We start from the raw sequence: 57,671 nt of genomic DNA, 5'->3' as shown, positions 1-57,671 counted from the left end.
GGGTGATGGTGTGCGAGGGATGACGGAAGACATGACCATCGGCCAGCGCGTCGCCTTCTACCGACGTCGACGAGGCCTCTCCCAAGAGGTGCTGGCCGGTCTGGTCGGCAAGACCCAGGAGTGGTTACGTAAGGTCGAGACGAACCGGGCCGACCTCGACCGGCTGTCAGTCATCCGCGCGATCGCCAAAGCCCTCGACGTGTCCCTCGGTGACCTGATCGGTGCACCGAGCCTGTTCGAGTGGTCGGACGACTCAGGGCGCGAGACCATCCCGGCCTTGCGGGCCGCGCTTCACGACTATCGTCACCTCGCGCCGACGCTGGCCAGCACGAGGGACGTCGAAGCGCCCGCCCTGCGCGAGATCGAGAACGACGTCGCCGAGATCTGGGCCGCCTACCAGCACTCGCGGTACGGCACCCTCGCCCGCCGGCTGCCCTACCTCATCCATGACTGCCTCACCGCCACCGAGGCGTACGACGGAGACGACGGTCAACGCGCGCACGCGATGACCGCGTACGCCCACCAGCTCGCCGCGTTGTTCCTCACCAAGCTCGGCGAAGGTGACCTCGCGTGGACCGCCGCCAGCCGAGGGCTGGCCGCCGCCAACGCCAGCCACGACCACGTCGTCATCGGCTCGCTCAGCCGCTCCGCCGCGCACTCGCTGGCGTCCATCGGTGAGTACGCCCAAGCCCGCGGCCTAGCCGGCACAGCGGCACAGTTCCTCGAACCACAGCTCGCCAACCCCACTCCGCAACTGCTGTCGGTCTACGGCAGCCTGCACCTCGTCTGCGCGCTGGCCGCCGCCCGAGACGACGACCGCGCCTCCGCCGACACCCACATCGCCGAGGCCGATGCCGCCGCACAGCGACTCGGCGCCGATGGCAACCACGTCTGGACCGCCTTCGGGCCGACCAACGTGTCGATCCACAAGACGACCGTGGCGATGGAACTCGGCGACGTACAACGCGCCATCGCCATCGGCGCCACACTCGACACCAGCACCGTGCCCGTCGAGCGGCAGGTTCGGCACACCATCGAAACCGCCCGGGCCCTCGCCCGGTGGAACCGCATCGACGACGCGCTCACGGCGCTCCTGGCGGCCGAGGTCATCGGCCCTGACCAGGTGCGCTACCACCAACTCTCCCGCGACCTCGTCCGCGACATCCTCACCCGCCCCCGGCCACCCCGACTGGCTGCCGAACTCAGCGACCGGATGGGCGTCCGGTCGGGAGGACCGCGCTGGTAGCCGGGCTCAAATCAGCCGACTCGTGTAGCCAGCCGCGACCAGGCGCTCGAACGCCATCCGCACCTCGTCCGGCACCTCCTGCGGGATCGCGAACCCGCGCTCCGCGTACACCTCGATCCGCTGCGTGTCGCCGACCAGCATGTCCACCACCCGCCGCGGGTCGCCGATGCTGGCCACGTAGTCGTCCAGTTCGAGTGGGTTCGACGCGCAGACCACATCGACCTCCGGCCACATCAGCTTGCAGGTGGCGTAGGCCCGCCGCTGCTGGTAGGGCCGCGACATGATCAGCACCGACCGCACCGGGATCCGGTGCTCGGTCAGGAGCTGACGCGAGTACTCCAGGTTCTGGGCGGTGTTCGTGGCACGCGGCTCCACGAGAATCGCTTCCGCGGATATGCCCTGCTCGATGGCGTACTCGCGGTAGTGCACTGCTTCTCCACGGGGGAACCGCTCGACGGTCGTTGGGGCGTTCGCGCCGGTGAACACGATCCTTGGGAACAGGCCCTCGTGAAACAAGCGCGTCGCGATTACGGCCACGCCGAGATCGTGACTGCCCAACCCGATTCCCACGTCGCACGGGCGCAACTCGTGGCGCATGTCGTGGTAGCGCCACAGCGTCTCCACATCGGCCCGGATCGCGTCAGGGATCGCCTCGGCAGGTGCCTCTGCATGCCGGTTCATCAGCACCTACCAGGTCCGGTCCGCGCTGGTTCCCTCATGCCGCCAGCGTAGGGCCAGCAGGGCGGCAGGCCGTCGCTGACTCCAGCACCACGCCGCTGACCCCGTCAGGACCAGAGGGCTGGCGGCGGCTGAGGCATCGTGAAGGGGTGCGGTCAGGATCCGACCTCGACGAGGCAACGCCTGCCGCCTTCGCCCGGCACCTGCCACACCTGCTCGTCCGGCCAGTGGCGATACAACAGCTGCCGTGTGGTCGTGGCGACAACGTACGGCAGCGGCCCACGAAGCAGGTCGGCCTGCAGTCGTTCCTCCCGCTCGGCATCCTGCGCGATCAGCAGAACCGCCCCGACCGGCACCAGCCGGTCCGCACGCCGGTAGCCGCCCAACAGTCCACCCAGCCCTGACGCCGGCCGCTCGTACTCGGCGACAACGTCTCCGGTCGGGCCACGGTCGACGTGTACCAGGAACCGCAGGCACCGCCCGTCCTGCAGCCATACGCCGTAGCCATCGGCCCGCACCTGCGCCAGGTCGTGCTGGCGCAACCACGACGAGGTCTCCATCGTCGCCAGCCACTGGAACAACTCGCACCGCCCCGGGTTGCGCCGCGACACCTCGACCAACGGCAGAAACAGCAGGGCATCCGCCGCACTGGAAGGCCGCTGACCCAGCAGCAACGGAACCGGCCGCCCCGACGCCGTCAAGGCACGCCGGAGCACCTCGGTCCCCTCGGCCGTGACCCCGTACCACCAGGTATGGGTCCGGTCCTCCGCCGAGCGCTCTCGGCGCACCAGTCCCGACTCGTGCAGCCACACCAGCTCTCGGTGAGCGGTCAGCCGCGAGACCGCGCAGACAAGCGCCACGTCCAGCGTCGACGCGGCACCGTGCTGCGCCAGGTACGACAGGATCCGCCACCGCCGCGGGGACAACCGCCGCGCGGCATCCTGGTCACCCATCCCCTGATGATCCCTCCGAGCCCCGGCGGTCTGACATCCTGTTTCCCACAGCTGTGACGGAGAGTCGCCGATGCTCCGACTTGGAGATCCGAAGCCAGGACCGCCGTGACCGGAGACAGCTCTCGCCGGGGGCCGTAGGGCGAGGCGTCGGCGGCCCGTGCGAGCACCCACATACCCAAACCGTGGTTTTGGGGCCAATTTTGGAGATCACTGTTCAGGGAATCAGCCGAAGAGCTGAGGACAGAAGGGGCGGTGCGGTCAAATCCGACTGCCAATAGTTGATCTCCAAGAACAGCGCCGCCATGCGGCGCCGATCTCCAGTAGCGCCTGATAAACGTCTCCGGCTCGGAGACGACGTACCGCACACCGAAGCGGTGATTACTGAGAGTGACACCGTCGGACTTCGTTGAGTCGGCGAGCCGGAACCCGCGCGAGGGCAGGGTCGTTCGGTGCCGCTCGTCGGGTCTAAGCACGTGCCCGACCCCACGGCACAACGTCCACCGGCAACCGACACGGTCCACTCGCCTCGAGGGCACACGGAGCACCACGCAACGCAACGCACCGATGAAATTGAGTACCAGGTCTGGTTCAGGCGCGAGCAGGAGGAGAAAGCCGCGGACCGGTCCGCAATTCGACTTGCAGGTCACCCTGGTCGCCGCATCCCCAGATCCGCTCTGCGTGCGCCAGAACCATTCTCAAGTCATACAAGACCCGGTATCTGCTTCCTGAACACCCGACCTCACCAGATTCCGCTTGACCGCCCGCGCGCACTTTCGAGACACCCGTAGCTTCCGGGGATCGCGCCCAGGACCGGATCAGCGCAACCGTCACCCTACGCTGCCACCTCTCCGCCAGGTGTTCGGCGATGGCATGTGCGTCTAACAGGATCTGCTTTCTTGAGCTAGACCCGATCCACCATTCGACCAACCCAGCAGCACCACACAGGATACAAATTATTCTGCGGTTGTCGCGATTCTGATAGAGGTCTCCCCCGCATCGCACCTCCCCCCTCGTCAGCGGGCAAGCACCGGCTCTAACCCAATCAGACGCTCCACTGTGAGCTAGATGCCACAGCTCTGGCGCCTCTGAAATTTCGCGCAAACGCTCAGATGCCTCTTGAACATGCGAGTTCCTGGCGAGCCGGCTTGCATTGTCCCGAATCACACGCAGCACAACTTCTGGAGATTCTGCATCCACCGGAACCCCCCTCGCCTCGATACCGAACCTCCCCACTGAGTACAGTGCTTTCTTGATTGCCTCCCGCGCATCTATAATCTTCCCTCGAGGGGCGCTTGATGATGCATGAGGACCAGAGATTTTTTCGCTATGTTCGGGCGTAGTGCCGAGCGCAACTTCAAGCTCTGCATAAAGGCGGTAAGCAGTCTCGGCAGCTCGAACTAGTTGCTGCGCCTTCACCTTTTGTTCGAGCAAGCCTCCGCTTACGAGGTCGCCATTGGTCATGCGCCCGCCAATTCGCTAGCACCAACAGAGATTCCGTTTAGAGGTTAACGTGACCCTCCGACATGGAACCCGTAAGAGGTCGTGGCCGGAGTACTTGGGCTGCGTGAGCGGCTTGGCCAGGGCACGGCAAACCTGGGCATCGTCATCCACGGCTTGGCGCACCCCGGCCTGCACCCGGTTGCGATGCCGCATCCATAGAAGAGGGCGGCGCTCATCCGTCGGAAGCATGACCGGCAATGCTGGCGAGGTCATCGACTGCGAGCGAAAAGTCGATGACCCTCACGTCGACGGTGCAGCCTGCGGCGACGGTGTCATCCGCTGCCTGTTGTAGCGCCTGCTGAAGTTCGGCAGGCGTCTTGTCGCCGGTCAGGCGCTGGGCATCGCCATGCCGCCCATCACGACTGTCCCAGGCGTCGCCAGCGAAGTAGGCCACCAAGTAGATGCCAGTGCCTCCCAAGGGGCCGGTGAGATAGCGCTCGGCGAGCTGGGGGCCGAAGGCTTCAGTGACGTCCGGATGCCAGTTGCCTTTGACCTCGATGACGATGTTCAGCTCGACACGAAGGGCGGCGGTCTGCAGGGCCACGGCGATGATGTCGGGCCGGTCTGCCGCTGTTGTGCCGAGCCGGGGATTGATCTCCACTTCCCGCAGCAACGCGATGTGAGCCCGCAGGTAGTGCCGCAGCTCGCGGGTCAGCCAGGTGGAGATCTCGTTCTCATCCTTCGGCACCCAGGTGCCGTTCCATCGCTTGCCGTCCGGTCGTTGACGGTGCCACGCCAGCGCGCACAAGGCCCGATCGTGGCGCACTTTGGCCGCGAAGTCGTCGATCGCGGCCAGCAGAACCTCGATGAACTCCTCACGGGTGTGGACGCTGCGCAGATCAGGTGTGTCCAAGACCGCGAGAATTTCAGTCACGGACGCGGTAGAGCCTGCGGCGATGGCGGTGTCCTCAAGACGGCGCGCGCGTTGGCGTAGGTACACGTAGCCGGTGCGTTCGGCGAGGCGCCGGAGTGTGACGACCGCGGATTTGGCCTGCAGCAACGGGTCCGTGGTAGCGGCGAGCTGCTGCGGGTCGGACAGGATGTCCAGAAGGTGGTCGGCAAATCCGGCGACCGGGTCGGTGGAGATGTGAACTCCAGGCGCGGCGAGGGGTTGCGGGAACGCGGTGTCGGCCCAGAGGAACAACTCGCCGATTTGCTCCGGCGTGAGACCGGTCCAGGCGTGCAGTCCGCCGTCGCTAGCGGCGGTCCTGACCACCGCTGCGGCGAATGTGGCGTCGCTGCGCAGCACCGTGATGAACTCGTCGAAGTGGTTGGACAGTGTCGGCATCGCGGCGAGGGCAGCAGCCGCGTGGACGGCGATATCGGGCAGCGCACCGCGACCGGACCGGCATTGCCGCAGCAGGGCTTCCGCGATGCCGGCCGCTCGGTCGGGCTGGTGGAGGGCACCGATCATCAGCAGGTGCCAGAGATGGCGACCGCCGATAGCCGGGCTCTGGTGTTCGGCGAGGTCAAGAGCGGCTGCGCTGATCGCCGGCGTCTGCACCCCGTGCAGATGCCAGACGACAGTCGGCTCGGTCAGCGCCGGAATGAGGATCTGCTCAGCCGCGACCGGGTCGGTTCCCATGCTTCGGTGGATGGCCGTCCGGGTAAGCCCGGCAGTGTCCGGCTCGCCGATCAGTGGCGGCAGCCAGGCAAGCCAGCGTTCGGTGGTCACCGCCGACAGCTGTTTCGGGTCGTGCCTGCTCTGGATGGAGTGGGCGGCGTTGAGCCGACGCCGGTCAGCGGCGGTGAGGGCGGATGCCTGCGGTGACAGCAGGTGCTGCTGCGCCTGGTCGGCTAACTGTTGCTGTTGGCCAGAGGTCAGCTTGTGCCACTGCAGATTCGTCGGGCCGTCCTCGCCAATGACATCGAGTGCGCGGTCGTCGTCATGGGCGAGCAGCTCGCCGATGCGTTGCAGGAGTTGCTCGGTGAACGGCGGCGGGAGCGCCGCTGTGTGCGGTGGTTGGACAGCACGTTCCTGGCAGGCTTCGGCGCCGAAGTAACGGTTGAACACCATCGCGGCGCCGCTCCCGACCTGCAGTTGGGCTGCCGCGGCTCGGGTTGCGGCCGGCAGCTGAGCCGGGATGGTGATGGGTGCCGCGATCAGGTCCAGCGCTGCCTCGGCGCGGCGCGCGTCGTCGACGGCGGCGTGGTCTTGGGCCGCAGCCAGGCGCTGCGCCCACCAGACGGCGTCCTGCGCTCCCATCAGTTTTGCGTTCAAGAGGTGGTGTGCACTGCCGACCAGGGCACGGGCGGCCACGTCGGCGGTGAACTGGCGCCGCCGTTCGTCGTCCAGGTGCTGAAGGGCGGCGGTCGGCCAGTCCGGTAAGGCGTGGTCGTCCAGCAAGGCGGCGGTGATCGTGACGGCGTGGTCCCAGCTGGTGGCGTCGTCTAGTTCGCCGGCGACCACCTGCAGGATTAGGCGTGGCGTCTGGTCCATTCGGCGCACCTCGCGGCATACGGCCCGTGGCATCGTGGCGATGAGCTGCAGTAGATCGGCGTTCTGATCAGTGGGGATAGGCCCAGCGCGGTGGATGATGCCGATCAGCGCCCGAGCGAATGCGCTGCCGCCCGCCCGACGGTCACCGGGCGGTATCGCGGCGTGGAAATCATCGGTCTTCATGTGAGCCGGCCACAGCCATCGGGCGAGCTCCGTTTTGACGACCCAGGGGGTACCGCCGGCACGTAGCAACCTCGTGCCGCGGTTGACGAGGTGGGGATCGGTGCTGCCGCGTAGCGCGATGGCTGCCCAGGTAGCAGCCTGAATGTCGGCGTTGTAGTCGTCACGGTCTGACCGCCGCACGACGTCCTCGATCACGGTGATGAGGTTGGCGTCGAGGCCGCGTAACCCGGCGGCGATTACGACCAGCAGGGCCTCCTTGATGCGCCAGGCGGGCTGCCCCGCCGTCAGCAACGGCGCCAGATCCTCGCTGAGCTCCGGATACGGCAGGCCGGTGTAGTCGAGGCCGATCCGGTTCAGGTCCGGTTCGGCGGTGCCCGGGTCGTATGGGGGATCGTCGTTGAGCAGGCGCGCAATCAGGGTGGCGCCGAGCCGACGCCGTTGATCATCGGGGCGGTGCCGCAGATCGGGGTTGAACAGCAGCTCGTAACGTCGCTGAAGGGCCCACTCGAACCAGGCATCGTCGGTCGAGGCGAGCCACGCCGTGACCCCGAGCAGCTGTGGTGGGATCACCTGCGGCATCGCCGGGCTAGCCAGCAGCGCCGCCACCGACTCCTTCGGTAACGACTGAAGCCGATCGGCGCACAGGTACTCCTCGATGCTGCGGTGGAACCAGAAGCGCTGGTCGGCGTCGCCCTGCATCAGGCTGCTGTCGAAGACCGCGCGAAGGTCAGTAAGTGAGATATCGCTAGTGTCGATGTCGTCGAGGGTGACGGCCCTACCGGTGTAGTGGGCGCGGCGCTGCCGGTAAACGGTCGTGACACCGGACAGGGCGGTGGCCGCAGCCAGCCGGCGGGCCGCTTCGAGTATCTGGGCGATCGGCATTCGGTCGCTGGTCGCCCGGTCGTCCGGTCCATCGACCAATGCAGCGATGCCGCCGCGGTAAGCGTCGGCGCGGGTGCGGGGCATCTGGCCTTTGCGGCTGGCTTGCAGGACCAGTCGGAGCGATAGAGGGTGCGCCGCCAGCGGTCCGATCCCGGAGTTCTCGACGTGGCGCATGAACTCATCGGGATCGGGCAGATTGACTGACGCCGCCTGGCGAGCCTGCGCCGCGGTCAGCGGCGCGAGCTGGTAGATGGCACAGGACGCGAGGCTCTCCGGCAGCGCCTGGTCGATGCTTACAGGCCACTGCGACCCGGTGATCGCCGAGAAGCGAAGCCGCGGGAGGGGTGCCTCGTGGCGAACCAGCGCGTTGCGGATGCCACGCGCGACCGACTGCAGAGTCCCGGTTGTCTGGTCGAGGCCGTCGATGAGGACGTCGCCCTCCGAACCGGCCTGATGCAGGGCTTGGGCAATGTCATCGCTGACTTCTCGCCCGTCGAGCCCGCTGAGGTCGACGAACGCGGCCGTACGCCCCGCGTCCTGCACGCGCCGTTGTTCAGCCCGTAACGCCTGGGTCTTGCCGATGCCCGACTCCCCCACGATAAGAATGACGGGCTCGGTCAGGTCAACCAGTCGAGTGCCGGCTTGGGCCTCCGCGCGGGGGAAAGTGCGCTCCGGGTCCTCGAGAAACCCATCTGCCAGGATCGGCAGGCTACCCGGGTAGGGAAAGAACAGACGCGTCCATGGCACCACATCGTCGCCCAGGTATCCCACCGGATCACGATAGCGGCGGTGCCGGGTCGCAGAACGGCGCGCTCGCCGGCCTTGACGGTGTCACGCGGCCGTGGCCTCCGCGGGCTGCGCTGGCGCCGACGTGGCAGCGGCGTTGCGTCGACCCGCAGCGCCGCCGAGCGGTCGAACGTCTTGTACTTCGACCGGGTTAGCTCTTCGGCGGGCTTGAAGTCGTCCGATGGATCCGTTCTATTCGAAGCGATACCGCGCCGATCGCGCTACCCCGGTCTTAGGAGGCCCGTGAGTAGGGGGAGCCAACGTCCTGCCTGGCCGTTCGGAGCCGACACCAGCGACATCCGCCTACGGCCAACTCACCAGAGCCGACCAGAAGGTGCCGGAACACAGCGCCTACCTCGATGCCCCGACGAACGGTGTGCACGCGGCCCCAGGAGACGTCAAGGGTGGCGGCGTCCGATGAGCGCAAGCTCGGTGATCTTGGTTGCCATCGGGAAGCCCTCGTGAAGAGGACCCGGGCCATGGTCTTCGATGAGCCGGGACAGCTCCGCAATCAGCTCGGCTTGAAGCGCGGACGGGGTGGCCTCCCAGGCATGCTTGATCAAATTGAAGTACGCCTCATAGCTACAAGAGCCTCCGACGGCCGCGTTATCAAAGACTGGGAAAATCCGGGGAAGTAGGAAATGGCAGAACTTCGACGGAAACACCGGAGAGTCCGACTTCAACGGTTTGAGCCGCGCGACGACCGCGGTGAACGCCTGCACTTGAGCCCATGTGACGCCGGTGATGTCCATGTCCTGCACCGGCGCGCATGCCTCATGCCAGGCGCGAGCCAGGTCGTCTCGGTTCTCGTTCAGCAGACGGGTAACGTCGGCTCGGGAGAGAGGTCGCAACGCCTTCCACGTAGTCAGCCGCGGCAGGAAGCCCGCCCACCATCTGTCCCGAAAATCTCCGTCTGGGTTCTGGACGGCCAGCATCTTGTAGTCGCTGTTGTGGAAGTCGTTCGGCCAACTCGTCTTCGTCTGCCACCACCGGACACCGGCAGCGAACTGCTCCCTGTCGATCGATAACACGCGCGCAGCGTATGACCCGGCCGCAAACCTCGACACCAGACGGGCGAAACGCTGGAAGCCGGCCCCTCACCAGCGCCCGCTGTGACCAGCGGTGCTCCACAGGGCCCTCATCAGGTGCACCACGACGAGCGTTGTGACACCCATCGGCGTCCAAGAGCACCGCGCCACGTGCCGGCAACCACCGACCGGTCCAACGGCTCCCGAGCGCCCACCGAGCGCCACCCACCGCCCACGTACACGAAAAAGGCCCCGCCCCGGCGTGAATCACCAGGTCAAGGCCTTGATCGTTGGTGCGCCGCCAGGGACTCGAACCCCGAACCCGCGGATTAAGAGTCCGCTGCTCTGCCAGTTGAGCTAGCGGCGCTCGCCAGCAACGGGATGAGACGTTAACACCGCCGCGGGCGGGCGCGTCGCCGACCCCTTCCCGCGTGGGTCAACCGAAGCGGCAGCTTCCAGTCGGCGCACGGTTGGCTCCGAAAGTTTCACTTGCCGCTGCGGACCACAACCACCCCGCTGCCGGCCCTTCCCCCTGCCTGATCACCTCGGAAAGACATTGACACACACCTATGCATTGCTTACAGTCACCAAACATTCACCGAAAATTTACCGGAAGTACCTGGTGACCAGGAGGAACCCTAGCGATGTCGCAGCTGGTCCTGTTCGCGATCGACATCTGCGCGGTGGCGCTGCTCGTCTTCGGGCTCTACTTTCCGCGGCACCGCCGGCGCGACCTGGTGGTCGCCTACCTGGGGGTCAACGTCGGCGTCCTCGCGGTGGCGAGCGCACTGAGCGCCAGCGACGTCGGCGCGGGGCTGGGGCTGGGGCTGGCGCTGTTCGGGGTGCTCTCCATCATCCGGCTCCGCTCGACGGAGCTGGACCAACACGAGGTCGCGTACTACTTCTCCGCTCTCGCGCTCGGCATTCTCGGCGCGCTCAGCACCACCTCGGTCTGGCTCAGCGGTGGTCTGATGGCGCTCATCGTCGCGGTGATGTTCGTCGGCGACCACCGGCGGTTGCTCCGGCACTACCGGCACCAGATCATGGTGCTCGACTCGGCCGTCACCGACCAGGTCGCCCTCGTCGCCCAGCTGGAGCAACTGCTCAACGCCCGGGTGCACACCGCCACCGTCCAGCGGCTCGACATGGTCAACGAGACGACGATCGTGGACGTCCGCTACTCGGTCGCCGGCCGCAGTGAGACGGCCCGGACCTCCAAGCCGGCACGGGCCGGAGCGGTCCGATGAACCAGTCGCCGTTGACGGCGCTTGCCCCGATCGCACTCGCCGAGCTGGTCGAGCGGGCCGCCCTGCAATGCCGGGTGGACCGCAAGTACGTCCTCGCTGTGGACGACGTGCCAAACCTGTTGGACCAGCTCGGCCCGTACGCCCGGGTGCTGGACATCGACGGCCAGCGCGCCTTCGACTACGAGTCGGTGTACTTCGACACGCCGTGCCTGGCCAGCTACCACTGCGCGGCCTACCGGCGGCGGAGGCGTTTCAAGGTACGGACCCGCACCTACCTCGACTCCGCGCAGTGCTGGCTGGAGGTGAAGATCAGCGGGGCGAGGGGGTTGGTCACCAAGCACCGGCTGCCGTACCTCGCCGAGGACCGCCACACGGTCCGGTCCGGACGCGGGTTCGTGGACGAGGCGCTCGTCCGGGAGTCGATCTGGCCCGCCCTCGCCACCAGTCCCCTTGAGCCGGTGCTGACCACCAACTACCGCCGCAGCACGCTGCTGCTGCCGGCGACCGCGAGCCGGGTCACCATCGACACCGGACTCAGCTGGCACGACGGTGACCGCATCCTGCGACTGCCCGGCATCGCCGTGGTCGAGACCAAGACCAGGTCGGCCGCCTCGCTCGTCGACCGGATGCTGTGGCAGCAGGGGGTCCGACCCGTGCGCATCTCGAAGTACGCCACCGGCCTCGCGGCGCTACGCCTGGACCTGCCCGACGTGCCGTGGCGACGGACGCTGCGCCGCCACTTCCGCGCCAGCCCGCCCCTGGTGGGTCCGGCGTCGATCGCTCCCATCCGATCCGAACAGGAGGCATCGTGCGCCTGACCGTTCGCAGCACCCCTGTCCCGGCGGCCTTCCGGGCCGCCGGGATCGCCGCCGCCACCATCCTCGTCGCGGGCCTCCTCGTGGTCCATTCGCCATCGGCCGGCGCCGAGACACTGACCGGCGCCGAGCCGCTCACCGGCACCGAGCCGGTGGCCGTCCACAACGCCGGGAACCCGTCCGCCGGTCCCGCCGAGCGCGACACGGCCGCCGCGGCGGACGAGCTGACCGGCGACATCGCCTTCTCCGTTCCCAGCGGCACCTTCCGGGGGGAGGTGGCGGTGTCGCTGAACAGCACGGTCAGCGGCGCGCAGATCCGCTACACCACAAACGGTGCGCTGCCCACGGCCCAGTCACCGCTCTACCCGGGCTCGGCGCTGCGCTTCACCCGCACCACCCAGCTACGAGCGCAGGCGTTCGTCGGTCAGACACCAACGGGTGCGCCCGGCACCGCCATGTACGCCGCCCAGAACGTCACCACCACCCACGACCTGCCGGTGGTACTCATCGACTCGTACGGTGCCGGTCGGCCCGACCGCGAGTACCTCGACGCCACCGCCATGATCTTCGAACCGGGCAGCGGCGGCACCACCTCGCTGGCGGCCACCCCGACGGTCAGCACCCGGGCGGGGTTCCGGCTGCGCGGCAACTCGTCGGCGACATTCGAGAAGACGCCGTTCCGCCTCGAATTCTGGGACAACGCGGACGACGACGCCGACTACCCGGTGCTGGGCATGCCGGCCGACTCCGACTGGGCGTTGCGGGGCCCGTTCACCGACAAGGCGCTGATCCGGGAGGCGCTCGTCTACGACCTCGGACGGGAGATGGGGCTGCCCGCGCCGCGCTACGCGTTCGCCGAGTTCTATCTCAACACCGACGCGGCCCCGGTGGGCGCGGGCGACTACCTGGGCGTCTACATGATCGTGGAGACGATCAAGAACTCGAAGGACCGTCTCGACCTCAAGCAGTTGGACCCCGAGGACGTGACCCTGCCGAAGATCCAGGGCGGGTACATCTGGAAGTTCGAGTGGATGGCGGCCGAGGAGCCCACGTTGCCGTGCACCGGCCCGGCCGCCACCTGCTGGAACTACCTGGAGGTGGTCGACCCGTCGCCGCTGCAACCGCAACAACGCGACTGGCTGCGTGGTCACCTCCAGGAGTTCAACGACGTGCTGCACGCGACGAACTTCGCCGACCCGACCACCGGCTACCGCAGGTACATCGACGTCGACTCGTTCATCGACCTCATGATCGTCAACGAGCTGAGCCGGGAGATGGACGCGTACGTCCGTAGCTCCCACTTCTACAAGGACCGGGACAGCAAGATCTTCGCCGGTCCGCTGTGGGACTTCGACCTGAGCTTCGGTGTCGGTGGGTTCTTCAACAACGACCAGGTGACGGGCTGGCAGTACCAGCAGACCCGGCAGCCGTCGGCCAACGACTGGTTCGCCCGGTTGCTACAGGATCCCGCATTCGTCAACCAGGCCCGATCGCGCTGGCAGACACTACGACGCGGTCTGCTCTCGGACACCGCGCTCCAGGCTCGGATCAACGCTCTGGCCAGCCCCCTGACAAACGGGGCGCAGCGCAACTTCCAACGCTGGCCCAACCTGACGTCGCCGACTGTCAGCTTCTTCCGTACGCCGACCTCGCCCACCTGGCAGGGCCAGGTCCAGGTCATGCGGGACTGGATGCTGCGCCGCGCCGCCTGGTTGGACTCCACCGCCGGCTGGGGCGGGTCCGTCACGACGCCACCGCCGTCGCCCACCACCCCGCCACCATCCCCGACCACCCCGCCACCGTCACCCACCACCCCGCCGCCGTCTCCGACCACGCCGCCGCCGTCGGCCGGCTGCACCGCCACGTACACTGTGACAAGCCAGTGGACCGGCGGGTTCCAGGGCGAGGTACGGGTCACCGCGGGCACGTCGGCGATCAGCGGTTGGACAGTGACGTGGACCTTCGCCAACGGGCAGACCGTCACCCAGGCGTGGAACGCGACAGTCACGAGTCAGGGGTCCGCCGTCACCGCCCGCAACGTCTCCTACAACGGTGCCCTCGGCGCGGGCGCCAGCACCACGTTCGGTTTCCTGGGCTCGTCCGCCGGCACCCCCGGCACACCCGCGTTGACCTGTGGCGCGGCGCGCTGACACAGAACGAAACGCTCAGGGCCGGTCGCGACGACCGGCCCTGAGCCGTGCCGGCCCGGGCCGGGACGATCGTCCCGGCCCGGGCTCCGGTCACCTGATGGAGAAGTCGGCAAGCCGCAGCGGCGAGTCGAACACCAGGTACACGTCGTGGGTGCCGGCCGCGCGGGCCAACTCGGCGCTGACGCTGACGTACCGGTAGTCGTCGCCGGTGCTGGGCACTGTGGCCGTGCCGAGCAGCCGGCCGGTGGGCGAGCCCAGCCGCACCTGGATGGTGCCGGCGTCCGCGCTGGCCCTGGCGACAGTCGCGGTGAAGGTGTGGGCGCCCGGACGCAGTGCCGAACCGGCGAACGAGATCCACTGGCCCGCCGCAGTGGCACCGACGGCCGTACCCTGGGCCTTCGTCTCGTCGACAAGCCGGACCCCGGCGTACCTGTCGAAGTTCTCCGCCCTGGTGGTCCGGGACAGGTCCCGGGCCGGAACCGTCTCACCGCGCACCCGCACCGCGGTCCGGGCCCGGATGTCGTCGGCGGACGCGCCCACCATCAGGTCGTGGGTGGACGATTCGACCACCCAACGGCTGCGGGTCACGTCCCAGTGCGCCAGGTCGGCGACGGGCACCCGCAACGTCACGGTCCGGGTCTGCCCGGGTGCGAGGTGAACCCGCTGGAACGCCTTGAGCGCACGGTTCGGGGTCTTGACCCGCGAGGTGCGCTGGTGGGTGTAGAGCTGGACCACCTCGGCCCCGGCCCGGCTGCCGGTGTTCGTCACGTCGACGCTGACAGTGATGGTGCCGTCGGCCGCGACCGGCCGGTCGCCGGTGCGCGCCTGGCCGTACCGGAACCGGGAGTACGACAGCCCGTGGCCGAACGGGTAGAGCGGCTTCGCGGTGTTGTACAGGTAGGTCTGCCCGGACGAGATGATGTCGTACTCCAGCAGGTCCGGCGGTAGCTGCCCGTCGGAGCGGTACCAGGTCTGGGTGAGCCGGCCGGACGGGTTGCGGTCGCCGAACAGGACGTCGGCCACGGCGTGCCCGGTCTCGGCGCCCGCGTGGGTGGTCCACACGATCGCCGGGACGTGCTCCTGCTCCCAGGTCGTGGTGACCGGGTAACTGGTCTGGAGCACCAACACGGTACGCGGGTTGGCCCTGACGACGGCCTTGACCAGCGCTTCCTGGCCGGTGCTGAGGGCCGTGGAGGTGCGGTCGTGCGCCTCGCGTCCGTTGATGAACGGGTTGCTGCCCACGACCAGCACCGCGGTGTCGGCCGCCTTGGCCGCCGCCACGGCCCGGTCGATGCCGCTGCTGATCAGCTCCCGGCTGAAGTGGGTCGCGGCGGCCGGGGTGGACGCCCCGAGCTTGAGCGCACCGTCGTCGCCGACAGTGACGTACTTCTCGGGGGCGAACCAGCTCTCCTTGGTCTCGTAGCCGACGTAGCGCAGCACCACGCTGCCGTCGTCCTGAGGCTCCAGCTTGAACTGCTGCTGGACGTACCAACCGTTCGGCTGCGCGTCGCGGGTGACGAACGGCCCCCAGTTGTAGCCGAGGTAGCGGCCGTTGGCGGCGTTGCGCAGCGTCACCACGTCCTGACCCCAGTCCACCACGTCGAACTGGGCTTCGGGCGATGCAGTGGTGCCGGTGGCGGCGACCGGGTCGGCGTCGGTGGTGCCGGTGGCCGTGACGTACCGGCCGGTGGCCGGGTCCTTCAGGGCGACCCGGTCGGCCCCGTCGAGCGCGTTGACGCTCGCCGAGTTGCCCAGCCGCTCGCGGATCCCGTCGAACGCCGTCACCTCGTACGGCAGGTCGCCGCCGTACCAGTCGGTGTAGAGGGTGTCGGCCAGCGGACCGAGCACTGCCACCTTGCGGGTCCGGGCCGGGTCCAGCGGAAGAGCCTGTCGGGAGTTCTTCAGCAGCACCATCGCCTCGCCGGCGGCCTGCCGGGCCAGCCGCTGGTGTTCCGGGCTGTTGATGACGTCCGGGGTGATGCCGCCGTAGCGGCCACCGCCCGGGTCGAACTCGCCCAGCCGGAACCGCACGTTCAGGATCTCCCGGATCCGGGCGTCGATGTCCGCCTCGGTCAGCAGGCCGGTCGCCAGCGCCTGCTTGATGGCCGTCACCGTCGGTTGGGCGTTGGTGTCGTCGGTGATGAAGCTGTTGAGGCCGGCCTTGATGATCGCGGCGTTCGCCTCGGCCTGGGTGGCGTAGTACCCCTGGGAGGCGACGAGATTGTTCGGCGCCCAGGCGTCGGTGACGTTCATCAGCGGCTGGTCGGTCCAGCCGCGCACCACAGTGGCCAGGTCCGGGTCCACTGTCGCAGGCCGCCCGTTGATCAGGTTGTACGCGGCCATCACCCCGGTCGCCGCGTCGGCGGCGAGGGCCGGCTTGAACGCGGCTCGCTCGTACTCGTTGAGCACCCGGGCCGGCACGTTCGACGAGGTGACGTCGCGCCGGATCTCGTTGTTGTAGGCCAGGTAGTGCTTGAGGGTCGGTGCGCTCTTCAGGTGGTTCGGGTCGCCGCCGGTCATGCCCGAGCCGTACGCGGTGGAGATCGCGGCGGTGAGCGTCGGGTCCTCGGAGTAGCCTTCCTCGTTGCGGCCCCAGCGGGGGTCACGCAGCAGGTTGACCACCGGCGCCCAGAGGTTGAGACCCCACACCCGGGGGTTCTGCGCGTGGTAGCCGCGCGCCTCGTCGCCGACGGCGGAGCCGACCCGGTTGATCAGGTCGGTGTTCCAGGTGCTCGCCATGCCGACCGGTTGGGGAAAGGACGTGCCCCGGGCCTTGACGACGGCGCCGTTGTTGTCGATGTCTGTCGACCAGGCCACCCCGTGCAGGGCCTCGGTGCCGGTCTTGAACAGGCCGATGCCCAGCCGGGGAACGGCCGGCTGGTACTGGTGCAGCCACGAGATCTTCTCGTCCAGGGTGAGCCGCCCGAGCAGGTCGTCGACCCGGGCGTTCACCGGCAGGTGCGGGTCTCGGAACGGGTAGGTGGGCTCGGCGAGGGCGGTGCCGGGAACGGCCGGTAGTGCCAGTAGGACGAGCGCGAGCACGGCGATTCCGCGCCGAAGGCGCTTGTACCCCATTTGCTTCTCCTCATGTCGTACGACAGACGCCCAATGGACGCCCCGACCGGCGTGGCCAGGCTCGACACCCGGCTGACGGGCCTGAACGACGAATCGTCGAAGCGCTTCGACGACCCGGCCGCACCACCACGGCCATGATTGTTGTGATCCGCGCAACTATAGATGTTGGCCAATGAGCGGGCAATACCCCGGTCAATCCATCCCGGCACACTGCGACGGGCACGTACGCATCGATGGTGCGGACAGGTTGTCGAGTGGCGCGGCGAGCCGCCGAACCGGGGCCTTCGCACCGGCCGTGTGTCTCCTCCCGCCCGCCGCCGCCACCGACACTGACGTTCACTACGACCGCTGCCCCACCAGATTGGGGGTCTGACGCCGCACCAGCGCGGCATACCGGCCACCCAGTGCCATCAACTCCTGGTGGTCGCCGCGCTCGATGATCTCGCCCTGGTGCAGCACGACGATCTGATCCGCGTCACTGATCGTGCTGAAACGGTGGGCGACCACGATCCTGGTGCAGCCCAGCGACGACAGCTCGTCGGCGATGGCCGCCTCGGTCAGGGCGTCGAGATGGCTCGTCGCCTCGTCGAGCAGCAACACGTTGGTCCTGGAGAGCAGCGCACGGGCAATCGCGATCCGCTGTCGTTGCCCGCCGGAGAGCGAGCCGCCGCCCTCGCCCACCCGGGTGTCCAGGCCCATCGGCATCCGCTGGAGATCCGGCAGGAACTGCGCCTTACGCAACGCCACACACAGCTCGTCGTCGCTGAGGTCCGTCCGCCCGAGGACCAGGTTGTCCCGAATCGAACCCCCGAAGATGTACGGGAACTGGGTGACGACACCGAAGCGGTGGCGCAGGGGTTCCAGGTCGTACTCGTCGAGTGCTCGACCGTCCACCAGCAGCTCGCCGGACGTGGGCGCCAGCATGCCGGTGAGCAGACGCACGAGTGTCGTCTTGCCGGACCCGGTGGAGCCGACGATGGCGACCTTGGTGCCGGCCGCCACCTTCAGGTCGATGTCCTTGAGCACCAGCGGCGCACCTGGGTCGTACCGGAAATTGATGCCGCGCAGGTCGATGTCGCCACGGAGGCTGCTCGGCTGGAGACCCTGCGGTCGGGTCGGCTCGGGCTCCTCGCCCAGGACGTCGTAGATGCGGTCCAGGTGGGAGCCGATCGTCTGTAGGTACCGCAGCCCGCCCATCAACTGGCCGACGGGGGTGAGGAGCAGGCCGGCGATGACGTTCAGACCGAGCATCGTCCCGAGCGACATCCCGTTTCCGACGACCTGGATTATCCCGAAGAGGAGCAGGGTCAGGGGTGCGGCCGTCTGGAAGATGCCCATCGCCGACTCGGTGAACACGTCGACCTGGCGTCGTTTGAAGGACGCCTGAACCGAATCCTCGAAATTGCCACTCCATCTGCGCAGCGCCCACCCGGACAGCCCGGAACTCTTCAGGAACTCCGCCCCGGCGAGGGTGTCGATCGCACTGCTCTGCGCCTTGCCGTCGGCGGCGAGTTCCCGCTGCGCGCGTTCGTGTACCGGCCGGATGGTGAGCAGCACGATCGCGAGCTGGACCGTCGCCAGAACCGCGACGATAGCCGCGTGCGACGGGCTCACCGCCAGCAGGATGCTGGCGTAGACGACGACGAACAGAAGGTCCAGCAGCATCGTGAAGATCTGCGAGGTGAGCATCTCACGGACCGCCATGTTGCTGCCCAGACGGGTCATCAGATCGCCCGCACCCCGGCTCTGGAAGTAGGCGTACGGCAGGCGCATCAGATGGGTCATGAAGTGTCGACCCAGATGCCCGTCAAGGCGTCGCTGTAGCACCAACAGCGCCAAGCCCCGGGAGAGCGTGGCGAGCCCCTGCGTCAGGACGTACGCGACGATGCAGACCGCGAAGATGGAGAGCGTGTCCGCGCCCCGGCCGACCAGTTCGTCCACGCCGTACTTGGTCGCCGCGGCCGAGGCGAGGCCGAGCACCTGCACCACCGCGGACAATGCGACCGCCAGCAGGATGAGTCGCGGCGCGAGCCGGAACAGATCACGCAGGAACCGGACGGCGAGATGATTCCGCAGCCGGGAGCGTTTGTGCTCCAGCTCGGCCGACGGGGTGAACTCCAGGATCGTCCCGGAGAAGTCCGCGAAGAACTCCTGTCGGGTCAGTCGCCGCCGGCCCTGGCCCGGATCGACAACGCTGATCCGACGGCGTTCGACCTTCTCGACGACAGTGAAGTGGTCCTTGCCCCAGTGGGCGATGGCCGGCAGCCGGACGCCGGCCAGACCTTCGGGGTCCACCCGCAGACCGCGGCCGGTCAGCCCGTAGTCGCCGGCCACCTCGATGATCCGGCGCGCGCTGGTGCCGTCGCGGCCGACCCCGAACTGAGGTCGTAGCTCCCGGACCGGGGTGGCGCGGCCCAGGCCGCCGAGGACCATGGCCAGGCAGCTCGGCCCGCACTCGGTGGAATGCGTCTGAATGATCACCGGTACGCGTGGCATGCCGCCTCCTCGGTATCGGCGCCCACCGGGGCGACGACCCCCGGGCGCGGGGAGCGTGCGGCGGTGGGCGGTTCGAGCAGCAGGACGTTCGGTGCCAGATCCGGGCGGGCGGCCCGGAGCAGGCCGTAACCGATGCCGGCGGCACCCATCAGCAACCCCGGCACGTGCAACCCGAGCGGTACGCCGGTCCGCTCCTCGCCGGCGAGCACGATCTCCGCGGCCGAGCGCGCGGCTCGGCCGGCCAGACTGACAAGCGTGCTGTCTCCGGTGCGCCGACCGGCGCTGAACAGCACCTCGACGAGACCGAGGTCTCCGTGGCACAGGCAGTCGTTGCCGGTACCGGTCAACCGGTCGTCCGGCAGGAGATCCCGGCGCACGGTGGCGACCGCCGCGTCGAGGTCCATCCGCACCTCGGGGACGTCGACCGAGTCGAGCATCGCGGCCCGGGCCAGCCCGATGCCGGCAGCGCCGTGGCACCACGCGTTCATGAAGGCGCCCACCGGCGTGATGTCCCGGTGGTCGGGCCAGTTGCCGGCGGTGCCGTCGTACCGTCGGTGCTCGTACCGGACGGCTCGCCCGGCCGCGTCGAGGAAACGCCGCGCACCGGTCACCCGGCCGATCTCCGCGAGCGTGTAGGCGATTCCGGAGACACCGTGCGAGAAGCCGAGCAGTGGCTCACGCGCGTCCACCGAGGTCCGCCAGCTGAGCCCGCCGACCGAGGACTCGGCCGTGGCGAGCAGCCGATCGCCGGCCACCTCCAGGGCGGCACGTGTCTGGTCGGTCGGATCCACGGCGTGCAACCCACGCAGCGCGAGCGCCGCCCCGGCCGTACCGGTCAGGACGTCGAGGATCTGATCCTCGGCGATCCGCCGGAGCACCTCCGGTGTGAGCCGACGAGCCTGCGCCAGCAGCGGCTCCGACTGCCACAGCGCACCGAGGTGGGTCAGCGCGTGCACGTAACCGCCCAGGTCGCTGAAGCCGCCGAGGCCCAGCATGTCCCGGTCCTGCTCGCGCCAGTCGAGCATCGAGTCGACGTGCTCGGTCAGCATCGTCGCGATCGATTCGGCCGCGGACCGGAATCGCGGCAGGCCGGTCTGCGCACCGAGCTGACCGAGGAAGATCGCGATACCGCAGAGGCCGTTGAAACTCTCGTAGCCGGTGGGCACGACGTTCCAGTAGCGATCCGCCATGATGTTGAGCGTCAGCCACATCGGACGGTCGGCGCCGCCACCGACCGCCGTCGACAGCAGCCGATCGCCGATCCTGACGGCGGCACGGTACGCGAGTGACTCGTCGATCACGTCGGCGGGCAGCGGACGGACGCGCGGCTCGGGGTCCCGCGGTTTGTCACCGATCTGCATCGCGGCCATCGAAGCGGTCACCGCCCAGCTCTGCCGACGCAGATCATCGGGGGAGAGCGTGGCGAGCCGCTCCTCGACAAGCGTCAGCCCGCTGCGCGGGAAGAAGCCGGGCACCAGGACGCCCCGCTCGTCGTGGAGGTCGCGCGAGTTGGGCCGCGTCCAGAAGAAGGGGATGTCCCCCTGGGTGAGTTGCCATACCTCGCTGGTCGCGACGGCGACGTTGGCCACCAGATCCGGATGCCGGCTGCCCACGACCTCGAAGAGACACTGCCGATCCAGGGCGTCCCGCAGCACCCGCGGATGCCAGCACTCCTGAAGAATTCGGGCATAGACCATGGTGGGCTGCACGATGACGCGGATCTCGTCCGCGGCGAACGCGGCGATCGGGCCGTCGGCGGCAGCCAGCTCGCTCCGGAGGCTGAGCAGCAGTCGATAACAGGACTCGAAACCGGCGACCAGGTCGCTCCGGTAGGCCGCCGGATCCACCGCGGCGCCGTCCAGGACGGCTCGGTTCTGGGCGTCGGGCATCACCGCCCGCGCGCGGGTGCGCCGCATCTGGTCGGTGCCGGCCTCGTGCCAGCGCGGCACCGCCATCGGCGTCAACTCCCCCGCGCCGCCGGCCATCCCGGACAACTCGGTGGAGGTCACCGAGTCGCCATCCTGGCGCAGCACCCGTTGCGGAAGCAGACCGATCGAGAGTACGGATTCCTCGCTGAGTCGCATCGCCTCCCGGGGCAGGCCCATCGGCAGCTCGTCCGACACCGGCAACACCTGTTGGAACAGCGCCTCGAGATCGACGATTATCGGCTGCTCACCGGCGGCGATGACGTTCTCCAGATGGATGTCCGAGCCGCGGAGCAGATAGAGCAGACTCAGGTAGGCGCCCTGCCGCCAGAAGAATCGACGCAGCTCGTCCTCACTGGAGCAACCCTCGGTGGAGACGAACTCGACCCAGCCGTAGTCGTCCCGGTTGAGGATGCCCAGCTGTCGCAGCGGGTGGGTCAGGCCCGCGCTGTTGAGCAGATCGACAAGCGTGTAGAAGTGGCACTCGACGGCGAGGCCCCGCGGCTTGTAGACCACCTTGCCGCCGTCGCCGAAGGTCAGGATGGCCACACTGCGTCCACCTCGGTGGGTGTCACCGGCACCCATCTGGACGTCCACGATGTCGTGCAACGATCGGCAGGCCACGCCGAACGTCACGCCGAGCGCGCTCAGATCGGTCAGTGTCCGTTCGGCCAGTTCGAGCCGTACCGCTGACCACTTCTCCAACTCTTCGACGAGTTCCCGGGCCAGCGTCGGGTACCGGGCGAGGATGCGCAGCGCGAACGCGGGGTCTTCGAGCCGCCTCGTGAAGTCGGTGAAGCGGGCACTCGGGGTGTCACCGACGAGGACGCCGTCCCGGCTGGCGAGCCGGAGGTGGACGGCGAGGACGGCGGTCACCATCGAGATGTGACTGGCGTGGTTCGGCCTGAGCAGTGCGTGGTCGCGCGGAAGGTCCTCCTGGTGGCCGTGCCTGCGGGCGAGCACGTTGATCTTGGCGTGCAGTTGGGCCTGATACCACGACGACAGCGGGTGGACCAGAGCCAGGAAACCCGCGGACGGGCCGAACTCGCCCACCACGTCGTCGTCGAGGGCGCGACGCTCCGCCGGGTCGGCCGACCAGGCCTGGACGATACTTGTCAACCACTGCGGCACGGCGGGGGTGCGGTCGCGGAGATTGTCGGGCGTCTCGCCGAGCAGCAGGAGCAGTTCCTCCTCTTCGATCCCGGAGTCGTACCACCGGGAGAGGTCCGGTTCGAGGCCACCGGTCACCGTCCGGTCGTTCTGCCAGGCGCTGAGCCGGCGCGAGCCGCGGGCCAGGGCCTCGGCGGCCCGGGGTAGGGGTCGGACCCGCCGCTCGTCGAGGCGTAGCCCGGCCCACCAGGCCGGGCTGGCCAGCAGCTCGCCGCTGCGGTTGCGTCCAGTGTCAGTTGCGGTATCGAGCGGGACCATCATCGCTCCGTCTCCGATCATCGATGTTCGGGAAAGGCGCGTGGGCGGACACCCTGTTCGGTGCCCGCCCACTCGCTGACGCGATCGGGCTGCCGACCGCCGGTGCGAAAATCAGCAGCAACCCGTGCTGCCCACCGAGCCGCAGGTGCCGCACAGGGTGCCCCGGGTGCACAGGGCGAGCGTCACCGTCCCGACGATGGTCGGGGTGGGTGTGATGGTGCCGCCGTTGACGTCCTGCATCTCCAGGTCCGTCAGGTCCATCTCACCGATCGAGTCGTCGACGAACTCCTCGTGGTCAAACATGGTGCACCTTCCTGTCTGGGCTGTTCGCCCGTAGTGGGAATGGCCGAGCAATAAGAGCTTCGCAAGGTGGGGTTCGCTGCTGGTCTCGCTGCGGTCGAGGTTTGTTTCAGTACTGGTATAGCGTCGGTAGATTTGCCCGAACCCGCTCTTGACTATCGGCGGCAGCGGTGTCGAACATGGATTCACAGTCGTTTCGACGCATTGTTTGTGGCCGAGCCGACGGGGTGCCTGGCTACTTGCCCTCCACCCCTGGACGCGTCAGTTATCGACGACTGCGCGAGCCGTAAAAATCGACCCTTCGATTGAGGAGGACACCATGAACGAAGCAGTCAAGGCGTGGAAGGATCCCGCGTTCCGGGCGACGCTCAACGACGCCGACCTGGCCGCACTCCCTGCCCACCCGGTCGGAGACATCGAGTTCGACGACCTGAGCCTGGACGAGACCCGGGGTCTCGGCAGTGAGTCCAAACTGACCTTCGGATGCTGCCCGACCCAGGTCATCACTTCGCGCACCTGCATCACCTGCTACGAGTGGCCCTGCGAATAGCAGAGCTTCGTTCATCGCACGAGTGCCGTCGGCAGCATTCCGACGAGCTGATTCGTGACGTCAGCGGGTGGGCATCGGATCACCGGTGCCCACCCCTGGCCGGTGAAATGGTATTGCGCAGCAGACCGGGAGCCAGTTCGATTTCGCGGCCGGAGGCGGAAAGCATGTATGACCACATTCTCGAATCACCCGTTTGGTGGCGTGGCCTGACCCTGGCGCAGCGGGCCGAGGGTCGTGTATCGGTCGACGGTGAGCAACTCGACAATGGCCGGCGGCGCCGGGATGCCTGGCGGGGCGGGCACATCGTGCGCGGCCGGGACATCTCGTTGGACCGGTGGGAACGACTCGGGTTGTCCGAGGAGAGACTTGTCGAACTACTCGCCGAGTCGACCGAGTCGCTCGCCGCGCGCTTTCCCGACCGGCCGCCGTGGATGGATGTCGTCGCTGACGCGTGGCAGCGGTTCGGCGCCGTCGGGTCGACCGTGTCGGCACCCGACGGCCCGTCGACCGAGGGCCCCCAGGGCCGGGAGGACGACCACGAAAGCCCTCCGGAGAAGGTCCGACACGATGCGTACCTGACGTGGATCGCGCCGTTGCTGGCCTGGACCCACGACGAGTTGACCGTCCGGTTGACCGAACTCGCCGCCCGGCAGGGGGACGACCGGCTGCCGGGCGGCCACCCCCTGTCCGCGCCACCGATGGCTCAGCTCCGACAAATGATCATCTCGGTGCTGGTCCTGGAGGTGAACGTCGCCCGGATGGAGGGTCGCCTCGTCGGCGCGACGCCGACGGAGCGGATGGCCTCGTTCGTCGAGCAGCTCCGCGAGCCATCGGCCGCGCTGGCCCTCCTGGCCGAATACCCGGTGCTCGCCCGCGAGCTGGTCCACTGTGTGCAGACCACGGTTCGGGTCAGGCTGGAGTTCGCCGCGCAGTTCCTGGAGGACCTTCCGGCGATCCGGAAGACCTTCGGTGGCGCCTGGCAAGGGCTGGCGGACCTGGCGGACGTCGACTTCGGCCGAGGGGACACACACCGGGGCGGGCACAGCGTGGCGATCCTGACCTTCACCGACGGCCGCAAGCTCGTCTACAAGCCGCGCAGCCTTCGCACCGAGGTCCACTTCAACGAGGTTCTTCGGTGGCTCAACACCAAGGGTCTGCGGCACCCCCTCCGCACGCTGCGCGTCCTCGACCGGCCCGGGCACGGCTGGGTCGAGCACGTGACGGTCGAGCCCTGCCAGGACGACGAGCAGGTGACCCGGTTCTTCCACCGGCAAGGCTCTTACCTGGCACTCTTCTACGCACTGTCCGGCTCGGACATGCACCTGGAGAACGTGATCGCGGCCGGGGAGCACCCCGTGGTCGTCGACCTCGAGGCGCTCTTCCAGGTGCTCCCCCGCTGTGCCGACGACACGACCTCGCCCCTGGCCGCCGGCACGGCACCCCGGGTGGTGCGGGACTCGGTGCTCCGGATCGGTCTCCTGCCCGAACGGGTCATCGCCCTGAACGAGGACGGTGTCCACGACATCGAGGTGAGCGGCCTCGCCGGTGGTGGAGGACAGTTGTCTCCCCTGCGCACGCCCACGTACGCCGACAGTGGCACGGACCAGGTGCGGGTCGTCCGCGACCGACGGAAGATGCCGGACACCGACAACCGGGCGACGTTGGCTGGTCAGCCGGTCAACGCCCTGGCCTACACGGACGCGCTCACCGCCGGATTCGAGGACTGCTACCGCCTCCTCCTGGCCCATCGCGACGACCTTCTCGGCACCCAGGGTCTGATCGCGATGTTCCGAGACGACGAGGTTCGTTTCATCCCGCGCCCGACGATGACCTACGCCCGGTTGCAGTACGAGTCGTGGCATCCGGATCTGCTCCGCGACGCACTCGACCGGGAGATCTTCACCGAGGCTCTGGCGTCCGGGTTCGCCGACCTGCCGGATCGCGACCTGCTGCTGGCCAGTGAGCAGCGTCAGCTCGCCGCTCAGGACATCCCGTCCTTCCACACCACGCCCGGCTCGTCCGATCTCCAGGACGGGTACGGCCTCGTGGCCGCCAACTTTCTCGCGGAGAGTGGGTTGGCGGCGGTGCGGAAGCGGCTGGGCGAGTTCGGCGAAAGGGACCTGCGCAGCCAGCTCTGGTGCATCCGCGCGTCGATGTCCGGGCTCACGGCGGGCGCGCTGCGGGCCCAGTCGGTCCAGCCCAGCCCGTTGCCAGACTCGCCGCTGGATGAGGAACTGGCGGTCCGGGCCGCACGTTCGGTCGCCGATCTGCTGTTGGAGACCGCCCTGGCCGGCGAGGGGGAAACGCCATCCTGGCTGTCGCTGAACTTCGTCGGGGACCGCTACTGGAGGGTCGGCCACGCCGGCCTCGACCTCTACAGCGGGGTGACCGGCATCGCGCTGTTTCTGGCGCAGCTCGGCGTGGTCACCGGGGAAGCGCGGTTCCGTCGCCCCGCCGAGCAGATCGCCCGCCAGTTGGTCGACGCGACCGAGCAGTTGGCCACCAGTGCGGATCACCAGGCGGTCTGGTCGATCGGCGGGTTCAGCGAGCTCGGCGGCCTGGTCTACGTGCTGAGCCAGCTCGCCGGGCTGTGGGACGAGCCGGCCCTGCTCGACGCGGCTCAGCAGGCCGCGGCGATGTGTCGGGCACGGTTCGCCGAGGACAACACGCTGGACGTCATCGGTGGAACCGCCGGGGCCGCGTTGTCGATCCTCGCCCTGCACCGGGCGCGACCGGACGACTGGACCCTGGACACCCTGCGGGCCGCCGGGGTCACGCTGGAAGACCGCGCTGTGCGCGTTCCCGGGGGAATCGGGTGGCGAACGGAGTTCGAGGCGGGCCAGGCCCTGCTCGGGTTCGCGCACGGGGCCAGCGGCATCACCTACGCGCTGGCCAGCATCGCCGAGGTCACCGGCGAGAGCCGGTTGAACGACCTGTGTGGGCAGGCACTGGGCTTCGAGCGGCACCATCTGTCCCGCGAGCGCGGGAACTGGCCCAATCTCCGAACGGACAGCGGCCCCGATGCCTACATGGACGCCTGGTGTCACGGTGCCGGCGGCATCGGGCTGGCACGTGCCGCCCTGCTTCGACTGCCGGGAATCGCGCCCTGGCACGACCTCGTCCGCACGGATCTCGATCTGGCGCTCGGGACGGCCCGCGACGATCTGATCGTCGCGGACCGGTTCGTGGGTATCGGCAACGACTCGATCTGCCACGGCGATCTCGGCCTGGTCGAGACCGTGCTGACGGCAGGATCGGTGCTCGGTGACCCGGAGTTGACGCTTGTCGGCCGCCGGGCCGCCCGGGTGATCGCCGAACAGGTCGTCGGTGGCGGCCCCCGGCCGGGTGTGCCGCAGGGCATCACCACTCCGGGCCTGCTGATGGGGCTCGCCGGCATCGGCTACGGACTCCTGCGCGCGGTGCTGCCGGAGCGGATCCCGAACGTGCTGCTGCTCGATTCCAGCGGTTCCGACGACCGACCGGGTGGCGCCGGCGGTCACCGGATCGCTGCCGCGGTGCCGGTGCCCGCCGGGTGACGGGTCGGCGCCAGCCGTCCACAGTCGTCGCCGTGTGGGCGTCCCGGTACCGGCCCGAATGCCGGCACCGAGGACGCCCTCGGTGCCGGCACCCCGGTCAGTGCCGGGACGTCGACTCGGCCCCGACCGGAACGGCGCTTGACGACGGCCGGTCCAACAGGTGTTCATCGCGCAGGATGGCCTGGTGCAACTCCTGCGCCTCGGCGCTCGGGCGAAGGCCGAGTTCGTCATCCAGGGTGCGACTGAGATCTCGGAAGGCCTCCAGCGCGTCGGCCCGTCGGCCGGAACGAAAGAGCGCGAGCATCAGGTGTACGCGGAGTTGCTCGCGCAGGGGGTGCACGGCGACCAGCGTCTCGATCACCGGGGTGAGTCGGTTGTGCTGCCCACAGATCAACTCGGCTTCGATCCAGGCTTCCAGCGCGGACAACCGGCAACCCTCCAGCCGGTTGGCCTCCGCACTTGTCGCCTGGGTGTCCGGCACGTCGGCCAGCGCCGGCCCGCGCCACAGCGCCAGCGCCCGGCCGAGGACGTTGGCGGCTGTCTCGGCGTCGCCGTCCGCCAGCGCTCGCTCCCCGAGTGCCGCGAAGCCGGTGAATCGATCCCCGTCCAGATCACCCTGATCGGCGCTGAGGAGGTAGCCGGGCGCTCGCGTGCACAACTGCCGCCCGTCCGGGTCGCTCAGGGCGCGGCGCACCTGGTGGACGTACTGCTGGATCAACTTGTCGGCGGTGCGCGGAGCCGCGCACGGCCAGATCTGCTCGCGGAGCGCGTCGGTCGAGACGACCTGGTTGGCGTTCACCAGCAGCACGGCGAGCAGGGCCCGGCACTTGGCCTGCGGCAGTGAGATCCAGCGGCCGGCGCTGCGGACCTCGACCGGACCAAGCATCCGGTACCGCAGTGGTGGGTCGGCCTGGGATGGTTCGTGGGGCGCGTAGCCATTGGCTCGTGGCGCCCAGTTGAGGCCAAGGGTGCTGTCGTCAAGCATTGTTCCTCCCCGTTGTGTGGTCCTGCTGGACTGTGACCTGGGTCCAGTCGATCGACCTCCACTCCACACCGAAGAGCTGATTGACGTCCGCGGTGCGTAAATTACTTTGAGCGCATGGTTCGATATCATTCGCGAACCAGAGCCGAATCTGACGTTTCGCTCCGCACTGCGAAGCTATGACGGCAGACTCGGCCCTGCAAGCTGGGAAGTGTTTGTGAATGTTTGGGACTGTGCGAGATTCACCTGACCTGCTCTGACCCAGCATCCGGGCCGACGCCGACGACGACGCGACAGAAGCCCGGATCGCCTGTACGCTAAGGGTTCGCGCGCGAGCAGTCAGGCATGCCCGGCCTTGGCGGCTCTCCTTGAGCTCAAGATTTCAGCAAGCCTCGCGACTCCTCGTTGACGCATCCTGGTGTGGCTCCGAGAGTTGGTCAAAGGAGCGCATGCTTGACACCGCCGGGCGAGGCCAGCGGGTGCGCCTGGTCGACAATTCGGGGAAGATCATCAGATGGAGCCCGACCTTTACGGTAGTCCACCGGCACCTGAAGGCACGGCCACACCAATGGAGTTCGTCGGCGCGCTGCGGCAGTTGCGCCTCTGGTCCGGGCTGACCTACCGACAACTGGCGGCCAAGGCCGCCGCATCCGGGGACGCGCTACCGTTCGGCACTATCGCCTCCGTGCTGAGCCGGACCAGTCTGCCCAGGCGGGAATTCGTGGTGACGTTCGCGCGGGCCTGCGGCCTGGACGATGCGTCGATCGCCCGTTGGGTGCGGCAGCGCAACGCGCTGGCGGTCAACGCCACGCAGGTGGTTGGCGGCGGGGCCCGGGACGAGGGGGCCGACCTTGCGACCGCCGAGCCGGCCTGGCCGTCGCCGGCCATGCTTCCACCGGACATCGCCGACTTCACCGGGCGCGCCGCCGAGGTCGCGGCGCTGACCCACCGGTTGACCGCCGAGCGCAACGACACCCGAGCATCCGCCGCCCTGCCGGTGACCACCATCGCGGGGATGGGCGGGGTGGGCAAGACCGCACTCGCGACGCACGTCGCGCACCTGGTCCGGGCCGCGTACCCGGATGGTCAGCTCTGGGCCAACCTGACGAACGTCGATGCCAGTCCGGTGGACCCGGCCGAGGTGCTGGCCCGGTTCCTGCGGGCACTCGGCATGCCGTACCGCGCCATCCCGGCCGACCCGGCGGAACGCGCCGAGGCGTACCGGACCCGGACGGCCAACCGCAGGATCCTCGTGGTGTTGGACAACGCGGTCTCCGAGGGGCAGGTCCGATCCCTCCTGCCCGGGGCCGCTCCCTGTGCCGTGCTGATCACCAGTCGTGCGCGGATGACAGCGATCGAGGGCTCCCGGCGGATCGACCTGGACGTCCTCTCCGCCACCGAGGCTGTCGAGTTCCTGGCCCGGCTCGCCGACGACGAACGGGTGGTGGGCGAGCCCACGGCAGCCGCCGACCTGGTGAAGCTGTGCGGATACCTGCCCCTCGCGGTGCGCATCGCGGGGGCGCGACTGGCCGCGCGGCCGGCCTGGCAGCTCGCGCATCTCGTCGAGCAGCTCGACGACGAACAGCGGCGCCTGGACTGGCTGGTCACCGGCGATCTGACGGTACGCGCCTCGCTGGCCATCAGCTACCGCGGCCTGACACCGGAGGCGCAGCGGCTGTTCCGACTGCTCGGCCTCTTCGACGTACCGGATTTTTCCGCGACCCTGGCCGCCGCGCTGCTCGGCTGCCCCCCGGAGCGTTCGATCGAACACGCCGAGGCGCTCGTCGACGCCCAACTCCTCGTCGTGGACGGGCTCGACGTCGCCGGGCAGACCCGATACCGGTTCCACGACCTGACCAGGCTATTCGCCGCCAGGTGCGCCGAGTTGGAGGTCGAGCCCGACGAGCGGGCGCAGGCGGTGCAGCGCGGGCTGGGCGGCTGGCTCGCGTTGGCACGGCGGATGGCCAGGTGGATCCCGGGCCCCTGCTACGCCCCGATCAGTGGCGGGGCACCGCACACGGCACTCGACTGGGCTGACGACTACGCCGAGCGCGTCGCCGCCGCGGACTGGTTCGACGCCGAATGTGCCGCCCTCCAGGCCGGGGTTCGCCAGGCGTGCCGGCTCGGCCTCGACGACCTGGCGTTCGACCTGGCCGGTTGTCTGGAGAAATACTTCGACCTGCGCGGCAGGTACACCGAGTGGACAAGCCTCAACACCGAGGCGATGGCGGTCTGCCGCATCGCCGGCAACCGGTTGGGCGAGGCGGTCATGCTGCGCGGTCTGCTCGACGTGAGCACCTGGATCACCGACGACCGCGACGGTGACGCGATGGCCCGCTCCAGCATCCAGGCCCGCAATCTGCTGGAGATGTTCACCGCCCTGGGGCACGACGCGGGCGCCTCCGACGCCGCTGTCATGTACTCGTGGGCACTGAGCGCCGGCGGCGCCTACCCCGAGGCGACAGCGATGGCGACCCGCGCGCTGCGCCTCGCCGAACGGTCGGACCACCTCGGCGGTCAGGCGCGGAGCAACCTCGCGCTGGCCATGGCCTACTACGAGCAGCAGCACGTCGACCTCGCGATCGGTCATGCCCTCACCTCGCTGGAGAACGCCCGCGCGTTGGGCAACATGCGCTGGGTCGCCACCGGCCTGCAGTACCTGGGGATCGCGTACCGGCAGCTCGGTGACCACGAGACCAGCGAGCGGATGCTCGACGAGTCGCTGGCCATCTCCCGGGCGCACCGCGATCACTACCCGGAGGTGCTGACCGTCCTCGCGCTGGCCCGCCTCTACCTGGAACGTGGCGACGGCACCGCCCGGGAGACCGCCGAGACCGCTCTGCTGCTCAGTCGCCGCTACCACATGAGGCACCATCTCGCCGAGGCGTACGCGATCCTCGGCGAGATCGAGCTGCGCGACGGCAGGCCGGCCCACGCGATCCGTCACCTGGAGGCATCCGTCGCCATCTGGCGGACCCGCGGATGGCACTCGTTCCAGGCGGCTTCGCTGACGACCCTCGGAAAGGCATACCTGCACGTCGACGCGTACGCCGCCCACCAGGCGTTCGTCGACGCGCAGGCGCTTTACGCCCAGCTCGGCAACACCGACAAGGTCGCCGAACTGGGACTGCTCGCCGACAGCGCGGCCGACCCCTCCGGCCACGCCGACCGCAGCCGCGCCTGAGCTGACCGTGCGGCGGCCAGACGCCGGGTCACTCCCCCGGCGGAACAACCGCTGACCTGGCGAATCAGCGCCGCTTCAGCGCCGCTTCAGGCTGCTCAATACGTTCGCGCCATGACAATCAAACGTTTCTCGCGGGCGAGACGCGGGGTGGCTGTCGCGACGGTGGTCGCCGTCACGGCGGCGGGCGTGCTGTCCGGCGTGCCCGCGTCGGCCGATCCCGTTCCCGTCCCCATCCCTCAGGCGACGCTCACCGACCGGGCCTTCGGACAGGTCGCCGAGAGCCACATCCAGGGCGCCGATCGGATCAGGACCGCCGTGTTGTCGGCCGAGTTCGTCCAGTGGCACCGGCTGCACCCGAACGTCACTGCCGCACAGGCGCAGACCCACCTCACCGCCCGCAAGCAACTGCTCGACAGCTCACTGACCGCGTTCGACAGGCTGGTGCCCGAGCAGGACCTGCTGCTCAAGTCCGTCGACATCCTGCTCGGCGCCCCCGGCGGCGACACCCGGACCTCGCCGGAGGTGACCGGACTCGTCGGCGCCGTGATCGGCAGGTCTGTCGAACCGTGGGACACCCGCGAGGAGCTCGCGTCCGGCGCGTTACGCACCGCCCAGTGGCTGCGCGGCCGGGACGACGCGCTCGCCGCCGTCTGGTCCGCGGTCCGACAGTCGGGCGCTGCCGACGTGCCGGTCGCCACCGCCTGGAACGCCGTGCTCGGTGCGCCGTTCGGCGTGGACGTGACGAGCACCTACGAGCAGCTCACTGCGGATCCCGGGCTCTCCCGTGTGGACCTCGACGCGATCCTGGCGCTCCAGGGCGACTCGGTGGCGTACGTCGCGGCGGCAAAGCAGCAACTCGCCTCCCTGCACGCGCAGCTGCTCGGCCTGAGCCTGGAGGTCCGTCTCGAGATCGGCGAGAACAACAGCAAGTGCCCGCCGGAAGGACCACCGAGCGCCGAGTGCACCGCCGCCGCGAAGAAGGCCGCCGAGGACCGGGACAAGGAACGCCAGCAGACGATCTCCGACATCAAGGCCGGGATGGGCATGGTCTCCACCGTCATCGGGTTCGCCGACCCCGACGCCGGCAAGAAGTCCAAGGTGATCGGCGAGGCGGTCCTCACCACCATCAGCGCGATCTCCAAGTACGCGGCGGCGATCACCGGCCGCGGCCTGGCGGGCTCGATCTTCAGCACCGCGACGTTGGCCATGACCGGCAACGTCTTCGGCGCCATGATGTCGGTCGTCGGGCTCTTCGGCAGCAGCGGACCTTCGCTCGACCAGCAGATCCTTGCCCAGGTCAAAGCGTTGCGCGACGAGGTGCGGGCCCTCGGCGACGAGATGCGGGCCAGCTTCGCGCGGGTCGAGGCCCAGATCAACACGGTGTACGCGAACATGATGGCCCAGTTCGACAAACTGAACGCGGCGATCGCCGGCAACACCGCACAGCTCACCCTCGTGCAGCAGCAGGTCGCCCAGCTCGGCCTGCGCCTGGAGGACATCGCCGCCACAGTGCTGACCGCGATCGGCGACGCCACCCTGCACGACGCCCGCTCCGACATCAACCAGTACGTCGGCTACCTGGAGAACTTCGGCCAGCCGATCCCGACGTACGGCGAGTTCGTCGGTCCGGAGAACGAGTTCCACCTGGCCGCCACCCAGCTGGCCAGCGGCGCGGCCTTCGTGGTGCCCAGGACCGACGCCGACAACCCGGCACTCGATCCCACAAACGTGCTGAACAGCTTCGGCGAGGCCCGGTCGATCAACTATCTGGCGCGGATAGCCAGCGGTCGCGACCCGTCGATCGTCGAACCGGCGACGCCGGTCGGCAACCCGACGGTGTGGAATCTCGGCGCGCAGGCGTACGCCATGGTGATGCTGCAAAATCCGACGTACGCCGCCCAGGTCAGCGCCAGCAGGGCGGCGCAGATCGAGGCGGAGGGCACGCGCATCGCCGACCTCGCCGCCAGCTTCGGCCGGCCGGTCGACGGCAACGCCAACGGCCTGATCACCGGGCTGGTCAACGAGTACGTCGCCGCCACCAACGAGGTGTCGACAGCACTGGCCGCCGTCCGGACCAACGAGGCCCAGGTCCGCTGGGAGCCGGACGCCAACGGCGTACAGGTGCGGACGCCCAAGAACTACGACCTGTTCTGGGACACGGACAAGCCGCTCGCGGCGGCACCGGCGAAGACCGACGAGGCGACGGTGCCGGCCTGTAGCGGCACCAGGCAGATCGACCGTCCCAGCAACGTTCGCTACGACCTGATGTCGAACGTGGTGCGGGCGCTCCACCACGCGTACACGCCACGTGCCGGCGAGCCGCCGGCCGGGGTACGGGAGTTGCCCGAGGTCGGCTACTGCTACACGCCGAGCTGGGTCTACACGCGGACGACCGGCTACGGCACCGGGGTGATCCGCCACTACGGCAAGCTGCGGTTGCAGATCCACAGCCGGTTCCGGCTGAACCCCGGCGCGGCCTGGCAGAACTCGCGGACCGCCGACTACACCTGGCCCGACGAGCAGGTCTACCAGGTCGACTGCGAGCTGTTCAACTGCGACAGCGAGACCACACCCGAGCAGGGCCTGACCCAGAAGTGGCAGTCCGGGCGGTACGCCTTCGCGAGCGGCGCGACCGCCACGCCCAACACCGCGCTGGACGCCACGCTGACCACGACCCTGCGCGGTTTCCTCCAGGCCCGGCAGAAGTCCATGTACGACCGGGTTCGGGAGCTGAGCACCCAGGTCAGCGGGCCGGTGCCCGCCGCGCTGAAGAAGATGAACACGGCGGCGCGGCTCCTTCAGGCGTACACCCGGTTGGGTCTGCCCAACGCCCTGGACTCGGACGACGTGTTGTCCGCGAACCTGTTCGGGCAGTACCAGGTCCCGGTGAACATGCCGGCGGACGCCAAGGTGACGAACGCCTACACCAAGGCGGCCGACACCTACGCGACGTGCGGAAGCCCGCCGTGCGCGCTCGACCCCAGCCGGCCGCTACGCGACCAGGTCAGCCTCAAGCTGCCCTGCGAGCCCGCCGTCGACGCCTCGAACCTGCCCGGCGACCCGCTCGGCGACTGCCTGGTCACGAGCGCGCGCTCCCGCGCGGCGACGCTCATCCAGCGGTACGAGGTGTGGGCGGACCAGATGACCGCCGGGCTGCACCGCGAACGGGTGCCGTGGATGAACGACACCATCATGGGGCTGCGCATCACCACCCGCCTGACCCACGCCAACTGAATCCAGCGGTGCCGGCGCCTGCGGGCGCCGGCACCGCGCCAGTTCGTTCGAGGGCAATTCTGCGGCGCAATTACACACCGGCCTATTCCTCGGAAAAGTCGACCGGAGCATGTGGACATTTCTTGGTACACTACCCCGGCCTACCCCCAAGGAGAGAAACCGAAGTGAAGATATTATCAACTGTCGCGTCCGTGTCCGCGCTCTCAATAGGAATCGTTATTGCCTCGGCAGTTCCTGCCTACGCCGCCACGGACAGGAGCGGGGCGGAACGGCTGAACATCCCGAACAGCAGTGCGTGCAGGGCGGGTCGTACGGTCCTGGAAGGGATGGTGGCGGGGCCAGGAGGCCAGCTTTACATCATTTTCTCGAAGGGAAGCGCCGGGGAGCCGGTGCTGTCCCGATGGTTGCGCGACGGCTCGACCTGGGACGGCGCCAGCTGGACCTGTGCCGGGGCACCAACCCCCATGCCCCAGCTCGGCCACGGCAACGACCTCGCCTACAACGCGAACTACCTCGGTCAGGGTCCCGCCCTGATCGCTACCCAGGGAAGCCAGTCGGCATTTCCCAGCGACGATGTGACGATCGTGCACCTGAGCACCAACGGTTCCATTGGCGCAACCGAGGTGGTCGATCTGCCGATCGGCAACATCAGTGGCCTCTGCTACAGCGCGACGGCGGCCGGCGGCGCCGGCAAATATGCCGCCCGCCGACTGGGCAGTCTGTGGACCCATCCCGGCGCCGGTTCGCTCACGAGCGGATGGACGCTTGTGAAGAGCAACCTGACCAGTCACGATAATCGCTCCGACCAGGGCATCGACTGCTCGGAGAACTACATCTGGAACACCAGGTCGATCAATGACTCAACGCCCGACACCGGGTGGAACTGGATCTACCAGTACAACTGGTCCGGGGGCGACGTGGAGAGCGACATCGGCATCCCGGGTAACAACCTGACCGACGAGATCGAAGATGTCACCCACGTCGGGAGCGACTTCTTCGTCGCCGTCAACCGAAACGGCGGGAGCGCCGACTCGGTGAAGGTGCTCACCGAGTAGCCGCTGGTCCTGGTGGTGCTGCCCGGTCGTGGGCGTTGACGGGAGTTCGTCGACGGCCACCGCCGGGCGCGGACGGGGCATCCCGTAAACCCTGTGACCCCGCCCCGGACCGCAGAGAACCGGGCATGGGTGTAACAAGCAAGGCCCTGCCCAGCATCTTGCTGGTCAGGGCCTTGGTTTGGTGCGCCGCCAGGGACTCGAACCCCGAACCCGCGGATTAAGAGTCCGCTGCTCTGCCAGTTGAGCTAGCGGCGCTCGTTCGGCAACGGAGAAAACATTAGCACCCCCGGAAGGTGGGCTCCAATCCGGTTACCCGACTCCCCCCTTCGGTCGAGCTTTGCGGGCAGAAACCCACAAACCGGCCAGCTCGCTCAACTCGGGGGCGTGGGTTACGGCGGTGATGCGGCACGATGTCCGCCAGGTACGCGAGAACAGAGGTGGGGATGACACGGTTCACGCGAGCCGGGGCGGTGGTGGGCGCTCTGACCCTGGCGGCGTCGCTGGCACTGACCGGGTGCGGCGACAAGCAGGAGCCGACATTCGTCGGCGGGACGCCTGCGGCAGACGCGGGCGCCGCATCGGGCTCGTCCGCGCCCTCGACGGTGGCCTCGCCGAGCGCGCCGAGCGGGCCGACGCTCGCGCTGAGCCCGGCCGACGGCGCGAACAACCGGCCGGTGAGCACGGAGATCAGCGCGAAGCTCCCGGACGGGGGCAAGGTTTCCGCTGTCACCCTGACCGCGGCGGGCGGGGGCGCGGTGGAGGGCAAGCTGCGCACCGACGGTTCCGCCTGGGTGCCGTCCGCCCCGCTGAAGTTCGGCACCCGCTACACCGCAACGGTGACGGCGAGCGCGGCCGACGGCACGAGCAGCCAGGGCACCAGCAACTTCACCACGATGGCCAAGCCGAAGTCGACAATCGGGTCCGGCCTGTACCTCTTCGACGACAAGAGCTACGGCGTGGCCATGCCGGTGGTCACCGAGTTCCACCCGGGCATCCCGAAGAAGGACCGGGCGGCGGTGCAGAAGCGGATGTTCGTCCGCACCGACCCGCCGCAGCCGGGGGCCTGGCACTGGGTCGACAACGGTACGCAGGCCTACTACCGGGCACCCGAGTACTGGAAGCCGGGCACGACCATCTCGGTGCGGATCGCGCTGGCCGGGGTGCCGCTGAGCAACGGCAAGTACGGCGACATGGACCGTAAGGCCACCGCCAAGATCGGCCGGTCGTTGGTGATGAAGGTCGACAACGCCAACAAGAAGATGACCGTGTACGAGGACGGGGCGCTGGTGCGCACCATTCCGGTGAGCCTCGGCAAGAAGAGCACGCCGTCGTCCAGCGGCACGATGGTCGTGATGGAGAAGAAGGAAGCCACGGTCTTCGACACCCGCGACGACCCGGACCCGGCCAACCGCTACGTCACCGACATCCAGTACGCCCAGCGGATCACCTGGGGTGGCGAGTACATCCACGCCGCGCCCTGGTCGGAGCACGTGCAGGGGCGCCAGAACGTCTCGCACGGCTGCGTGAACGTGTCGACGGCCAACGCCCGGTGGCTGTTCGAGAAGACGCGGATCGGTGACCCGATCACGGTCAAGGGCACCGAGCGCAAGATCAGCGCCGGCAACGGCTGGACGGCGTGGAGTGTGAGCTGGTCGGAGTTCATCAAGGGCAGCGCGCTGCCCGTGCCCAGTGGCGGTGCCGGCCCGGCGCTCTGAGCCCTGTCGGCCTTCTCGCGCCGGCCCTGCCGATGGCCGGGCCGGCGCGTACCCTTGCACTCCGGCGAGGCGACGATGCCGCGGCGACCCCAGCACCCCCCGCGTGGAGACGAGCTACGCTCACGAAACGCCGGATAGTAGCAAAAAACCGGCAGGGTGATCGGCGTGTTTCGGTTCACCCTCGGCAACCGGGGCCGGCTCTGGCGCGTCAGTAGGAGACGATGGGGCAGCGACCACGACTGTGAGGGAATCATGCGAGCTAGCCAGGATCAGCTGATCAGGCGCCGTGGGCGACGTCGCGTGTTCGCGGCGGGGTTCCTCGCCGTGGCGCTGGCCTTCACCGCCGCCTGCACCGACGGCGACGGCGGCAAGCCGTCCTCGTGGCACGGCGGCAGCGAGAGCCCCGCGCCGAAGGCCGCGGCGACGATCAGCGAGCCGGCGGCCGACGCCAAGGACGTGCCGGCCTCGACCGGCATCACCTTCACCACGAAGGACGCCGTGAAGACCGCCGTCGAGCTCAAGGGCGCGGACGGCAAGGCGGTCGAGGGCGCACTCGCCGCGGACGGCAAGACGTGGCAGCCGGCCGGCACGTTGGCGTACGGCACGAGCTACACGGCGACCGTGACCGCCACCGGCGACGATGATCGTCCGGCCACCGCGACAAGCACCTTCACCACCATGGCCAAGCCGGACAACCAGGTTCGGGTGAGCAGCTTCCTCGGCGACAACCAGGTGGTCGGGGTCGGCATGCCGCTGATCGTGAAGTTCAGCCGGGACATCCCGGAGGACTACCGCGACGACGTGCAGCGCCGGATGACGGTGACCTCGACGCCGGCCCAGGAGGGCATCTGGCACTGGGTCAGCCCCACCGAGATCCGCTACCGGCCGAAGGTGTTCTGGAAGACCGGCAGCAAGGTCTCCTACCGGGTGCGGGCCGGCGGCCTGCCGATGGGTGAGGGTTGGTACGGCAGTGCCGACCTCTCCGTGGACATCAAGATCGGCCCTTCGGTGATCATGACGGTGGACAACAAGACCAAGCGGATGACGGTGACCCGCAACGGCGCGGTGATCAAGACCATCCCGGTCAGCCTGGGCAAGAAGAGCACCCCGTCGTCCAGCGGCACCATGGTCGTGATCGAGAAGCTGCGCAAGACGGTCTTCGACACGTTCGAGGAGCTGGGTCCGGAGGACGGCTACCGCACCAAGATTGACTTCGCGCAGCGTCTCACCTGGGGCGGCGAGTTCATCCACGCGGCGCCCTGGTCCGAGGGCCAGCAGGGCAGCGTGAACGTCTCGCACGGTTGCGTGAACGTCTCGATGGCCAACGGCAACTGGCTGTTCAACAACACGCAGGTCGGCGATCCGATCACGGTCAAGGGCACCGAGACCAAGCTGAAGAACGGCAACGGCTGGACCGACTGGAACATGAGCTGGGACGAGTACGTCAAGGGCAGCGCCCTGCCGTACGAGCCGCCCGCCGATCCGGACACCGCCCCGCCCCCGGCCGGCGCCCCGTCCCCCACGCCGACCGCCTGAGCCAGATCAAACTCGAGATACCGCAAATCGGGGCATCCAGCCAAGCTGGGGGCCCCGATTTCATGAAACCCAAGGGGACGACAACGACTCAGGCCCCCTCCGGAGAGGGGGCCTGAGCAGCACAACCAACTGGGTGACTGATGGGAATTGAACCCACGACAACCGGGACCACAACCCGGTGCTCTGCCAACTGAGCTACAGCCACCATGCCGCCGTCGCCCGGTCGATCGCCCCGGGCGGGGTGCGGACCAATAATAGCCACACCGGCGGGCACGACGTCCAGCGGGTTCCCTGCGCGGCGCGCAGACGCCGCCCGGGGTCAGAGGTCGGCGGCGATCGCCTTGGCGGTCTCCACGTCCGGGCCGGGCAGCGGGACGAAGACGGTGCGCCGGTAGTACTCCAACTCCCGGATGCTCTCCCGGATGTCGGCGAGCGCCCGGTGCGCGAGGCCCTTCTGCGGCTGGCCGAAGTACACGCGGGGGTACCAGCGACGGCAGAGTTCCTTGATCGACGAGACGTCGATCATCCGGTAGTGCAGGTGCGCGTCGAGGCGGGGCATGTCCCGGGCGATGAAGCCCCGGTCGGTGGCGATCGAGTTGCCGCACAGCGGCGCCGTCCGCGGGTCCTTGACGAAGGTGCGGACGTACTCCAGGACCAGGTCCTCCGCCTCGGCGAGGGTGACCACCGAACGACGGACCTCGTCGGTGAGGCCGGACTTGGCGTGCATCGTCCGCACGACCTCCGGCATCCCCTCCAGCGCCGTCTCGTCGGCGTGGATCACGACGTCGACGCCGTCACCCAGCACGTTGAGGTCGGGATCGGTGACCAGTGCCGCGACCTCGATCAGTTTGTCCCTGCCGAGGTCCAGCCCGGTCATCTCACAGTCAATCCAGACAAGGAGATCAGCCACCGGCACAGCCTACGCGCCGCCCATGGGACGTGGCTGCGCGCTCTCGGCGGGCCAGCCCGCTAGGGTTTCGGGGTGCCAGCAGAACCCGTCGCACCGCCCGCCGTCACCGACGACGATCCCGGCGGCCGTACGGTCCGTCGCCTGGTCGCGGTGGTGGCCGTCATCGCCCTGCTGCCAGCGCTCTACCTACGGGGTCTGAACCACAAATTCCTCGACCTCAAGATCTACATGTCGGCGGTGGACTGGTGGCGGGAGGGCCACCCGCTCTACGACTACGTCCAGCCCGACCGGGTGCAGGGCGAGTTGTACTTCACCTACCCGCCGTTCAGCGCGCTGCTGCTGTGGCCCTTCGGCCTGTTGCGGCTCGGCGCCACGGTGGCGATCTTCACGGTGCTCACCGTGTTGGCCGTGGTGCTGACCACCCGCTGGCTGGTGCTGCCGGTCATCGCCCGGCACGGCCTGCCGCGAACGTTCACCCTGATCATCGCCGTCCTGCTGGTGCTGGCCATGGAGAGCACCCGCGAGACGATCACCTTCGGGCAGATCAACATGCTGCTGGTGGTGCTGATCCTGGCCGACCTCCTGTTCGCCGTACCGCAGGCGCGGCGCTGGGCCGGGGTCGGTGTGGGGCTGGCGACGGCGCTCAAGCTCTTTCCCGGCATCTTCATCGTGTACCTGCTGGCCACTCGACGGTGGCGGGCCGCCGCGGTGGCGAGCGCGACCGCGGCGGCGGCGACCCTGCTCGCGGCGGCGATCGCCCCGAGCGACTCGTGGCGGTTCTGGACGCACGAGCTGTGGACCACCGACCGGGTCGGGCGCACCGACATCGTCGCCAACCAGTCGCTGTTCGGCCTGTTCAGCCGGTTCACCGCACCGGACAAGCCGGACCGGCTGCTCTGGCTGCTCGTGGTCGCCGCGGTCGCCGGCTACGGGCTGTGGCGAGCCGCCCGCGCGGCGCGGGCCGGTGACCTGGTGACGGGCCTGACGTTGACCGGGCTGGTCGGCTCCCTGGTCAGCCCGATCACCTGGACCCACCACATCTACTGGTTCGTGCCGGCGTTGGTGTTGCTCGCCGACGCGGCGTTGAGCGCCGACCGCCCGGACGAGGTGCGCCGCCGTCGGTGGCTGGCCGGGCTCGCGCTGGGCATCACCCCCGTGATCGTCTACGGCGTGGTGACGTTCCAGAAATGGGGCGAGGGCTCGATCCGCACGCACGACCCGATGGACTTCCTGGTGCAGAACGCTTACGTGCTGCTCAGTCTGCTGCTGCTGGCGGTCCTGCCGGTGCGCTCGGGACGTCGCACGCGCGACGACCAACCCCAGGTTGAGGAAAAATCGCACCAAATGGACGGATCTACCCAGTAGCCGTTATCGGCGCTAATCTGGGGCTCATCTACCTCAAGCGTCGCTCGGGTAGCACCGATCCCCCGGTGAGAGTGGCCCTCCGCGTCGGCAGCGCGGAGGGCCACCCGCCGTTTCGTCGACTGCCACCGGCCGGGCCGCCCCACCGCGCGGCGGCCACGCGAGACTCAGCGTCGCCGCCGGTGGTCGAGGCGCTCGGAGGGGCTCCTCCAGGTCGTCGAGGGTGGCCGACCCGGCCGCGCCGATCGACGGCCGACGCCGCGCACCCGAGCCGACCATGGTGAGCTGCCGTACCGCCGAAACCGGCGAGGTCACCCGGGGCTCCTCGGCGCCCAGGCCACTCAGCGAGGTGACCCCGAGCCGACCGGCGAGCAACGGCACCTGATCCGGCTCGACCACGAAGATCACCTCGCGCGGGCGCAGCGGTCGCAGCAGGAGCAGCAGAGCGCACCCCACCAGCAGGACGCCGGCCGCCAGCAGACCCCCGGTGGCCGGGCCGGTCCACCCCGCCCGCAACTCGGCGCGCAGGTCCAGGGACAGGTCGGCACGGCCGTCGGGGCGCATCAGCACCAGGCTCATGGGCTCACCAGCGAGGTCGTCCGCACTCCACTGGAGCGAACCGATGCCCTGGCGTACCCAGGACGGCCGACCCGGCGAGCCCACCGGCTCCACGGCGGCCGGATCGACAGGGCCGCCGGCAACGGCACCGGCCGGGTCCAGCCGGACCGGCAGCGGGCCCTGGGCCAGCGCCACCCGGCCGACCACGGCGTGCGGCACCGGCTCCAGCCAGCTCCGCACCTCCGCGGTGGGCGCGAGCCCCACGAAGGCCGGGCCATCCGAGGTGCGGGCGTCCAGGCGCAGCCGGCTCTGCCCGGCGCGCGCGAACGGCGCCTCCCGGCGCAGCGCGTCGTCGAGGTCGGTGACCACGACCGCGTGGCCGGGCGTGCGGACCGTCTCGAAGCGGGCGGCGAAGGCCCCATCGGGGTCGGCGTGTCGGGTCACCAACCACAACGCGCCACCGGCGATAAGCGCCGGAATCCCCACGACCAACAGCAGCACACCGACGATCGCCCGCACGACACGCATTCGCACCGTCTCCCTCCGTAGCCAGATACTCGGCCGACCTTACCGACGCAGGTGCCGTGATCAGGGGATATCCACCGCACGGCCAGATCCGACTACGGAAAGCGACTGGCCCGCCGGATTACCTCCGGCGGGCCAGCGTGCGGGACGGGTCAGGCCTTGGCGACCGGCTCCCGACGGGTCCGGGAGAACGCCAGACCGCCCAGCACCAGACCAGCCAGACCGGCGACGAGCCCTGCCACACCGAGGCCGACCGCGAGCCCGTTGCCCTCATCGTCATCGTCGTCGTCGGGCGACGCCACGACGGCGGCACTCGGCGCTGCCGCATTCGCCGGCGCCCCGGCGGCGGTCAGGGCGAGCACCGGCGCCGGGTGCTCCGGCTCCTCACCGCCCGCCGCCGGCGGGTCGATCCAGCGCGAGATCTCGCCGTCCGAGTAGGTCTGTAGGACCTTGAAGACCATCGAGTCGACCTTGGGCAGCGGCCCCAGCGAGACGGGGAACTCCTGGAACTGGCCGGGCTTCACCGCCGCGTCCCCGGTGGCCGTCCAGGTGATCTTGGAGACCGCCTCGGTGAGCTGGCTGCCGTGCACCTCGATCGGCGGGTCCACCTTGCGCTTCTCGGTCGCCACCGTCCAGCCGGGCACCGGCATTGTCGATACCGAGCCGACCGGGGCGTTCTCCGGAAGCGTCACCTCCAGCTTGGTGGTCGAGGCGCTGTCGCTCTCGTTGGGCACCCGGAACGCCACCCGGGCGTACCCGCCCTGGGCTGCTTCCTTCGGGTTGACCGTGACGTGCGCGGACGCCGGGCCGGCGAAGCCGAGCACAGCGGTGGCGGCGGCGGTGAACGCCAAGGCGGCAGCGGCGCCTGCGGTACGCCGGAATCGGATCATGGGTTTTGCGAACCTCTCTAACGGATGGGCACGGTGGCGGTCACCGTGGCCTGGTCGATGTCTGTCGTTCGAGCGGTGATCTTGATTTGCCAGTCGCCGGCAGCCGGCAGGCTGATGTCGCCGTAGGCGTGGCTGTCCGTCAACGGCAGCAACGGGACATCGATCGGTTCGATCCCGGCCGAGGGCAGCGCGGCGGTCGCCTTCCACTCCACCACCGGCAGCGGCTGGTCGTCCTTGCCGTACGCGTACAGGTGCACCGAGTTGTTGCCCCGCTCGGCCGGGCTCACCTCGACCTCCATGGAGAAGAGCGGGCTGGACAGCCTGGTGCTGAAGAAGCCGGCCTCGGTGCTGGACGGCCCGGCCGCCGCGGTGCGGGCGGGCGTGGTCTGCACGAGCGTGGCGGACAGGCCCAGCACCACCACTGTGACGGCCAACTCCACCCAGACCGCCCGGCGAACCGGCGCCGGGCGCTGCGCGGCGATGCGCCGACGCACCAACTGCCGGGAGTACGCGGCCACGGCGATCACCAGCGCGAACAGCCCGATCTTGGCCAGCAGCAACCGCCCGTACGTGGTGTCGAACAGCGCCCGCGGGGTGGCCACCTCGATCAGTGCCTGGACGGTGCCGGCCAGCAGCAGCGCCGAGACGGCGAGCGCCGCCCAGCGCGACCAGATGGGCAGGATCGCGCCCAACTCCCGTTCGTCGGCCTGGCGCAGCAGGAACCCGGCGAGCATCAGCAGGCCACCCAGCCAGACCGCCATGCTGCCCAGGTGGACCGCGTCGACCACCACGGAGACCGCCGGTGCCGGCGAGGCCGCCGGGTGCCCGGCCAGCGGCCAGGTCAGCAGGCCAACGCCACCGAGCACGGCCAGGATGATCGCGTCGGCCCGGCCGGCCGGCCGGGCCAGCAGCGGCCGGAGCAGGAAGGCGGAGGCCGCCAACAGGCCGAGTCGGACCAGGTGGGCGGCACCGAAGGCGCTGCCGAAAACGCTGCCGAACCCCTCGCCGGTCACCTCGAAGAGACCGCCGCCGGCCGTGTAGGGCACCTGCAACCACAGGTCGGCGAGGGTGGCCAGGGCCACCAGGCCGAGGCCGAGCCAGGCCAGCCGGGCCGGGCCCCGGCGAGGGAGCCGTCGCGGCCACAGCGCGGCGAGCACCAGCGCGGGCCCGACCAGCAGCACCAGGCCGGTGTAGCCGAGGAAGCGAGCCACCTTCACCGCCGTGCCCACCACCGGGTTGGCGCGGCTGTCCGTGCCGGAATCGACGGGTGGCGTCGAGGGCGCGCCGACCGAGTAGGTGAACGCCCCGGACACCGGGTGGCTGTCGGCGGAGATCACCCGGAAACTGACCAGGTAGGTGCCGCGCCCACCGGCCGGGTCCACCGGGATGCTCACGGCCCCGCCGTCGAAGGACGGCTCACCCCGGTCGGCGCGGGAGCCGTCCGGTGCGATGACCCTGATCTTGCCGGGAACCTTGCGGACCGACTCACTGAACCGGAGGGTCACCTCGGACGGCGCGCTCGACACCACCGCCGCGGCAGCCGGACTGCTGCTCTCCAGCACCGCATGGGCGCTGGCCGGGGTGGCTGGCGCGATCAACAGGGCGACGACGGTGACCAGAAGGCCGGCGGCGGCAGCCAGCCGGGCGATCCAGCGGCGGGGGGCGACAATCATGCCAGCCATGGTCGCCGACAGGTGTGGATATCGGCGACCCGAGTCGGGCAAAGGGCTCAACTCTGCTCAGCCGCCAGTGCCGTGCGAGAGGGATCGCGTGTCATGCGAGGGTAGTCGGCTCGCGTGGGGAAAAAGTTCCCGGCGTGGTGCAGAACATCCGGGAGCCGAAGGACAGTGACGCTCCGTCGGGTGCCGCGTAACGTGGTCTGTCGTGATCCCCGTCCCGCGTGACACCGGTAACGCCGGCCCGGCAGAGCCGGTCGGTGCGGCTGTCCGGGACCCGGCGACCGAGTGGGCGTTGAGCGCGCGCGACGGTGATCCGAGGGCCCAGGCGGCGTTCGTCCGGCTGACCCAGAGCGAGGTCTGGCGGTTCGCCGCCGCCCTTGTCGACCCGGACAGCGCAGACGACCTCACCCAGGAGACCTACCTGCGGGCGTTTCGGGCCCTGCCCGCGTTCGAGGGTCGCTCCAGCGCCCGCACCTGGCTGCTCGGCATCGCCCGGCGGGCCTGCGCCGACCACCTGCGCACGGTGATCCGCCGCCGCCGGCTCGACGAGCGGCTGGCCGCGAACGCGTACACCGACCACCCGCACCCGGACCCGGCCGGCCAGTTCGGCGCCGCCGACCTGGTCCGCCGGCTCAGCGCCGAGCGGCGCGCCGCGTTCGTGCTCACCCAACTGCTCGGCCTGTCGTACGCCGAGGCGGCCGAAGTCGTTGGGGTGCCGGTGGGCACCATCCGGTCCCGGGTCGCTCGGGCCCGCGACGAGCTGGTCGAGGCGGTCGGCGACGCCCTGGCCGGCTGAGCGGGGAACTTCCGGCGGAGACGGGACGACAAATGAGCGTGACTGCACCTCCCAACGGGGCCGGTCGTTGGCCTGTCGTCCGGCCCTGGCTCGGCACTGCCGCACGGCTCGGCCTCGCCGCCGTCTGGCTCGTCGCCGGCGCGTCGAAGGTCGGCGATCTCGCCGCCTCCGGGCGAGCCGTCAACGCGTACCAGGTGTTTCCGTACGACGTGGCGACGGTGCTCGGCGCGGCCCTGCCCTTCGTCGAGTTGGCGCTGGGCGCGCTGTTGCTGCTCGGGCTGGCCACCCGGCTCGTCGCCGGGGTGTCGGCCGCACTGCTGGTGGTCTTCGTCGCGGGGATCGCCTCGGCCTGGGCACGAGGGCTGGCCATCGACTGCGGCTGCTTCGGCAGCGGCGGGCAGTTGGCCGAGGGGCAGGCACCCAGTTACCTCCCGGAGATCCTCCGGGACCTGGGATTCTTGGTATTGGCCGGATTTCTGCTGGTCTGGCCACGTACGCCGGTATCGGTGGACGGGTGGTTGTCCGGCGAACCCGCTGGGGAGGACGAGGATGAGTAGTCGCAAGGGGAAGCGGGACGCCGCCCGGGTGGTCCGCGAGCAACTCGCCAGTGAGCGGCGGCGTCGCCGCACGATCTGGGTCTCCGCCGCGGCGGTCGTCGTCCTGGTCGTCGCCGGTGTCGTCGGCTGGGTCGTCTGGTCCAACCAGCGCTCCGACACGTTCACCACCCCGCCCGGCGCCAACGCGGCCGGCACCGGCATCGTCAGCGGCGGCGGGCCGGTCACCGTCGACGTCTACGAGGATTTCATCTGCCCGGCCTGCCACCGGTTCGAGCAGACCAGCGGGGCGGCCCTGGAGCAGCTGGTGGCCGACAACAAGGCGAAGGTGGTCTACCACCCGGTCGCGTACCTCAACCGCTTCTCCACCACCGACTACTCCACCCGCTCCTCGGCCGCCTCCGGCTGCGCGGCGGCCGGCGGCAAGTTCCGGGAGTACGCCAAGGCGCTGTTCGCGAAGCAGCCGCCGGAGGGCAGCGCCGGGCTCAGCAACGACGAACTGATCGACATCGGCGCGGGCGTGGGGCTCGACCGGGGTTCGTTCGGCGGCTGCGTCAAGGACGGCACGTACCGGACGTGGACCGACCACGTCACCGACGAGGCCAGCCGGAGCAAGATCACCAGCACGCCGACCATCATGGTCAACGGCCAGCCCCTGGAGAACCCCACACCGGACGCTCTCAACGCGGCGGTGGCGGCGGCCAAGTGATCCGTACCCTGCTGGCTCGCGCCGGCCTGATCGCCACCGCGGCATTCGCCGCGACAGTGCTCACCGCGGCGCCCGCCGCCGCGCACGGCGCGGACGCGCCGGACGGCACCGACTACCGCACCCGGGCCACCGGGGTCACACCGCAGCGGCCAGGGCTTGAGGTACGCGTCGTCGAGGCGGGCGCCCGACTGGAGCTGACCAACGACACCGGCCGCGCCATCGAGGTCATCGGCTACTCCGGCGAGCCGTACCTGCGGGTCGGCCCGGACGGGGTCTTCGAGAACAGCCGCTCCCCGGCCACGTACCTGAACCGCACCATCACCGGGGACGCCGCGCTCCCGGCCGAGGCCGACCCGGCCGCCCCGCCGGCCTGGCGGCGGATCGCCGACGGGAGCGCGGTCCGCTGGCACGACCAGCGCGCGCTGTGGCAGGAGTCGGCACCACCCGCGCAGGTACGCGCCGCACCGGACCGGGAACACCGGGTCCGGGAGTGGACGATCCCACTTCGCGACGGCACCGACCCGCTGACGATCGGCGGGACACTGGACTGGGTGCCGCCGCCGGACGCGTACACCTGGTGGGCGGTGACCACCGTGGGGCTGCTCGCGGTGGGCGCGCTCGGCCTTGTCGCCGCGGCCGCCCCCGCCGGCGGTCGCGCGCTGTCCGCGCTGGGTTCCCTGCTTGTCGTCGGCGGCGCGTTGGCCGTCGGATACCCGGTGGGGCGGGAGCTGGACGCGGGCGCCCACGGTGTGGGCGGGGTGCTGGTCGGGCTGCTGTCCGGGCAGATCTGGTCGCTGCTCACCGGTTGCGGCGCGATCGCCGCCGGCTGGTACGCGCTGAGCCGCCGGCCGGCCGCCGACTTCGCGGTGGCGCTGGCCGGGGCCTGTCTGGCGCTCTTCGCCGGGGTGGGCAACGCGGCAGTGTTCGCCCGCTCCATCGCTCCGGTCCCCTGGTCGCCGGGGATGGCCCGGGTGATGGTCGCGGTGACCCTGGTGACGGGAGCCGGCGCGACGCTGGCCGGCGTCCTCCGCCTACACGCCGCCGCCAAAACCCCAACCCCAGCCCCAACCCACCCCTAACCAACCACCCCAAACCCAAGCCCACCCCACCCCGCGCCCACCCCCGCCTCCCGCGTCGGCCTTGCACTTTGGGTCGCTGTTATGTGGCTTTCGCGGCAATGCGGCGACCCAAAGTGCAAGATCGCGGAGGGTGTGGGGGTGGGGGTTCACCGGGGTGGGGTGAAGCCTTGGGGGAGTTCCAGGCGGTGTCGCGTTAGCAGGGGGGCGTTGTTCAGCAGGATGTTCGTGGGGGCGTCGGCGGCGATCCGGCCGCCGTCGAGAATCACCGATCGTTCGCACAACTCCGCCGCGTACGGCAGGTCGTGCGTGACCATCAGCAGCGTCACCGGCAGGCCGCGCAGGATCTCGGCCAGCTCGCGGCGGGCGGCCGGGTCCAGGTTCGAGGACGGCTCGTCGAGCACCAGGATCTCCGGGTGCATGGCCAACACTGTGGCCACCGCCACCCGGCGGCGCTGCCCGAAGGAGAGGTGCTGCGGGGCCCGGTCGCGGTGCGCACCCATTCCCACCGCGTCGAGCGCCTCGTCCACCCGGGCGGCCAACTCGGCCCCGCGCAGACCCAGGTTCGCCGGCCCGAACGCCACGTCCTCCGCCACAGTGGGCAGGAACAGCTGGTCGTCCGGGTCCTGGAAGACGATGCCCACCCGGCGGCGCACCTCGGCCAGGGTGGCCCGATCCGGGGTCACGGTCAGCCCGCCGACGCTCACTGTGCCCTCGGTCGGGGTGAGGATGCCGTTGAGGTGCAGCACCAGAGTGGTCTTGCCGGCGCCGTTGGGCCCGAGCAACGCCACCCGGTCGCCACGCGGCACGGTCAGGTCCACCCCGTGCAGGGCGACATGCCCGTCCGGGTAGGCGTAGCGAACGCCCCGAACGTCCAGCGAGAGAGCGGTCTGCACGACACCGATCATGACAGCACGACGGCGGTGGCGGCGATGGAGGCCGCCAACACCGGCACAGTCGCCGCGACCAGCCACTGACCGGCGCTCGCGGCACCGTCGCCCTGCCACACGGCGGGCATCCGCCCGGTGTAGCCCCGCGACAGCATCGCCAGGTAGACCCGCTCGCCGCGCTCGAAGGCACGCAGGAACAAGGCCCCGATCCCAGCGGCGAAGCCCCGTAGCTGCCACAGGAAGCGCGGATCGTCACCCCGGGAGATCCGGGCCACCCGCATCCGCCGCGCCTCACCCACCAGCACGTCGAGGTAGCGCAGCATGAATGTGGCGATCTGGGTGAGCACCTGCGGGCAGTGCAGCCGGTCCAACCCCACGATCAGGTCCCGGGTGGTGGTGGTCGCGGCGAGCAGCAGCGAGGCGAGCACACCCAGGGTGCCCTTGGCCAGGATGTTCCACGCGCCGTGCAGCCCGTCCTCGGACAGGCGCAGGCCCAGCACCTCGACCCGGTCGCCGGCGCCGAGGAACGGCAACGCCACGGCGAACAGCACGAATGGCAGCTCGATCAGCGCCCGGCTGAGCAGCCACCGCGGCCCCACCCGGGCCAGCGCCGCCACTGCCGCCACCAGCACGGCGTACGCGCCGAAGGCCCAGAACGCCTCGCGTGGGGTGGCCACCACGGCGAGGGTGAAGACCACCATCGCCACGATCTTGACCTCGGGTGGGAGCCGGTGCACCGGCGAGTCCGCCTCGCGGTACAGCACGTGCCCGTGACCGGCGCCCATTCCGCGTACTCCCTGCTCAGCTGACGCGGGACGGCGCCGCGTCGTCCCCGGCGGGCGTCGTGGCGTCGCCACCGGCCGGCGTGGTGCCGGGCGTCGAGGCGGCGCTGCCGGTCGGCGTGGCGCCCCGGCGGCGCAGCAGCCAGAAACCGCCGGCGCCGATCGCGAACGTGACGAGCACGCCGAGCACTCCGGAGAGGCCGGTGGAGACGAAGCTGTTCTGCACGCCGCGCACGCCGTAGTCGGCGAGCGGGCTGTCGGCGAACTCGTGGTCCCGGGCCTGCTGAGCCGGGCAACTGCCGCCGACGATGTTGTCGTCCGCGTCGACAGTGCAGCCCTTGAGCAGGGACGAGTCCAGCCCGTCCGGGTGGGACGAGGCGTAGTTGCTCACCACTCCGGCGAGCAGCAGGGCGACCAGCAGGCCACCGGCCAGGAAGGCCCAGGAGCGGTTCTTCATCGGACACCTCCGGCGACCGGGACAGCGGGGGCGGCGGGGGCGCGCAGCGAGCGCAGCGCGTACACCAGGTCGGGTCGCACCTTCGCGACGGTGAGCACGGTGGTCGCGGTGATCAGGCCCTCGCCGAGCCCGATCAGCAGGTGGACGCCGGCCATCGTGCCGGCCAGGCCGGTCAGGTTGCTCCCCAGGTCGGTGGTGCCGCCCAGCCAGTACTCCAGGACGAAGCCCTGCGACGCGACCACCACGCTGAGCGTCGCGGCGACGAACGCGGTCACGGCCAGACCGGCCGGCGTACGGGGCAGTACCCGCAGCAACAGCGCGATCAGCAGGTACGCCGCGGCGGTGCCGAGCAGCGCCATGTTCGTGATGTTGAGGCCGAGCATCGCCACGCCGCCGTCACCGAAGATCAGTGCCTGCACGACAAGCACCACTGACACGCAGAGCGCGCCGACCCACGGGCCGACAAGCATGGCGGCGAGCGCGCCGCCGAGCAGGTGGCCACTCACCCCGGCCGTGAAGATCGGGAAGTTGAGCATCTGGACGGCGAAGATGAACGCGGCCACCAGGCCCGCCATCGGGGCCAGCCGGTCGTCCAGGTCACGCCGGCCGCGCAGGACGCAGAACGTGAGCGCGGCAAGAGCGAGCGCAGCGAAGATCGCTGCCACCGGACCGTCGATGATCCCGTTCGAGATGTGCATCGCCAGTGTTTCCACGCGACCTCCCACACGTCAGCGGGCCCGACCGGGCCAGCGTGCGTCAGCCTATTTCCCAACACTCGTTGTTGCCAGGCTCTGGCAACAACGCGAGGTGTTGATCACCTTTACGGCCAGCCAACCTCTGCTGCGGTCCCGTGCGGCGGTCCCGCTGCCCAGGTGATCGACTCGCCATCCTGAAATCCGTGGTGTCCGCTTCGTGACCGACTCGACCTTCCTGATGTCGGGGGGTCCACGGCCACTGGATGCCCCGGTTTCCTGAAAGACGAGTCGATCACCAGCCAACCTCGGGCCGACGCCAGACCGGGCCGGGCTGGGCCGACGCCGGACCGGGTGCCCAGCCGGGCGGCGGTATCGTCGGGCCATGACCACGCCCGACCGCCTCTCCCCCGGTGACCCCGCGCCCGAGTTCACCCTCGCCACCGACACCGGTGACCAGCTGTCTCTCGCCGACCTGCGCGGTCGCCGGGTGGTCCTGTACGCCTACCCGGCCGCGATGACCCCCGGTTGCACCAAGCAGGCCTGCGACTTTCGCGACTCGCTCGCCTCGCTCCAGGCCGCCGGGTACGAGGTCGTCGGTATCTCCCCGGACAAGCCGGAGAAGTTGGCGAAGTTCCGCGAGCGCGACGCGATCACGTTCCCGCTGGTGTCCGACCCGGACCGGGCGGTGTTGACCACCTACGGCGCGTACGGCGAGAAGCAGTTGTACGGCAAGACCGTGACCGGCGTGATCCGCTCGACGTTCGTGATCGACGCCGACGGCAAGATCGAGCGAGCGCTCTACAACGTGAAGGCCACCGGGCACGTCGCGAAGCTCCGCCGCGACCTCGGCCTGGACTGAGGCGGAGCGCCCCGGCACGGCCCCGACCGGCCGCCGGGAGGCCGGGCTCGACACCGCCGAAGCCAGACGTTCTAGACTCAGCGGGTTGGCGGGAGTGGCGTAACGGCAGCCGCGATAGGTTTAGGTCCTATTGTCCGAAAGGGCGTAGGGGTTCGAATCCCCTCTCCCGCACAGGTCAACGAGCACCACAGGCCCCGACGACGCCTGTCGGGCGCGTCACTGTCGAGGGTCGCGGGCCTGGTCGGCGGGTCAGGATGGCGAGCGTGAGTCTGCGCTTCGTCCTCGACCCCGACCTGACCCCGCAGCTGCGCGCCGAGATCGTCGCGCTCTGGGCGGACGCGAGCAACGCTGGCGGGGCGGTCGGCTTCGTCCCGCCGGTGACCGTCGCCGACGTCCACGTGCTCGCCGACCCGACCTTCGCCGGCATCACCGACGGACCGGACCGCCTGCTCGTCGGTTACTCCGGCGAGCGGCTGGTGGCCCTGCTGGTCTTCAGTGACAACCGTTTCCCGCTCAAGGCGCACTGGTGTGTGTTGAAGCGGGTGATGGTCCACCCGGACGCCCAGGGCACCGGCTACGGCTCGGCGCTGATGGCCGAGGCCGCCCGGCTGGGCAGGCGGTTCGGCCACGAGGCGCTGCACGTGACGGTGCGCGACGGGTTGGGGTTGGACAGGTTCTACGCTCGCCTCGGCTACCGGGAGATCGGCCGGCTGCCGGGCGCGTTGCGGGTGGCGCCCGGTGACGACCGGGACGAGGTCCTGATGTGGCTCGACCTGACGCCCGTCGACTGAGCGGTCAGCCCGCGCACCAGACCGAGCGGTCAGCCCGCGCACCAGACTGAGCGGTCAGCCCGCGCACCAGCGGGCGTTCGCCGCGACCGGCTGGGTGCTCGGCGTGCCGGTGACGGGTGCGCTCGCCTGCGCCACCTCGGCCGGGCGGCGGGCCGGCGTCGGCGTACCGGCGGGTCGTTTGCCGGACGGCCGGGCCGACGCGGACGGGCGCGGGGTGGCCGCCGCCCCGACGGGCCCGTACATCCGGACCGCGCTGTTCTGCACCTGGCCGGGTGCCATCCGGATGCCGCCGACGGTGGCGCGGTTTCCGTACACGTCGCTGACGCGGATGGTGAACGGCCCGGCCCCGGCGCCGGAGGGAATCAGCCAGTAGTTGTAGTCCTGCCGGGCGGCTGGGCGCCACGGATCGCTGTCACCTTGCCGGACCTCGACGGACCGCAGCGGGTTGCCGTGGTTTCCGACCCGGACGGCAAACCAGAACTGCGACGCCCCCTCCTTCATCCGGAAGGTGAGCGGACCGGGCAGCGGTGGATTGACCACCGCGCGGTAGGTGACCGGGACGAGCCCCTGGACCGGCTCGGCGATCCGGGTGAACGCCTCGCGGGACAGATCGAGATGCCCTGGCGCACACTCCGGGCACTGGTCCATGATCAGCACTCGGACGGTGCCCTTCGGGCCTGTCACGTCGAGGAAGCCACCGCAGGCGGCGCCGGCGGCGTATTCGGTCGGGCCGAGCGCGACGTAGAGGCGGTTGGCCGGGGCGGCGGGGTTCGAGCAGTTGCCGCCAGCGCCGTTCGAGTCGTAGAAGGTGGCCTTGCCGCTGTGGGTGGCGGTGCCGGTGGGCGGTGCGGCGGCGAGCGTCCGGCCGGCGGCGCAGGCCGGGGCGGAGCCCGACCGCAGGGTCAGGGTGAGCCCCAGTGCCGCCGCGACGACTGTGACGCCGGTGGCGACCAGCCAGGGCGTCCAGCGCGACGACGACCGCGGCCGGACCTCGGGCGCCCGGTCCAGGTCGATGTCGATGTCGACAACGCTTGCGTCCGTCACGACGGCGATGCTGCCGGAATCCGTCACGACGGCGATGCTGCCGGAACCGGGCGTGAGCCGACAAGCCGGCTAAGCCAAAGCTAAGACAGCGTCGACGGACGGTGATCGGCGGGTTCCGGTCGAGGGTCGCGGTGACCGGTCAGGGCGCGGGGACGAGCGCGGCCCCCACGGCCAGTGGTCCACTGTCAAGCGGCACCAGGTGCAGTCCGAAGAGGATCTTCTGCTGGACGTTGCGGTGGCGGCCGAGGGTGCGCAGCGGTTCCCGCGTGCGTACCCCGGTTTCCTGGTCGGTCGTGGTCACGACGCAGCGGCCGCACGGCCCGGCGGCGCGAAACCGCAGGTCACCGATGCGCAGCGACCGACCCACCCAGTCGTCCTCGGCCCAGGCCGGCGCCCCGTCGACGACCAGGTTGGGTCGGAACCGGGTCATCGGCACCGGCTCCTCGTCCGCCTCGGCCAGCCATTCGTTGAGGACGCCGAGGGAGGCGGTGTTCGTCAGCAGCAGCGGGTAGGCGTCGGCGAAGCTGACCTCGTCGCCGGTGTCGTGGTCGCGGTCCGCGGCGGCCAGGTGGCGGGTCGGCCGGGCCAGCCAGACCAGCCGGACCGGTCGGCCGAGCAGCGCACCGAGCCAGTCGTCGGCCGCTCGCCCGGCCGGCAGAGCCGGGACCGGGATGGTGCGGTGGCCGAAGGTGCGCACCGCGACCGGATCGCCACCGGTCGGCTCGGGCACGTCGAGGTCGGGCCGCCCGTCGGCGCGCAGCGTCAGACCGCCGGGGCGAACTGTGGCGTGCAGGCCGACCAGCCGGGTGGTGTCCCGCTGGGTGACGCCGACGCCGTCGGCGTCGACGACCATCCAGCGCCGGTCGCCGGCCAGGCCCCACGGCCGCACGAACGCGCCGTCGTGGTCGAGCCGGTGACAGCCCTTGACCGGGTACGTGTGGATCGACGTCAATCGCACCTGACTACCGCCCCTCTGCCGTTGTCGCCGCCCGGATGCCGGTGGTCGGTCAGGCCACGGCGGGCGGCGGTGGCCTGCGCGACGTGTCGCCGCAACGCCTGGTCGGGCTCGATCTCGTCGGCGGCGACCGGGGCGAACGGTGTGCGGGCGACGACTCGGCGCGGTTGCGTGGCGTCCATGGCTGCTTCATAGCAGGTTCCGGCCAACGATCGTCGGAAAAGTTTCGGTCGGGACGTGGAACGCTATGACCCGGACGGGGGTACATGCCGGTAACCCGGAATCAGTAGCATCGCGGCATGCAGTATCGCCAAGAGTACGCGGAGCCCGAGACTCAGTTCATCGCGCCGCAGCAACCATCGGAGCCGACCAAGAAGGTGCGGCGGAAGCGTCCCCGGTGGCAAAAGGTCGCTTTGATCACCTTCGTGGTCCTGGCGTTGCTCGGCGGTAGCGGCATGATCGCCGGCGGTTTGTACTTCCGTTCCATCAACTCCGGCATCGAACGCGTCGACGCCTTCGACGGTGTGCCGGAGGCCGACCGCCCGCAGGTTGGTGAGAACGCCCAGGGCGCCATGAACATCATGATTCTCGGCAGCGACTCACGCGATCCGGGCAACGAGTCCGGCTCCCGCACCGACACCATCATCGTGGCCCACCTCCCGAAGGACCGGTCCAGCGCCCAGCTCATCTCGATCCCTCGGGACACCTGGGTCAGCGTGCCGAAGTCCTCGTCCGGCCGCGGCGGTCGGGACGCGAAGATCAACGCATCGTTCGCGTGGGGCGGCGTGCCGCTGCTGGTGCAGACCGTGGAGAAGTTCACCGGCGTGCGGATCGACCACGTGACGATCGTCGACTTCAGCGGTTTCAAGGAGATCGTGGACGCGCTCGGCGGCATCACCGTGGACGTGGAGAAGGGCTTCACCACGCTGTACGCGCTCAACGGCAGCCGGACGTTCAACGCCGGACGGCAGAAGATGGACGGGGCCGCCGCGCTGGACTACGCACGCGAACGGCACGCCTTCGCCGACGGCGACTTCGCCCGGATCAGGCACCAGCAGCAGGTGATCAAGGCAATCCTGGACAAGGCGGCGTCCGGTGGGACTCTCGCCAACCCGGCCAAGCTCAACTCCTTCGTCAAGGCGACGGCGGACGCGGTCGCCGTGGACAAGAAGTTGAACCTGATTGATCTCGCCTCCGAGATGCGTGACCTGCGCAGCGGCAACCTGACGTTCCTCACCTGCCCGGTGAAGGGCACCGGCACGATGGGCACCGAGAGCGTGGTGCTGGCCGACAAGGAGAAGGCAGCCAAGGTCTTCGAGGCGGTCCGCAACGACAACGTTCCGGGAATCCTCTCCGCCGCAAAGTAGGAGGAGGAACTGACTTGGCGGCTATGGTGACTCGACCCGGTCGATCGTAGAGTTCGGTCGCCCTATGGTCGGGATGCGCGACCGAGGGCATTCACGGGGAGGTCCACTAAGTGCCAGGCCAGCCGGCGACCAGCCATTCCTCCACGCCGCCAGTCGGCGAGGAGGGGATTGACATGCCGGGCGACGGGGCCCGCCTCTACGGCGGCACCCCACCCGTACCCCAGACCAGGGAGCCCGGGGTTCGGGCGCAGGCCAAGGTGGAGACGCAGGCCAAGGTGGAGACGCCCGGCCTGGGCACCACCGCCGTCCTGCCGTACGCGCGGTCCCGCACCTCGTCGCGGACCCGGTGGCTGCGGGCCTGGATGATGATCGCGCCCGTCGATGCCGTCGCGCTCGTCACTCCGCTGCTGCTGAGCCAGAGCTACTGGCGCGGGACGATGGCCAACGCGGCCCTGACCCTGGCCCTCTTCGCGGTCGGCGGCCTCTACCGGCCGCGCCGGCACGTGAGCATCCTCGACGAGCTGCCCAGCCTCTGCGGGCGACTGTTGGCCGCCGCCTCGGTGGTGGCCATCATCGCGGCCGAACGCCACGCCTCGGTGGCGTACGTCGGCGGGTTCATGCGCGGCGTCGCGCTGTCGGCGTTGCTCGTGATCCTCGGGCGCGCGGCGAGCAGGTCGTTCACCGTCCTGTCCCGCAAGCGTCGATGGGCGGAGCACAACGCGCTCGTCGTCGGCGGCGGCCCGATCGGCCTCGAGATCGCCCGGCTGCTGCGCCGCTACCCGCAGTACGGCCTGCGGTACGCCGGCTGCGTCGACGTCGCGTCGCGCCAGGGTAACGGTGCGTTGCCGCTGAGCGGGTCGATGTCGGACCTCGAACACCTCGTCCGGCTGACGGAGTGCGAGGTCCTGATCATCGCCGATCCGGACTGCGACGAGACCACGCTGATGGAGACCCTGTTGCAGCCGCGCAGCTCCCGCTGCGACCTCTGGGCCGTGCCGCGTCTGTGGGGCTCACGCTCGCACAGCGGCTACCCCGACCACATCGGCGCGTTCCCGATCGTCAAGATCGGCGACATCACGCTGACCGGCCCGCGGTGGGCCATCAAGCGCGCGTCGGACATGCTGTTCGCCGGGGTGGCGCTCCTGCTGTTGAGCCCGGTGCTGCTGCTCTGCGCCCTCGCCACGTTCATCGACGGTGGCAAGGGCATCTTCTTCTACCAGGAGCGGATCGGCCGGTACGGCAAGCCGTTCAACGTCATCAAGTTCCGCTCGATGCGTCCGGTGAACGAGCAGGAGTCCCAGACCAACTGGTCCATCGCGCACGACAACCGGGTCGGCCCGATCGGCCGGTTCATGCGCCGCACGTCACTGGACGAGCTGCCCCAGTTGTGGAACATCCTGCGCGGCGACATGAGCGTTGTCGGGCCGCGGCCGGAACGGCCGTACTTCGTGGAGAAGTTCTCGGCCGAATACCCGGACTACGCGGCACGCCACCGGGTTCCCGTCGGGCTCACCGGGCTCGCGCAGGTCAGCGGCCTGCGGGGCGACACCCCGATCTCCGACCGGGCCCGGTTCGACAACTACTACATCGAGAACTGGTCGCTGTGGTTGGACGTCAAGGTTGTGCTCCGCACCGTCTCGGAGGTCTTCCGCGCCGGAGGCCGCTGACCGACGACACCAATGCCGCGGGTGGTGGCGCCGACGATCTCGACACGTCGGCACCACCACCCGCGGCGTTGCCAGCTCAGGCGTTTGGTGTGGTCTTGAGGGGTTCCCACCAGGTGCGGTTGTCGCGGTACCAGGTGACGGTGTCGGCGAGGCCGGCGTCGAGGGTGATGCTGGGGGTGTA

Annotated in this window: 39 protein-coding genes, 4 tRNA genes and 3 pseudogenes; 22 read left to right on the top strand and 24 right to left on the bottom strand. The window is 69.6% G+C overall.

All coding sequences use genetic code 11. The features are described from left to right. The first annotated feature begins 19 nt into the window (after positions 1-19). Complete coding sequence (locus AB0A95_RS27140) at positions 20-1,246, top strand: helix-turn-helix transcriptional regulator (RefSeq protein ID WP_357558564.1); 1,227 nt, start codon at positions 20-22, stop codon at positions 1,244-1,246. Positions 1,247-1,252: 6 nt separating this feature from the next. Here AB0A95_RS27140 and AB0A95_RS27135 read toward each other — a convergent pair whose 3' ends face one another. The 5 genes from AB0A95_RS27135 to AB0A95_RS27115 all read right to left on the bottom strand — a co-directional run bounded on the left by AB0A95_RS27135 (position 1,253) and on the right by AB0A95_RS27115 (position 10,063). Next, positions 1,253-1,933, bottom strand: a complete 681-nt coding sequence (locus AB0A95_RS27135; protein WP_357558563.1) for a YdcF family protein — start codon at positions 1,931-1,933, stop codon at positions 1,253-1,255. Positions 1,934-2,079: 146 nt separating this feature from the next. Beyond that, the gene (locus AB0A95_RS27130) at positions 2,080-2,877 is read right to left on the bottom strand and encodes a DeoR family transcriptional regulator (RefSeq protein WP_357558562.1); all 798 of its coding nucleotides are present in this window, start codon (positions 2,875-2,877) and stop codon (positions 2,080-2,082) included. Between the two features lie 1,672 nt (positions 2,878-4,549). Further along, positions 4,550-8,653 carry a hypothetical protein gene (locus AB0A95_RS27125; protein WP_357558561.1) on the bottom strand — a complete coding sequence of 1,368 codons (4,104 nt, stop codon included), beginning with the start codon at positions 8,651-8,653 and terminating at the stop codon, positions 4,550-4,552. A gap of 413 nt (positions 8,654-9,066) precedes the next feature. Further along, entirely contained in the window at positions 9,067-9,699 is a 633-nt protein-coding gene (locus AB0A95_RS27120; RefSeq protein WP_357558560.1) for a hypothetical protein, read from the bottom strand. Between the two features lie 288 nt (positions 9,700-9,987). Beyond that, positions 9,988-10,063: transfer RNA gene (locus tag AB0A95_RS27115), tRNA-Lys, on the bottom strand. A 277-nt stretch (positions 10,064-10,340) separates the two neighbouring features. Here AB0A95_RS27115 and AB0A95_RS27110 point away from each other — a divergent pair. From AB0A95_RS27110 to AB0A95_RS27095, 4 genes and pseudogenes are all read left to right on the top strand, one after another. Next, on the top strand, positions 10,341-10,943 hold the full coding sequence (locus AB0A95_RS27110; RefSeq protein ID WP_357558559.1) for a DUF4956 domain-containing protein: 603 nt from the start codon (positions 10,341-10,343) through the stop codon (positions 10,941-10,943). Next, positions 10,940-11,761, top strand: coding sequence for a polyphosphate polymerase domain-containing protein (locus AB0A95_RS27105; RefSeq protein WP_357558558.1), 822 nt, complete (start codon positions 10,940-10,942; stop codon positions 11,759-11,761). Before AB0A95_RS27110 ends, AB0A95_RS27105 begins: the two co-directional genes overlap by 4 nt. After that, positions 11,659-12,189 (top strand): annotated as a pseudogene (locus tag AB0A95_RS27100) (chitobiase/beta-hexosaminidase C-terminal domain-containing protein); the annotation flags it as partial. The gene AB0A95_RS27105 and the pseudogene AB0A95_RS27100, both read left to right, overlap by 103 nt. A gap of 24 nt (positions 12,190-12,213) precedes the next feature. Next, entirely contained in the window at positions 12,214-13,908 is a 1,695-nt protein-coding gene (locus tag AB0A95_RS27095; RefSeq protein ID WP_357558577.1) for a CotH kinase family protein, read from the top strand. Positions 13,909-13,998: 90 nt separating this feature from the next. Here AB0A95_RS27095 and AB0A95_RS27090 read toward each other — a convergent pair whose 3' ends face one another. From AB0A95_RS27090 to AB0A95_RS27075, 4 genes are all read right to left on the bottom strand, one after another. Next, positions 13,999-16,983: a glycoside hydrolase family 3 C-terminal domain-containing protein gene (locus AB0A95_RS27090; protein ID WP_357558557.1), complete on the bottom strand. Its 2,985-nt coding sequence runs from the start codon at positions 16,981-16,983 to the stop codon at positions 13,999-14,001. A 339-nt stretch (positions 16,984-17,322) separates the two neighbouring features. Next, entirely contained in the window at positions 17,323-19,479 is a 2,157-nt protein-coding gene (locus AB0A95_RS27085; protein ID WP_357558556.1) for a peptidase domain-containing ABC transporter, read from the bottom strand. Further along, the gene (locus AB0A95_RS27080) at positions 19,461-22,853 is read right to left on the bottom strand and encodes a type 2 lanthipeptide synthetase LanM family protein (RefSeq protein WP_357558555.1); all 3,393 of its coding nucleotides are present in this window, start codon (positions 22,851-22,853) and stop codon (positions 19,461-19,463) included. The genes AB0A95_RS27085 and AB0A95_RS27080 overlap by 19 nt, the downstream gene beginning before the upstream one ends. Before the next feature lie 90 nt (positions 22,854-22,943). Continuing rightward, positions 22,944-23,135 (bottom strand): hypothetical protein, encoded by a 192-nt coding sequence (locus tag AB0A95_RS27075; protein WP_357558554.1) that lies wholly within the window; start codon positions 23,133-23,135, stop codon positions 22,944-22,946. Between the two features lie 316 nt (positions 23,136-23,451). Between AB0A95_RS27075 and AB0A95_RS27070 the strand changes: the two genes are divergently transcribed. Beyond that, on the top strand, positions 23,452-23,682 hold the full coding sequence (locus AB0A95_RS27070; protein ID WP_357558553.1) for a mersacidin/lichenicidin family type 2 lantibiotic: 231 nt from the start codon (positions 23,452-23,454) through the stop codon (positions 23,680-23,682). A gap of 164 nt (positions 23,683-23,846) precedes the next feature. Further along, on the top strand, positions 23,847-27,218 hold the full coding sequence (locus AB0A95_RS27065) for a type 2 lanthipeptide synthetase LanM family protein (RefSeq protein ID WP_357558552.1): 3,372 nt from the start codon (positions 23,847-23,849) through the stop codon (positions 27,216-27,218). 97 nt (positions 27,219-27,315) lie between these two features. On the opposite strand, the gene AB0A95_RS27060 is transcribed toward AB0A95_RS27065, so the two are convergent. Continuing rightward, entirely contained in the window at positions 27,316-28,203 is an 888-nt protein-coding gene (locus tag AB0A95_RS27060) for an AfsR/SARP family transcriptional regulator (RefSeq protein ID WP_357558551.1), read from the bottom strand. 565 nt (positions 28,204-28,768) lie between these two features. On the opposite strand from AB0A95_RS27060, the gene AB0A95_RS27055 reads away from it, so the two are divergent. The 3 genes from AB0A95_RS27055 to AB0A95_RS27045 all read left to right on the top strand — a co-directional run bounded on the left by AB0A95_RS27055 (position 28,769) and on the right by AB0A95_RS27045 (position 35,673). After that, positions 28,769-31,384 carry a tetratricopeptide repeat protein gene (locus AB0A95_RS27055; protein ID WP_357558550.1) on the top strand — a complete coding sequence of 872 codons (2,616 nt, stop codon included), beginning with the start codon at positions 28,769-28,771 and terminating at the stop codon, positions 31,382-31,384. Between the two features lie 111 nt (positions 31,385-31,495). Next, positions 31,496-34,618, top strand: coding sequence for a hypothetical protein (locus AB0A95_RS27050; protein ID WP_357558549.1), 3,123 nt, complete (start codon positions 31,496-31,498; stop codon positions 34,616-34,618). A 191-nt stretch (positions 34,619-34,809) separates the two neighbouring features. Further along, on the top strand, positions 34,810-35,673 hold the full coding sequence (locus AB0A95_RS27045; RefSeq protein ID WP_357558548.1) for a hypothetical protein: 864 nt from the start codon (positions 34,810-34,812) through the stop codon (positions 35,671-35,673). 179 nt (positions 35,674-35,852) lie between these two features. Here the strand turns inward: AB0A95_RS27045 and AB0A95_RS27040 are convergent. Then, positions 35,853-35,928: transfer RNA gene (locus AB0A95_RS27040), tRNA-Lys, on the bottom strand. 188 nt (positions 35,929-36,116) lie between these two features. Here AB0A95_RS27040 and AB0A95_RS27035 point away from each other — a divergent pair. Continuing rightward, on the top strand, positions 36,117-37,388 hold the full coding sequence (locus AB0A95_RS27035) for an Ig-like domain-containing protein (protein WP_357558547.1): 1,272 nt from the start codon (positions 36,117-36,119) through the stop codon (positions 37,386-37,388). Positions 37,389-37,640: 252 nt separating this feature from the next. Further along, complete coding sequence (locus AB0A95_RS27030) at positions 37,641-38,924, top strand: Ig-like domain-containing protein (RefSeq protein ID WP_357558546.1); 1,284 nt, start codon at positions 37,641-37,643, stop codon at positions 38,922-38,924. Between the two features lie 132 nt (positions 38,925-39,056). Here the strand turns inward: AB0A95_RS27030 and AB0A95_RS27025 are convergent. Together AB0A95_RS27025 and orn are read right to left on the bottom strand one after the other, a co-directional pair. Beyond that, positions 39,057-39,129 (bottom strand) — tRNA-His (locus AB0A95_RS27025). A gap of 114 nt (positions 39,130-39,243) precedes the next feature. Beyond that, complete coding sequence (gene orn / locus AB0A95_RS27020) at positions 39,244-39,840, bottom strand: oligoribonuclease (protein WP_357558545.1); 597 nt, start codon at positions 39,838-39,840, stop codon at positions 39,244-39,246. Positions 39,841-39,906: 66 nt separating this feature from the next. Between orn and AB0A95_RS27015 the strand changes: the two genes are divergently transcribed. After that, complete coding sequence (locus AB0A95_RS27015) at positions 39,907-41,199, top strand: glycosyltransferase family 87 protein (RefSeq protein ID WP_357558544.1); 1,293 nt, start codon at positions 39,907-39,909, stop codon at positions 41,197-41,199. A gap of 327 nt (positions 41,200-41,526) precedes the next feature. Here AB0A95_RS27015 and AB0A95_RS27010 read toward each other — a convergent pair. The 3 genes and pseudogenes from AB0A95_RS27010 to AB0A95_RS27000 all read right to left on the bottom strand — a co-directional run. Beyond that, a pseudogene (locus tag AB0A95_RS27010) lies at positions 41,527-41,742 on the bottom strand (hypothetical protein); the annotation flags it as partial. Between the two features lie 689 nt (positions 41,743-42,431). After that, a complete protein-coding gene (locus AB0A95_RS27005; RefSeq protein WP_357558543.1) occupies positions 42,432-43,169 on the bottom strand; it encodes a YcnI family protein in 738 nt (245 codons plus the stop codon). Positions 43,170-43,186: 17 nt separating this feature from the next. Further along, the gene (locus tag AB0A95_RS27000) at positions 43,187-44,851 is read right to left on the bottom strand and encodes a copper resistance protein CopC (protein ID WP_357558542.1); all 1,665 of its coding nucleotides are present in this window, start codon (positions 44,849-44,851) and stop codon (positions 43,187-43,189) included. Positions 44,852-45,140: 289 nt separating this feature from the next. Here AB0A95_RS27000 and AB0A95_RS26995 point away from each other — a divergent pair, with 289 nt between their 5' ends. From AB0A95_RS26995 to AB0A95_RS26980, 4 genes are read left to right on the top strand one after another with little or no spacing between them, the layout of a single operon-like run. Continuing rightward, entirely contained in the window at positions 45,141-45,644 is a 504-nt protein-coding gene (locus tag AB0A95_RS26995) for a sigma-70 family RNA polymerase sigma factor (protein WP_357558576.1), read from the top strand. A gap of 32 nt (positions 45,645-45,676) precedes the next feature. Then, complete coding sequence (locus tag AB0A95_RS26990; RefSeq protein WP_357558541.1) at positions 45,677-46,201, top strand: MauE/DoxX family redox-associated membrane protein; 525 nt, start codon at positions 45,677-45,679, stop codon at positions 46,199-46,201. Continuing rightward, on the top strand, positions 46,194-46,907 hold the full coding sequence (locus AB0A95_RS26985; RefSeq protein ID WP_357558540.1) for a thioredoxin domain-containing protein: 714 nt from the start codon (positions 46,194-46,196) through the stop codon (positions 46,905-46,907). Before AB0A95_RS26990 ends, AB0A95_RS26985 begins: the two co-directional genes overlap by 8 nt. Then, on the top strand, positions 46,904-47,986 hold the full coding sequence (locus AB0A95_RS26980; protein ID WP_357558539.1) for a hypothetical protein: 1,083 nt from the start codon (positions 46,904-46,906) through the stop codon (positions 47,984-47,986). The genes AB0A95_RS26985 and AB0A95_RS26980 overlap by 4 nt, the downstream gene beginning before the upstream one ends. A 146-nt stretch (positions 47,987-48,132) precedes the next feature. Here AB0A95_RS26980 and AB0A95_RS26975 read toward each other — a convergent pair whose 3' ends face one another. The 4 genes from AB0A95_RS26975 to AB0A95_RS26960 are packed head-to-tail and all read right to left on the bottom strand — an operon-like array spanning position 48,133 to position 50,825. Then, positions 48,133-48,891, bottom strand: a complete 759-nt coding sequence (locus AB0A95_RS26975; RefSeq protein WP_357558538.1) for an ABC transporter ATP-binding protein — start codon at positions 48,889-48,891, stop codon at positions 48,133-48,135. Further along, positions 48,888-49,658 (bottom strand): cobalt ECF transporter T component CbiQ, encoded by a 771-nt coding sequence (gene cbiQ / locus AB0A95_RS26970; RefSeq protein WP_357080977.1) that lies wholly within the window; start codon positions 49,656-49,658, stop codon positions 48,888-48,890. The genes AB0A95_RS26975 and cbiQ overlap by 4 nt, the downstream gene beginning before the upstream one ends. A gap of 16 nt (positions 49,659-49,674) precedes the next feature. Further along, positions 49,675-50,112, bottom strand: a complete 438-nt coding sequence (locus AB0A95_RS26965) for a PDGLE domain-containing protein (protein ID WP_357558537.1) — start codon at positions 50,110-50,112, stop codon at positions 49,675-49,677. Beyond that, the gene (locus AB0A95_RS26960; protein ID WP_357558536.1) at positions 50,109-50,825 is read right to left on the bottom strand and encodes an energy-coupling factor ABC transporter permease; all 717 of its coding nucleotides are present in this window, start codon (positions 50,823-50,825) and stop codon (positions 50,109-50,111) included. Before AB0A95_RS26960 ends, AB0A95_RS26965 begins: the two co-directional genes overlap by 4 nt. 364 nt (positions 50,826-51,189) lie before the next feature. Here AB0A95_RS26960 and bcp point away from each other — a divergent pair, with 364 nt between their 5' ends. The 3 genes from bcp to AB0A95_RS26945 all read left to right on the top strand — a co-directional run bounded on the left by bcp (position 51,190) and on the right by AB0A95_RS26945 (position 52,457). Next, positions 51,190-51,666: a thioredoxin-dependent thiol peroxidase gene (bcp, locus tag AB0A95_RS26955; protein WP_357558535.1), complete on the top strand. Its 477-nt coding sequence runs from the start codon at positions 51,190-51,192 to the stop codon at positions 51,664-51,666. 88 nt (positions 51,667-51,754) lie between these two features. After that, a tRNA-Leu gene (locus AB0A95_RS26950) sits at positions 51,755-51,837 on the top strand. Positions 51,838-51,929: 92 nt separating this feature from the next. Beyond that, entirely contained in the window at positions 51,930-52,457 is a 528-nt protein-coding gene (locus AB0A95_RS26945; RefSeq protein ID WP_357558534.1) for a GNAT family N-acetyltransferase, read from the top strand. A gap of 54 nt (positions 52,458-52,511) precedes the next feature. Here AB0A95_RS26945 and AB0A95_RS26940 read toward each other — a convergent pair whose 3' ends face one another. The 3 genes from AB0A95_RS26940 to AB0A95_RS26930 form a co-directional block, all read right to left on the bottom strand. Further along, complete coding sequence (locus AB0A95_RS26940) at positions 52,512-53,528, bottom strand: expansin EXLX1 family cellulose-binding protein (RefSeq protein ID WP_357558533.1); 1,017 nt, start codon at positions 53,526-53,528, stop codon at positions 52,512-52,514. A 112-nt stretch (positions 53,529-53,640) separates the two neighbouring features. Continuing rightward, positions 53,641-54,459 carry an MOSC N-terminal beta barrel domain-containing protein gene (locus AB0A95_RS26935; RefSeq protein ID WP_357558532.1) on the bottom strand — a complete coding sequence of 273 codons (819 nt, stop codon included), beginning with the start codon at positions 54,457-54,459 and terminating at the stop codon, positions 53,641-53,643. Then, complete coding sequence (locus AB0A95_RS26930; protein WP_357558531.1) at positions 54,450-54,638, bottom strand: hypothetical protein; 189 nt, start codon at positions 54,636-54,638, stop codon at positions 54,450-54,452. Before AB0A95_RS26930 ends, AB0A95_RS26935 begins: the two co-directional genes overlap by 10 nt. 117 nt (positions 54,639-54,755) lie before the next feature. Here AB0A95_RS26930 and AB0A95_RS26925 point away from each other — a divergent pair, with 117 nt between their 5' ends. Next, complete coding sequence (locus AB0A95_RS26925; RefSeq protein ID WP_357558530.1) at positions 54,756-55,823, top strand: LCP family protein; 1,068 nt, start codon at positions 54,756-54,758, stop codon at positions 55,821-55,823. A 173-nt stretch (positions 55,824-55,996) separates the two neighbouring features. Then, positions 55,997-57,490 (top strand): sugar transferase, encoded by a 1,494-nt coding sequence (locus AB0A95_RS26920; protein WP_357558529.1) that lies wholly within the window; start codon positions 55,997-55,999, stop codon positions 57,488-57,490. A gap of 76 nt (positions 57,491-57,566) precedes the next feature. On the opposite strand, the pseudogene AB0A95_RS26915 reads toward AB0A95_RS26920, so the two are convergent. Beyond that, positions 57,567-57,671 (bottom strand): annotated as a pseudogene (locus tag AB0A95_RS26915) (dTDP-glucose 4,6-dehydratase); the annotation flags it as partial.

The organism is Micromonospora sp. NPDC049230 (assembly GCF_040647875.1).
Lineage (GTDB): Bacteria > Actinomycetota > Actinomycetes > Mycobacteriales > Micromonosporaceae > Micromonospora.
The sequence above is the reverse complement of the archived record's forward strand: the minus strand, read 5'-3'. Positions and strand labels throughout refer to the sequence as shown.

Bases quoted from the DNA above. Each gene is read 5' to 3' on its own strand.
- AB0A95_RS27140 (WP_357558564.1), top strand. From the start codon at position 20: ATGACGGAAGACATGACCATCGGCCAGCGCGTCGCCTTCTACCGACGT.
- AB0A95_RS27130 (WP_357558562.1), bottom strand. From the start codon at position 2,877: ATGGGTGACCAGGATGCCGCGCGGCGGTTGTCCCCGCGGCGGTGGCGG.
- AB0A95_RS27110 (WP_357558559.1), top strand. From the start codon at position 10,341: ATGTCGCAGCTGGTCCTGTTCGCGATCGACATCTGCGCGGTGGCGCTG.
- AB0A95_RS27105 (WP_357558558.1), top strand. From the start codon at position 10,940: ATGAACCAGTCGCCGTTGACGGCGCTTGCCCCGATCGCACTCGCCGAG.
- AB0A95_RS27095 (WP_357558577.1), top strand. From the start codon at position 12,214: ATGTACGCCGCCCAGAACGTCACCACCACCCACGACCTGCCGGTGGTA.
- AB0A95_RS27090 (WP_357558557.1), bottom strand. From the start codon at position 16,983: ATGGGGTACAAGCGCCTTCGGCGCGGAATCGCCGTGCTCGCGCTCGTC.
- AB0A95_RS27085 (WP_357558556.1), bottom strand. From the start codon at position 19,479: ATGCCACGCGTACCGGTGATCATTCAGACGCATTCCACCGAGTGCGGG.
- AB0A95_RS27080 (WP_357558555.1), bottom strand. From the start codon at position 22,853: ATGATCGGAGACGGAGCGATGATGGTCCCGCTCGATACCGCAACTGAC.
- AB0A95_RS27075 (WP_357558554.1), bottom strand. From the start codon at position 23,135: ATGTTTGACCACGAGGAGTTCGTCGACGACTCGATCGGTGAGATGGAC.
- AB0A95_RS27070 (WP_357558553.1), top strand. From the start codon at position 23,452: ATGAACGAAGCAGTCAAGGCGTGGAAGGATCCCGCGTTCCGGGCGACG.
- AB0A95_RS27065 (WP_357558552.1), top strand. From the start codon at position 23,847: ATGTATGACCACATTCTCGAATCACCCGTTTGGTGGCGTGGCCTGACC.
- AB0A95_RS27060 (WP_357558551.1), bottom strand. From the start codon at position 28,203: ATGCTTGACGACAGCACCCTTGGCCTCAACTGGGCGCCACGAGCCAAT.
- AB0A95_RS27055 (WP_357558550.1), top strand. From the start codon at position 28,769: ATGGAGTTCGTCGGCGCGCTGCGGCAGTTGCGCCTCTGGTCCGGGCTG.
- AB0A95_RS27050 (WP_357558549.1), top strand. From the start codon at position 31,496: ATGACAATCAAACGTTTCTCGCGGGCGAGACGCGGGGTGGCTGTCGCG.
- AB0A95_RS27035 (WP_357558547.1), top strand. From the start codon at position 36,117: ATGACACGGTTCACGCGAGCCGGGGCGGTGGTGGGCGCTCTGACCCTG.
- AB0A95_RS27030 (WP_357558546.1), top strand. From the start codon at position 37,641: ATGCGAGCTAGCCAGGATCAGCTGATCAGGCGCCGTGGGCGACGTCGC.
- AB0A95_RS27005 (WP_357558543.1), bottom strand. From the start codon at position 43,169: ATGATCCGATTCCGGCGTACCGCAGGCGCCGCTGCCGCCTTGGCGTTC.
- AB0A95_RS27000 (WP_357558542.1), bottom strand. From the start codon at position 44,851: ATGGCTGGCATGATTGTCGCCCCCCGCCGCTGGATCGCCCGGCTGGCT.
- AB0A95_RS26990 (WP_357558541.1), top strand. From the start codon at position 45,677: ATGAGCGTGACTGCACCTCCCAACGGGGCCGGTCGTTGGCCTGTCGTC.
- AB0A95_RS26985 (WP_357558540.1), top strand. From the start codon at position 46,194: ATGAGTAGTCGCAAGGGGAAGCGGGACGCCGCCCGGGTGGTCCGCGAG.
- AB0A95_RS26975 (WP_357558538.1), bottom strand. From the start codon at position 48,891: ATGATCGGTGTCGTGCAGACCGCTCTCTCGCTGGACGTTCGGGGCGTT.
- cbiQ (WP_357080977.1), bottom strand. From the start codon at position 49,658: ATGGGCGCCGGTCACGGGCACGTGCTGTACCGCGAGGCGGACTCGCCG.
- AB0A95_RS26965 (WP_357558537.1), bottom strand. From the start codon at position 50,112: ATGAAGAACCGCTCCTGGGCCTTCCTGGCCGGTGGCCTGCTGGTCGCC.
- bcp (WP_357558535.1), top strand. From the start codon at position 51,190: ATGACCACGCCCGACCGCCTCTCCCCCGGTGACCCCGCGCCCGAGTTC.
- AB0A95_RS26930 (WP_357558531.1), bottom strand. From the start codon at position 54,638: ATGGACGCCACGCAACCGCGCCGAGTCGTCGCCCGCACACCGTTCGCC.
- AB0A95_RS26925 (WP_357558530.1), top strand. From the start codon at position 54,756: ATGCAGTATCGCCAAGAGTACGCGGAGCCCGAGACTCAGTTCATCGCG.
- AB0A95_RS26920 (WP_357558529.1), top strand. From the start codon at position 55,997: ATGCCGGGCGACGGGGCCCGCCTCTACGGCGGCACCCCACCCGTACCC.